Source organism: uncultured Neptuniibacter sp. (genome assembly GCF_947498015.1).
Lineage (GTDB): Bacteria > Pseudomonadota > Gammaproteobacteria > Pseudomonadales > Balneatricaceae > Neptuniibacter.
Genome location: NZ_CANMIR010000013.1, coordinates 57,672 through 107,866 on the forward strand (window position 1 = coordinate 57,672; position 50,195 = coordinate 107,866).

At 47.6% G+C, this 50,195-nt stretch carries 46 protein-coding genes and 2 tRNA genes (1 of these 48 only partly in view); 41 read left to right on the top strand and 7 right to left on the bottom strand.

What is annotated here, in order from left to right:
- From fliS to Q0882_RS14450, 3 genes are all read left to right on the top strand, one after another.
- Positions 1 to 44: the 3' end of a flagellar export chaperone FliS gene (gene fliS / locus Q0882_RS14440; RefSeq protein ID WP_299183031.1), read on the top strand. It extends 358 nt beyond the left edge of the window; the window shows 44 of its 402 coding nt (coding positions 359-402); its start codon lies beyond the left edge, outside the window; the stop codon is at positions 42 to 44.
- A 215-nt stretch (positions 45 to 259) separates the two neighbouring features.
- Positions 260 to 1,840, top strand: a complete 1,581-nt coding sequence (locus Q0882_RS14445) for a peptide chain release factor 3 (protein WP_299183150.1) — start codon at positions 260 to 262, stop codon at positions 1,838 to 1,840.
- Positions 1,841 to 1,901: 61 nt separating this feature from the next.
- Positions 1,902 to 2,672 (top strand): TatD family hydrolase, encoded by a 771-nt coding sequence (locus Q0882_RS14450; protein ID WP_299183034.1) that lies wholly within the window; start codon positions 1,902 to 1,904, stop codon positions 2,670 to 2,672.
- Here Q0882_RS14450 and Q0882_RS14455 read toward each other — a convergent pair.
- Complete coding sequence (locus Q0882_RS14455) at positions 2,665 to 3,066, bottom strand: hypothetical protein (RefSeq protein ID WP_299183037.1); 402 nt, start codon at positions 3,064 to 3,066, stop codon at positions 2,665 to 2,667. The two genes, Q0882_RS14450 and Q0882_RS14455, sit on opposite strands and share 8 nt — an antisense overlap.
- Positions 3,067 to 3,090: 24 nt before the next feature.
- On the bottom strand, positions 3,091 to 5,001 hold the full coding sequence (locus Q0882_RS14460; protein ID WP_299183040.1) for a beta-ketoacyl synthase: 1,911 nt from the start codon (positions 4,999 to 5,001) through the stop codon (positions 3,091 to 3,093).
- Positions 5,002 to 5,220: 219 nt separating this feature from the next.
- Between Q0882_RS14460 and Q0882_RS14465 the strand changes: the two genes are divergently transcribed.
- Positions 5,221 to 5,877, top strand: a complete 657-nt coding sequence (locus Q0882_RS14465) for an OmpA family protein (protein ID WP_299183043.1) — start codon at positions 5,221 to 5,223, stop codon at positions 5,875 to 5,877.
- Positions 5,878 to 6,028: 151 nt separating this feature from the next.
- The gene (locus tag Q0882_RS14470; RefSeq protein WP_299183046.1) at positions 6,029 to 6,358 is read left to right on the top strand and encodes a hypothetical protein; all 330 of its coding nucleotides are present in this window, start codon (positions 6,029 to 6,031) and stop codon (positions 6,356 to 6,358) included.
- Positions 6,359 to 6,408: 50 nt separating this feature from the next.
- On the opposite strand, the gene Q0882_RS14475 is transcribed toward Q0882_RS14470, so the two are convergent.
- The gene (locus Q0882_RS14475; protein ID WP_299183049.1) at positions 6,409 to 7,623 is read right to left on the bottom strand and encodes a flagellar assembly protein T N-terminal domain-containing protein; all 1,215 of its coding nucleotides are present in this window, start codon (positions 7,621 to 7,623) and stop codon (positions 6,409 to 6,411) included.
- A gap of 150 nt (positions 7,624 to 7,773) precedes the next feature.
- Here Q0882_RS14475 and Q0882_RS14480 point away from each other — a divergent pair, with 150 nt between their 5' ends.
- A complete protein-coding gene (locus tag Q0882_RS14480) occupies positions 7,774 to 8,505 on the top strand; it encodes a FlgO family outer membrane protein (RefSeq protein WP_299183051.1) in 732 nt (243 codons plus the stop codon).
- A gap of 4 nt (positions 8,506 to 8,509) precedes the next feature.
- Positions 8,510 to 8,986 carry an LPP20 family lipoprotein gene (locus Q0882_RS14485; RefSeq protein ID WP_299183054.1) on the top strand — a complete coding sequence of 159 codons (477 nt, stop codon included), beginning with the start codon at positions 8,510 to 8,512 and terminating at the stop codon, positions 8,984 to 8,986.
- 60 nt (positions 8,987 to 9,046) lie between these two features.
- Here the strand turns inward: Q0882_RS14485 and Q0882_RS14490 are convergent, their stop codons facing one another.
- The 3 genes from Q0882_RS14490 to map are packed head-to-tail and all read right to left on the bottom strand — an operon-like array spanning position 9,047 to position 12,888.
- Positions 9,047 to 9,340: a DUF1244 domain-containing protein gene (locus tag Q0882_RS14490; RefSeq protein ID WP_299183056.1), complete on the bottom strand. Its 294-nt coding sequence runs from the start codon at positions 9,338 to 9,340 to the stop codon at positions 9,047 to 9,049.
- 24 nt (positions 9,341 to 9,364) lie between these two features.
- Entirely contained in the window at positions 9,365 to 12,064 is a 2,700-nt protein-coding gene (locus Q0882_RS14495) for a [protein-PII] uridylyltransferase (RefSeq protein ID WP_299183058.1), read from the bottom strand.
- A 53-nt stretch (positions 12,065 to 12,117) separates the two neighbouring features.
- Positions 12,118 to 12,888: a type I methionyl aminopeptidase gene (gene map, locus Q0882_RS14500; protein ID WP_299183061.1), complete on the bottom strand. Its 771-nt coding sequence runs from the start codon at positions 12,886 to 12,888 to the stop codon at positions 12,118 to 12,120.
- A gap of 241 nt (positions 12,889 to 13,129) precedes the next feature.
- On the opposite strand from map, the gene rpsB reads away from it, so the two are divergent.
- The 26 genes from rpsB to rpoS all read left to right on the top strand — a co-directional run bounded on the left by rpsB (position 13,130) and on the right by rpoS (position 40,737).
- Positions 13,130 to 13,870: a 30S ribosomal protein S2 gene (rpsB, locus tag Q0882_RS14505; RefSeq protein WP_299183063.1), complete on the top strand. Its 741-nt coding sequence runs from the start codon at positions 13,130 to 13,132 to the stop codon at positions 13,868 to 13,870.
- A gap of 108 nt (positions 13,871 to 13,978) precedes the next feature.
- Positions 13,979 to 14,839, top strand: coding sequence for a translation elongation factor Ts (gene tsf, locus Q0882_RS14510; protein WP_299183064.1), 861 nt, complete (start codon positions 13,979 to 13,981; stop codon positions 14,837 to 14,839).
- 97 nt (positions 14,840 to 14,936) lie between these two features.
- Positions 14,937 to 15,695 (top strand): UMP kinase, encoded by a 759-nt coding sequence (pyrH, locus tag Q0882_RS14515; protein ID WP_299183066.1) that lies wholly within the window; start codon positions 14,937 to 14,939, stop codon positions 15,693 to 15,695.
- Positions 15,685 to 16,242: a ribosome recycling factor gene (gene frr, locus Q0882_RS14520; RefSeq protein ID WP_299183069.1), complete on the top strand. Its 558-nt coding sequence runs from the start codon at positions 15,685 to 15,687 to the stop codon at positions 16,240 to 16,242. The genes pyrH and frr overlap by 11 nt, the downstream gene beginning before the upstream one ends.
- Positions 16,243 to 16,282: 40 nt before the next feature.
- Entirely contained in the window at positions 16,283 to 17,044 is a 762-nt protein-coding gene (uppS, locus tag Q0882_RS14525) for a polyprenyl diphosphate synthase (protein WP_299183072.1), read from the top strand.
- Positions 17,037 to 17,849: a phosphatidate cytidylyltransferase gene (locus Q0882_RS14530; protein ID WP_299183075.1), complete on the top strand. Its 813-nt coding sequence runs from the start codon at positions 17,037 to 17,039 to the stop codon at positions 17,847 to 17,849. Before uppS ends, Q0882_RS14530 begins: the two co-directional genes overlap by 8 nt.
- 7 nt (positions 17,850 to 17,856) lie before the next feature.
- Positions 17,857 to 19,212 carry a sigma E protease regulator RseP gene (rseP, locus tag Q0882_RS14535; protein ID WP_299183078.1) on the top strand — a complete coding sequence of 452 codons (1,356 nt, stop codon included), beginning with the start codon at positions 17,857 to 17,859 and terminating at the stop codon, positions 19,210 to 19,212.
- Between the two features lie 48 nt (positions 19,213 to 19,260).
- Positions 19,261 to 21,579 carry an outer membrane protein assembly factor BamA gene (gene bamA, locus Q0882_RS14540; RefSeq protein ID WP_299183081.1) on the top strand — a complete coding sequence of 773 codons (2,319 nt, stop codon included), beginning with the start codon at positions 19,261 to 19,263 and terminating at the stop codon, positions 21,577 to 21,579.
- A 10-nt stretch (positions 21,580 to 21,589) separates the two neighbouring features.
- Positions 21,590 to 22,087, top strand: coding sequence for an OmpH family outer membrane protein (locus Q0882_RS14545; protein WP_299183084.1), 498 nt, complete (start codon positions 21,590 to 21,592; stop codon positions 22,085 to 22,087).
- A 14-nt stretch (positions 22,088 to 22,101) separates the two neighbouring features.
- Entirely contained in the window at positions 22,102 to 23,127 is a 1,026-nt protein-coding gene (gene lpxD / locus Q0882_RS14550) for a UDP-3-O-(3-hydroxymyristoyl)glucosamine N-acyltransferase (protein WP_299183087.1), read from the top strand.
- Positions 23,128 to 23,139: 12 nt separating this feature from the next.
- Entirely contained in the window at positions 23,140 to 23,577 is a 438-nt protein-coding gene (gene fabZ, locus Q0882_RS14555) for a 3-hydroxyacyl-ACP dehydratase FabZ (protein ID WP_299183090.1), read from the top strand.
- 3 nt (positions 23,578 to 23,580) lie between these two features.
- Positions 23,581 to 24,351 (top strand): acyl-ACP--UDP-N-acetylglucosamine O-acyltransferase, encoded by a 771-nt coding sequence (gene lpxA / locus Q0882_RS14560; protein ID WP_299183093.1) that lies wholly within the window; start codon positions 23,581 to 23,583, stop codon positions 24,349 to 24,351.
- An 8-nt stretch (positions 24,352 to 24,359) separates the two neighbouring features.
- Entirely contained in the window at positions 24,360 to 25,517 is a 1,158-nt protein-coding gene (gene lpxB / locus Q0882_RS14565; protein WP_299183096.1) for a lipid-A-disaccharide synthase, read from the top strand.
- Positions 25,517 to 26,113, top strand: a complete 597-nt coding sequence (gene rnhB / locus Q0882_RS14570; protein ID WP_299183099.1) for a ribonuclease HII — start codon at positions 25,517 to 25,519, stop codon at positions 26,111 to 26,113. Before lpxB ends, rnhB begins: the two co-directional genes overlap by 1 nt.
- A 20-nt stretch (positions 26,114 to 26,133) precedes the next feature.
- Positions 26,134 to 29,625 carry a DNA polymerase III subunit alpha gene (gene dnaE, locus Q0882_RS14575; RefSeq protein ID WP_299183102.1) on the top strand — a complete coding sequence of 1,164 codons (3,492 nt, stop codon included), beginning with the start codon at positions 26,134 to 26,136 and terminating at the stop codon, positions 29,623 to 29,625.
- Between the two features lie 67 nt (positions 29,626 to 29,692).
- Positions 29,693 to 30,652, top strand: coding sequence for an acetyl-CoA carboxylase carboxyl transferase subunit alpha (accA, locus tag Q0882_RS14580; protein WP_299183152.1), 960 nt, complete (start codon positions 29,693 to 29,695; stop codon positions 30,650 to 30,652).
- Positions 30,642 to 31,988, top strand: coding sequence for a tRNA lysidine(34) synthetase TilS (tilS, locus tag Q0882_RS14585; RefSeq protein WP_299183105.1), 1,347 nt, complete (start codon positions 30,642 to 30,644; stop codon positions 31,986 to 31,988). Before accA ends, tilS begins: the two co-directional genes overlap by 11 nt.
- A 69-nt stretch (positions 31,989 to 32,057) precedes the next feature.
- A complete protein-coding gene (locus tag Q0882_RS14590) occupies positions 32,058 to 33,683 on the top strand; it encodes a CTP synthase (protein ID WP_299183106.1) in 1,626 nt (541 codons plus the stop codon).
- A gap of 63 nt (positions 33,684 to 33,746) precedes the next feature.
- Positions 33,747 to 35,042: a phosphopyruvate hydratase gene (gene eno / locus Q0882_RS14595; RefSeq protein WP_299183109.1), complete on the top strand. Its 1,296-nt coding sequence runs from the start codon at positions 33,747 to 33,749 to the stop codon at positions 35,040 to 35,042.
- Positions 35,043 to 35,108: 66 nt separating this feature from the next.
- Positions 35,109 to 35,396 (top strand): cell division protein FtsB, encoded by a 288-nt coding sequence (ftsB, locus tag Q0882_RS14600; RefSeq protein ID WP_299183112.1) that lies wholly within the window; start codon positions 35,109 to 35,111, stop codon positions 35,394 to 35,396.
- A 6-nt stretch (positions 35,397 to 35,402) separates the two neighbouring features.
- Positions 35,403 to 36,446, top strand: coding sequence for a tRNA pseudouridine(13) synthase TruD (truD, locus tag Q0882_RS14605; protein WP_299183115.1), 1,044 nt, complete (start codon positions 35,403 to 35,405; stop codon positions 36,444 to 36,446).
- Complete coding sequence (gene surE, locus Q0882_RS14610; protein ID WP_299183117.1) at positions 36,447 to 37,196, top strand: 5'/3'-nucleotidase SurE; 750 nt, start codon at positions 36,447 to 36,449, stop codon at positions 37,194 to 37,196.
- Between the two features lie 26 nt (positions 37,197 to 37,222).
- Entirely contained in the window at positions 37,223 to 37,861 is a 639-nt protein-coding gene (locus Q0882_RS14615) for a protein-L-isoaspartate(D-aspartate) O-methyltransferase (protein ID WP_299183154.1), read from the top strand.
- A gap of 10 nt (positions 37,862 to 37,871) precedes the next feature.
- Positions 37,872 to 38,813, top strand: coding sequence for a DUF368 domain-containing protein (locus Q0882_RS14620; protein WP_299183120.1), 942 nt, complete (start codon positions 37,872 to 37,874; stop codon positions 38,811 to 38,813).
- A 4-nt stretch (positions 38,814 to 38,817) separates the two neighbouring features.
- Positions 38,818 to 39,660 carry a peptidoglycan DD-metalloendopeptidase family protein gene (locus tag Q0882_RS14625; protein ID WP_299183123.1) on the top strand — a complete coding sequence of 281 codons (843 nt, stop codon included), beginning with the start codon at positions 38,818 to 38,820 and terminating at the stop codon, positions 39,658 to 39,660.
- A gap of 63 nt (positions 39,661 to 39,723) precedes the next feature.
- Positions 39,724 to 40,737, top strand: coding sequence for an RNA polymerase sigma factor RpoS (gene rpoS, locus Q0882_RS14630; RefSeq protein ID WP_299183126.1), 1,014 nt, complete (start codon positions 39,724 to 39,726; stop codon positions 40,735 to 40,737).
- Positions 40,738 to 40,803: 66 nt separating this feature from the next.
- On the opposite strand, the gene mutS is transcribed toward rpoS, so the two are convergent.
- Positions 40,804 to 43,368, bottom strand: a complete 2,565-nt coding sequence (gene mutS / locus Q0882_RS14635) for a DNA mismatch repair protein MutS (RefSeq protein WP_299183129.1) — start codon at positions 43,366 to 43,368, stop codon at positions 40,804 to 40,806.
- 101 nt (positions 43,369 to 43,469) lie between these two features.
- On the opposite strand from mutS, the gene Q0882_RS14640 reads away from it, so the two are divergent.
- The 8 genes from Q0882_RS14640 to Q0882_RS14675 all read left to right on the top strand — a co-directional run bounded on the left by Q0882_RS14640 (position 43,470) and on the right by Q0882_RS14675 (position 50,193).
- Positions 43,470 to 43,958 carry a CinA family protein gene (locus tag Q0882_RS14640; RefSeq protein WP_299183132.1) on the top strand — a complete coding sequence of 163 codons (489 nt, stop codon included), beginning with the start codon at positions 43,470 to 43,472 and terminating at the stop codon, positions 43,956 to 43,958.
- 89 nt (positions 43,959 to 44,047) lie between these two features.
- Positions 44,048 to 45,088, top strand: coding sequence for a recombinase RecA (gene recA, locus Q0882_RS14645; RefSeq protein ID WP_299183135.1), 1,041 nt, complete (start codon positions 44,048 to 44,050; stop codon positions 45,086 to 45,088).
- A 68-nt stretch (positions 45,089 to 45,156) separates the two neighbouring features.
- Entirely contained in the window at positions 45,157 to 45,621 is a 465-nt protein-coding gene (locus Q0882_RS14650; protein ID WP_299183138.1) for a regulatory protein RecX, read from the top strand.
- Positions 45,622 to 45,814: 193 nt separating this feature from the next.
- Positions 45,815 to 48,370, top strand: coding sequence for an alanine--tRNA ligase (alaS, locus tag Q0882_RS14655; protein ID WP_299183156.1), 2,556 nt, complete (start codon positions 45,815 to 45,817; stop codon positions 48,368 to 48,370).
- Between the two features lie 18 nt (positions 48,371 to 48,388).
- Entirely contained in the window at positions 48,389 to 49,624 is a 1,236-nt protein-coding gene (locus tag Q0882_RS14660; protein ID WP_299183142.1) for an aspartate kinase, read from the top strand.
- Between the two features lie 148 nt (positions 49,625 to 49,772).
- A complete protein-coding gene (csrA, locus tag Q0882_RS14665; protein WP_299183145.1) occupies positions 49,773 to 49,961 on the top strand; it encodes a carbon storage regulator CsrA in 189 nt (62 codons plus the stop codon).
- A gap of 59 nt (positions 49,962 to 50,020) precedes the next feature.
- A tRNA-Ser gene (locus Q0882_RS14670) sits at positions 50,021 to 50,110 on the top strand.
- 9 nt (positions 50,111 to 50,119) lie between these two features.
- A tRNA-Arg gene (locus Q0882_RS14675) sits at positions 50,120 to 50,193 on the top strand.
- Positions 50,194 to 50,195: the final 2 nt, after the last annotated feature.

Consider the following 50,195-nt stretch of genomic DNA (forward strand, 5'->3'; position numbering starts at 1 on the left):
AGGGTTGGGCGGAGATGCCAAACGATATCCAGATGGGTGAGTAAGATATCCATTTTTATAAAAAGCCGCTATATGCGGCTTTTTTTGTGGTTATTTCCTTTTGATAGCCGTTTGGGCCTTAAGTTGAGGTGAGTACATAGTGATTCTGAATCATTCGCTGGTTGTGGATCAGCGGCTTATCGGCGAAAATAGCGCCAGTTTTGTTCAAGTCGGTTTTGAATCACCTCAACCGCTCAGATACCAATTTATCCGGATAACTATGTCTAGCATCGATCAGGAAGTCTCGACACGACGGACTTTCGCCATTATCTCTCACCCTGACGCAGGTAAAACCACTATCACCGAGAAGCTGTTGCTGTTCGGACAACTGATTCAGCAGGCGGGTACTGTTAAAGGTAAAAAAAGTGACCGTCATGCCACTTCTGACTGGATGTCGATGGAGCAGGAGCGTGGTATCTCGATCACCTCTTCGGTGATGCAGTTCCCCTATAACGGTCGTATGGTTAACCTTCTGGACACGCCGGGACATGAGGATTTCTCTGAGGATACATACCGTACTTTGACTGCCGTGGATTCTGCTCTGATGGTGGTTGACGGAGCGAAAGGTGTTGAGGATCGTACGATCAAGCTGATGGATGTGTGTCGCCTGCGTGACACTCCGATCTTCTCATTTGTTAACAAGGTCGATCGTGAGATCCGAGATCCGATTGAACTGCTCGATGAGATTGAAGAGGTATTGAAGATCGCAGCTGCCCCCATCACCTGGCCGATCGATATGGGGCAGCGATTCAAGGGGGTGTATAACCTCTATACCGATACGATCCATGTCTTCCAACCCGGTATGGGACACACTATCCCTGATGATGTGCAGATTCAGGGGTTGGAAACGCCTGAAGCGGAAGAGCTATTGGGTGATATTTATGCAGACTTTCTCGAAGAGATCGAACTGGTTCGTGGGGCGACCCATGAGTATGACCAGGAGGAGTTCCTTGCAGGTCAGCTAACACCGGTATTCTTTGGTACGGCGCTGGCGAACTTTGGCGTACGCGAGATGTTGAACGATTTTGTGAAGTGGGCGCCTGCGCCGATTCCACGGGCGACGATTACGCGCGAAGTCGACCCGGCAGAGGATAAGTTCAGCGGCTTCATCTTTAAAATTCAGGCGAACATGGATCCGAAGCACCGTGACCGTATCGCGTTTATGCGTATCTGTTCCGGTAAGTATTCGAAAGGGATGAAGATGCGCCATGCCCGGATCAAAAAGGATGTCAAAATTGCCGATGCGGTGACCTTTATTGCGGGTGATCGTGAGAATGTAGAGGAAGCCTGGTCTGGGGATATTATCGGGTTACATAACCACGGTACGATCCAGATCGGTGATACGTTCTCGGCGGGCGAAGATCTGAAATTTACCGGCATCCCTCACTTTGCACCGGAGATGTTCAGACGTGTGCGGCCACTCGATCCGCTGAAGATGAAGCAGTTGCAGAAAGGTTTGCAGCAGCTGTCTGAAGAGGGTGCGGTTCAGCTGTTCCAGCCTCTGAAGAATAATGACCTGATCCTCGGTGCGGTAGGGCAGTTGCAGTTTGATGTGGTGGTGTTCCGTCTGAAGGATGAGTACAAGGTTGAGTGTAAGTATGAACCGATCAGTGTGCAGACTGCACGCTGGGCGGAGTGTGATGATGACAAAACCCTGGAAGAGTTTCGTAAGAAAAACCACGATAATCTGGCAATCGATGGCAGTGGTTTGCTCACCTATCTGGCACCAACCCGGGTTAATCTAAGCCTGGCTGAGGAGCGCTGGCCGGATGTCGCTTTCAGGGCGACCCGCGAGCATTAAAGCCTATCGCTGCAGGCTCGCTGAGCTTGCAGCTTTCCTCTCTGCATCTTAAGCTGCTTCTATGCGCTTAATCGATTCCCACTGTCATATTGATTTCCCCCAATTTGAGTCCCGTCGTCAGGAACTGCTGGAGCAGGCATCCCTCTCTGGTGTTGATGAGATTGTTGTTCCCGGTGTCACCGAAAAACATTGGGGGCGGCTGCTGGATTGTGTTTCTCATCATGCTGGCCTGCATGCCGCGTTAGGATTGCATCCTTGCTTTTTGGATCAGCATCAGCCGGAAGATCTTAAGCGTTTGGCTCGGTTGCTTGAGACTCAAACGGTCTGCGCAGTAGGTGAGATCGGTTTGGATCTGTTTATTCCAGATGCGGATCTCGATGCACAGCTGTTTTATCTGGATCAGCAGCTTGCACTGGCAAAACAGTTTGATCTGCCGGTCCTTCTGCATGTCAGAAAAGCGCATGATCAGATGTTGCAGAGATTGCGTAGGGTAAAGTTACAGGCCGGTGGTGTCGTGCATGCGTTTAGTGGTAGCAAGCATCAGGCGATGCAGTATGTTGATCTGGGGTTTAAGCTGGGTATCGGCGGGACTATAACCTATGAGCGCGCTAAAAAACTGCGGAGTATTGTGTCTGAGATGGATCTGGCAGATCTGATTCTGGAAACGGATGCGCCTGATATGCCGTTGAGTGGTTATAGGGATGAGATCAATCAGCCTGCTCGTGTTCGTGAGGTGGCTGAAATGGTGGCGCAGCTGAAACGGTGCTCTGTCGAGCAGGTTGCGCGGATCACCACCGCTCAGGCGGTGGCGTTATTTCACTCGATCAGTTAAACAGATTGTCTTCGATGCGGGAGAGGGTCTCCCAGACAACCTTTGTTTTATCGTTAACCGGGATCTTGAAGATACGTCCATCCGAGCCTACCGGTGAGCTGGTATAGCTACCGTCAGCTGGGTTCATCACCATACGGGCCAGTGATACCGGATAGTTGGGTCCGGAAATTTTCTGGCCGTACGTCTTCTCAATCGGAATTAGTTCCGCGCGGGATGAGACGATCTTGGTCATATCTCTGCACTGTTTTGTATTGCCCAGACAGAAAAAGCGATATTTAGTGTCCAGTAGGTAATAGCTGGTATCAGCAGGCTCCCGCTTGGACGGTGTAATGCTATCCATGCTGATGCATCCGCTCAGGCCTAAAACGGCAATTAAACACAGTGCGATACGCATATTGGTTTCCTGTTTTTAGTTTAGTTAGCAGATATCTTCAAATGGATTATCACAATCAAGCGATACCGGATTGGCATATCCTGGGAACTCAATCTGAGAGTCGGTAATATTCAGATCTTCGCCCTGAAGTACGTTATGGTCATACAGGTATATCGGCTTAGATTCGCCTTTGAGGGAGTCCTGGTCATACTGATGAGCCAGCGCCCGGGTTACCGCTAGTTTATCCTGATAAGCCTGCAGCTCAGTTTTGCTATAGCGCTTGCTCAACATCTGCTGCACAACGTGAGGTGACAGTACCGGTGCAGATGCGTTGTTGCCGCCAAAGCCTTTGGAGTTCAGCAGGACAGAGTCGATACCTGTGGAGCCGACTTCAATATGCTGGTTGCTCAGATGCAGGTTGCTCTGATGAATATCCGTTGCAAACTCAGGCGTTGTAACGATTCCGGGTATATAGCCGTACTTCCAGACACCTAAAGAGGCGCTGAGCTGATCACCGCCTGCGGTACCCTGAGAGTGACCTAAATAGCACTTAACAGCAGCAACGGTCCAGTTCTCGATACCGAATGCTTTTGCTGTTTCGTTGATGACGTGAGATTCAGTGACACGGTTTTGCGGGGTGCTGGTGCCGTGTGCCTGTACAAAACTGCGTTGTTTGAGGGACTCTTCCCCTAGCATTTTGCGTACGAGTGAGGCGGATTTTGCCAATGTGATGTAGTTTCCGACTCCCGGAGCTGAGATCGATTTTTTATGACCATCAGCGTTAACAAATACCTCGGGAACCGCTCCGTAGATTTCGGCACCCAGCTCTATCGCCAGATCATCACTCATTAACAGGATGAACTGACTGCTCTCGCCCATTGTGAAACCGCAATTGTTGCCAAATGGGCGACAAGCCTGACGATAGTTTTCTGCTGTCAGTTCAGACAGTTTATCCAGTGCCAGTAGGTCTTTGTCTTCGGCCAGCGCCCCCATCGCCCGGAAGCCTTCGATGATCTCTGGGGTTACCGGAGCATCACTGCCGCCGACCAGAACCACTTTGCGGCGTCCGGAGCGGATATCATTAACACCACTGCGGAGATTGTAGAGGAAGGTAGCGCAAGCGCCGAGAGCGCCACCAGTGGTACCAATGTTGCCCAACATATAGGCATTGACAAAGTCAGCAGGCATCTGGGCATAACCCAGAGGCATCTGCTTTGATGTTGTTCGTTTGCCGAGCGCGGCAAATTTTGTTAATCCGCCAAAACCAAAATCATCCAGCTGACCGATTGAGTTACTGGCGTAGACCGCAATCTGATCGGGTGCAACCCGGTCAGCAATCTCGTTAAAGGGGATACCTGTGGAGGAGAGTGCATCGGAAGCAGCGAAAACCGTCATCTGCAGATTGCGTGGGTGATTGCGCGACTGATAAAGCTTACCGGGCTGAAATCCGGAGGGCAGCTGTCCTGCAGATTGTACCGGTGCAATTTTATTATCCGGAATGATAACGTCCATCTGGGCGTTAACTTCGATACTGAACTGCCCAGGTGCCGTCTCTGTCACGCTCCAGTTTTCCGGAATCTGCAAAGGCATCTGACGTTTACGCAGGCGGAATTTAAGTGTCTCTTCGCCGCAGTTAAGCGTTGCAGGCTTATTAAACATGACGTTGTTAACGTCGAAGGCACTCTTCTCGATTCGGCGAATCAGGGTGCTGTTAAGAAGCTGATCTCTGAGCGTTGCGACCAATGTTTCAGCACTACAGCTCTCTCCCTGTTGATTCAGATACTGACCCTCTTGAGTGGTCGCCAATCCTGTCAGAATGGCAAGGTCAGTCAGGGTCTCTGTTTGTGACTGAGTGTCGAGTTTATCGATGATCAGACGTCGGTATGCGTGATGAAATGAGGCACGTCCAGCAGGGTTGATACCACCAAAACCAACAATGACAGGAAGCTGGGACAATTGAATCTCCTCAAGGGACAGATCTTTATAGAAACGTATAATCCCTGTTTATAGCTATACATAATTAAGTAGACAGGGGCCATATTACTGACTAATCATTTTATCGGTGTTTGCTATTACTGACTAGCATCAAAACCCCTTTTTATCCGTTTTTAGTCAGTGATTGTTAAGTGATAGTATGGCTAAATTCAGGGATTAGATAATTCGTAGGAGTCAACCATGAAAAAACTTGTCGCCATTGCTGTTGCTGGTGTGTTGTTAGCGGGCTGCCAAACGATCGACCCATATACGGGTGAGCAGAAAGTGGGTAATACAGCGAAAGGCGCTGGCATTGGTGCGGTGGCCGGTGCTGTATTGGGTGCGGCGGTCTCCAGTAAGAGTGATCGTAAAAAAGGTGCTTTAACCGGTGCTTTGGTAGGTGGCGCTGTGGGTGGAGGTATCGGCTATTACATGGATCAGCAGGAAGCTTTGCTGCGCCAGGAGCTGGAAGGAACAGGGGTACGTGTTGAGCGTATTGGTGATTCTATCCGTTTGATTATGCCTGGGCATATTACGTTTGCACTGGACTCTGACCGTATTGCCGGTAGCTTCTATCCGGTTTTGGACTCTGTGGCTAAGGTATTGATTAAGTTTGATAAAACAGAGCTGAATGTGGATGGGTTTACTGATAGCTCGGGCTCTTTTGAGTACAATCAGCAGCTTTCAGAGCGACGAGCTGCGCGAGTTGCAGATTATCTGGTGGGCTCCGGTATCGCTAATCTGAGAATTAACGCACGTGGCTACGGTGAGCGTTACCCTGTTGCCAGCAACAACTCCGCATCAGGTCGTGCGATGAACCGTCGTGTTGAGATCAATATCAGCGGTATGCGTCGTTGATATAATCTGATGATCCGGTCCGCCTTAATGTTTGTTGAGGCGGGCTCTCCCTCCTCTCGAGTGAATATCTTTCGCTTTACTGAATCCGCTCCTCTGGCTATACCTTAACTGTTACTCAGATTAGATTCTTCAGAACGATCGGGAGGTAGATATGAATGCCGAGATCGGAAAGTTGATGGATCAGTTATGTAACCCGGACAGTGAGTCTAGTGTTTCCTGTGATCTGACCAGCTCTTCAGTACGTCAGGTGGGAGCGCCCATCGATACTGCGTTGTATCATGATCTTAAGACGCTTGCTGCGTTCTATCGTAAGGATGAGAATTGTATTGCGGGTGAGCTACTAACGATTGCACTTAAAGAGGCATTTTCTATGCTCTCCGAAGAGCAGCGAGAGCACCTGAAAGTTGAGCAGATAAGCTTTGAACGCCAATCCGCTGAGCGACATATGGAGCAGCAGCGCTATGACCCGGGTTGTACCTAAATAAAAAAAACGCACCTTCGGGTGCGTTTTTTGATCGTGTCTGAGAATGTTTAGCGAGCGATTGCCAGATCGCCGGGGCGAATATTGTGAGAGGAGGTGTTACCACTGATATGGCCGGATGCACCACTCATCTGCACATCATCGATCACTAGCGTTTGCCGGGTGTTACTGAGTTCTGTGCTGGCTTTCATATCAGGGGTGTAGAATGTGGACTTCCGGTAGATGGTCAACTTATCTCCCCGCTTAATCCCCTGTTGTTTGCCTGCGCCGATCCAGATATTGCGATCATCAGTGCGGGTGATTCGCGCGGTAAACGGTTCGCACTGTAGGGTTGTTTCCAGATCAGAAATTACTTCCTGTAACAATAAATTAACCTTTTGACCGTAATCCTGCTTTTTGAAGCTGGCCGTATTAAAACCGGTATTAATGGTGCGATCTAAATTCCACAGACCAGCGGTTTGGTAGTGCTTTTGGCTGATCAGATGACCGGAGAAACCGTCGTGAATAAACAGATCGAACTCAAAGTTACGCAGGTGTTTTCTGCTTTTGTAATCCAGGCGGTTATATAGATCGATGAAAAAGTTGTTTTCGGCATGGGTTCTGGGGTCGATCATCGACATATCCCGGATGACGCCGGAGATAAGGTAGTTAACCTGTAGCTGGCCTGCGGTGTGGAGTGTGCTGGTGAGCATACCATCATCCAACTGAGCGGTGGCTGCACGATCTGTATTGGAGTAGAGCGAGATGTTGCCCGCGTTAAAAGCGACCATAGCTCCCTTCTGGTTGAGGTGTTGAGTTAGTAAACCGGGGAGCTCTGAGCTGATATTGTATAGACCACCCAGATTGGCTTGTGAAGCCTGAGTCAGGGGGAAGGCGGTCAAGGCAACTGACTTGGCGTAGGTGTTACTGATCCCGTTTTTACAGCCTTCATCAATCAGGACATCAGCTCTGATGCGGATAAAGAGGCTCTGCCCGATAACTTTCTCATCAAGAATATCAATGTTTGATACCTGCCCCAGCGTGCTGAGTTGCATGTTATCGATCTCCAGTATGCCGTCGCGAACAACCTGGCTGCTGGAGACGTAAACGGCTGCCTGCATTGAGGCTTGCTGGGAGGCATCACGGATTGCAGCTTCACGGGCTGAAGAAATATCTTTGTTGACGATGAGGGCTTGTCCTTCCGCTTCAATTACGACCGCCTGGACTGAAAAAGGAAGTGTAAGCAGGATAAGGATCCCAAATATTTTCGGTATGAAATTAAACATATCTCACCGTTGACCGATTAACTTATGAAGACAGTATGCAATTGCCGGATCAAAGTAAATGTAGATTCGGGCTGGGTGGTATGCCACTCCCTATGCCTACATGATTTATGATAGATTGTCGTGCTTAACCCTTTAGTTTGGAAGGTCAGGATGAAAAAAATTTTACTGCTGCTTTCAGTTTGCCTGCTTGCGGGGTGTGCCCAGCAGAGGCAGGCAGAGGATGCTCCTCCGGAGCGTGTTCATATTGAGAGTATGAGTCCTGACGTAGTGGCTGAGCTTCATAAGTTGGAAAAGGCTCATATTGCTGAACGAGAGGCGTTGCTGGAAAAAGAGCAATCATTGGTTAAGAGGCAGGTTGTACAGGTACCCGCTGAACCTAATGGGTTGGATCCGCTGAGTGAGGCGGTAGCCCAGATGGCTTTGCAGATGAATGCAGGATTGCAGCAGAACCGTGTGAAACGATTTCCGGTAGCAGTGGTTCCCTTCACAAACCTGAATAATAGCCGCAAAGTTGGGCGTTTTGGTGAGCGTATTGAGCAGGGATTTATCTATCAGTTACAGCAGCATGGCTATAATCTGGTGGACTATCGTGCTGCGGGGCTGACAACGACGACCAAACAGCCGTTGTCTAAGCAAAACCTCTCAGGTTTGAGAACCCGCTATAAGATCTATTTTCTGGTGACGGGGACCTATGCGCAGCATTCCGATGGATTGGTGATTAACTCCAGGGTCATTGATACGACGACGCGTCAGGTGTTAGCGACAGGGCAATCGCATATTGGCAATCAAAGATTGGAGGGAGGGATTCCAGGCTATAACCCTCTCGAAGCTTTGAATGAGGGTATGATTATTGAAAATCGTGGTGGACCAGTAGGCAGATAAATAGATGCATAAGATCATGAAGCCGATACAACGAACTCTACTTATGCTTGCTGCGTTGGTAATGCTGCAAGGTTGTGAAACAGCGGTTGAAAATACTAAGGAGCTAATGCAAGCCCTGCCGGATATCAATCTGCCGCCTCGGGTTGAAGAGGCTCCGGATCCTCAGTGGGTTAGGGCAACAGGCTATGCGCCGATCAGCTTACAACCGGGTCAGAACAAGCAGCACAAGGTGTTGTTGGCGATGCGTGCGTCAAAACTAAGAGCGTATCAAGAGCTGGCAGCAGTGGTTCATGGTCAGTACCTTTACGGCACGACGACGGTACAGGATATGGTGATGCAGAGTGATCAGTTTAAAGCTGCGGTGTCCGGTATTGTGCGTGGGGCGCAAGTTGTGAAGAGCTATCCCGTCCAGGAGGATACCTATGCCACGACATTGGAGATTGATCTCAATCAGGTGCAGCGAGCCTGGATAAGTCGCTAATCTTCCAATACATGTAAATTTAAAAAAGGAGCGGTTTGCTCCTTTTTTTATGGCTGAGGATTACTTGTTTTGTGTGGCTTCAAAAGCGGCTAGCTGCTCCGGCGTTGCCTTCTCCTGATATTTCTCTTTCCAGCTATCGTAAGGCTCACCATAAACCAGCTCACGGGCGCTATCATAATCCACATCAACACCACGCTGTTCTGCTTCAGCTTTATACCACTTGCTTAGACAGTTTCGGCAGAATCCCGCGAGGATCATCAGGTCAATATTCTGGACATCCTTTCGTTCATCCAGATGGGCTAAAAGCTTTCTGAATACGGCGGCTTCTATATCATTCTGCGTTTGTTGGTCCATAGTGTCCTCGTTTTATCTTTGTAATTAGTTTTCGTGCTGAATGTGTTCATCAAGCTGTTGGCAGATCTCTTCCTGCAGTGCCTGGCATAACTCAGGGTCTGAAATGGGGGTGCCGGCTTCATCGGTGATGAAGAAAAAGTCCTCTACACGCTCGCCGACACTGGCGATCTTGGCTTTTCGAACGGACAGGTTGTGAGCGGCAAAGATGCCGCCGATGCGCGCCAGCAGGCCTGGGCGGTCCGGCGTGATGACCTCTAGCACCGTCTGTTGTGCACTTGGATCATTGCTCAGGTAAACCTGTGTCGGGGTGGCAAATAACTTCATCTGGCGAGGTACCCGACGCTGTATGATCTCTGGATAATCATCCGGGTCATCCAGTTCATCGATCAATCGCTGCTTGATCTGCTGTAGATGATCGGGGTTCTCTGACAGCGGGGTATTGTCGTCAGAGAGTACCGTGTATGTATTCAGAACTTCACCGCTGTCAGTCACGATAATACGAGCATCTTGAATATTGAGATGCAGTTGGTCCATTGCTGCCACGGTTGCAGCAAACAGATTTTTGATATCCGCACTGTAGATGAATATCTCGGTAGCGCCTTCGAAAACACGGTGTGAGGTTTGGCGAATGAGCACCAGTGGTTCATTCGGGTTGAGGTGCTCCAGAATAGCTTTAGTATGTTCGGCGATGCTCTGGGCAGTCTCTCTCAGGAAGTAGTCGTCGCCAATAGATGCCCATAGTTTGGCGATCTCGGTTTCATCTACCGCTTGACGCCGAAGCAGAACCAGAGCTTCATTCTGGATCTGCTCGATTCTGTCCTCTTTATTGATTGGATTTTCCAGCCCTCTGCGAAGTGCGCGTTTTGTATCGGTGTAAAGCTTACGCATCAGGGTCGCGCGCCAACTGTTCCAGAGCGTGTGATTGGTCGCATTGATATCTGCGATCGTTAGCACGTAGAGGTAATCAAGGTGAACTACATCTCTGACCTGCTGAGCGAAGGTGTGAATCACTTCCGGATCGGAGATGTCCTTGCGTTGTGCGGTCATCGACATAAGTAAGTGGTTACGTACAAGCCATGCAGCAAGGTGACGGTCCCATTTTCCCAAATGGTGGTTTTCACCAAACTCGAGTACATCAACAGATCCGAGTTCGGAGTGATCGCCGCCGCGGCCCTTGGCAATATCATGGAAAAGGGCTGCGATGTAGAGCAGTTCAATCTTAGGCAGCTGGTTGACGATGCGGTGGGCGATCGGGAACTCTTCTCGATAGTCGTTATGCCTGAACTGGCGGCATTTCTGAATCACCTTCATGGTGTGGGCATCAACCGTATAGATATGGAACAGGTCGTGCTGCATCTGCCCGATGATGCTGCCAAACTGTGGCAGGTAACGTCCCAGGATACCATATCGGGTCATTCGCTTGAGTTCGGTGGACACCCGCTCAGGTGAGCGTAACAGCTCCATAAACAGGCTGGTATTGCGGATATCTTTTCTGAACTCATCATCCACTTTGTGGCGGTTGTCACGGATCAGGCGGATGGTAGAGGCGCGTACCCCTTTAATATTGGGATTTTGAGCCAGAAGGACGAAAAGCTCCATCAAGGCAAACGGGTGGTGCTCAAAAACCGTTTCATAGGCGACTTCCAGATAGTCATTATGAATCTGGAAGCGGTTATTCAGAGGGATGATAACCTGCTCTTCATCAGCTCGAAGTATGGCTTCATCAAAATGCTGTAGCAGCATGTCGTTAAATTCAGACATAGCCATCGCAATGCGATAATACTTCCCCATGAACTGTTCAACTGCCAGCTTGCCTTCCTGGTCTTCGTAGCCGAAAAACTCGGCAAGTGAACGTTGATGGTCGAAGAGAAGACGGTCCTCTCTGCGGTTGCAAAGCATATGCATCGCGTAGCGAACCGACCATAGGTAGAGCTCACCCTTATTCAGAATATCGAGTTCTGTCTCGGTGAGAAAGCCATCTTCGACCAGGTCACGGATATAGGTTGAACCAAAGTGTCTCTTAGCGACCCAGCCGATGGTTTGGAGATCTCTGAGTCCGCCCGGTGAGTTCTTCAGGTTGGGCTCAAGGTTGTATTCGGTGTTATTGGTTTTTTTGTGGCGATCCTTTTGCTCTTTAAGCTTGGCGATAAAAAACTCTTTATCGGTCCAGGCGCCTTCAGAGGTGACTCTGTCATACATCTGGGTATGCAGTTCAGAGTTGCCGACGAGTGTCCTTGATTCGATCAGGTTGGTTGCGATGGTGATATCGTTCTGGGCTTCTTTGAAGCAGTCACTCAGGCTGCGAACACTGGAGCCGAGATCAAGGTTGATATCCCAGAGTAGTGTCAGAAAGCCACTGATTGAATCGTGGTACTGTTCGGCTTCCACTCCATCCTGCAGAAGAATGAGTAGATCTATATCTGAGTGTGGATGGAGTTCGCCGCGGCCGTAGCCACCTACAGCAATAAGGGCTATCTCATTTTCGGGCCATTCAAATTTTGACCAGGCGGTCTGGAGTATCCTGTCGATCTCTCTGGCGCGACCATAGATCAGCTTACGGATATCATCACCTTCTCGGAAACGTTCATCCAGAACTGTTTTTATCTCAGTTAGAGCTTCCTTGAAAACCGGGATGGGCGATTTGGCCTCGGCTAACTTTTTCTGAAAAGCTGAAAGGTCAATAATCTCTTCTGCGGCCAACTGTTGGTGCAGGGTGGTAGACATCTTTGCTGTACCCGTATTGATACTGAATTATGGTGGCTGTGGACTCTGAACGGTTATAGAGTGTCGTCGGAGCGCCGCGTTAAAATTTCATAGCCGTCAGCAGTTACCAGAATGGTGTGTTCCCACTGAGCAGAGAGGCGGCGATCAGCTGTTTCAACGGTCCAGCCATCTTTTTTGGAGAGCTTAACCTGTCGCTTACCGGCATTGATCATCGGTTCAATGGTAAAGATCATGCCTTCTTGGAGCTCTTCACCTGTCCCTGCTTTGCCGTAATGAAGCACTTGGGGCTCTTCGTGGAATTCTGCCCCGATACCATGGCCGCAGTACTCACGGACAACTGTATAATGATTCTGTTCAGCGTAGGTCTGGATCGCATGACCAATATCGCCAAGTCGGGCACCCGGTTTAACAAGTTTGATGCCTCGATACATGCACTCTAGCGTGATATCTACTAAGCGGCGAGCATGTGGAAGCTCTTTTCCAACAAAAAACATTTTACTGGTGTCGCCGTGATAGCCATCCTTAATGACGGTGATGTCGATATTGATGATATCGCCATCTTTGAGTTTCTTGTCATTTGGGATGCCGTGACACACAACTTGGTTGACTGAGGTGCAGATGGATTTTGGGAAGCCGTGATAGTTAAGCGGCGCGGGAACTGCTTGCTGCTTATCAATAATATAGTCATGACAGATCTGGTTTAGCTCGTTAGTTGTGACACCAGCCTTGACGTATGGCTCAATCATCTCCAGTACTTCAGCCGCCAGACGTCCGGCAACCCGCATTTTTTCAATCTCTTCGGGTGTTTTGATCTTGATGCTCATAAGCTATCGATATGTCCTGTTGCGAAGCCCTAAAGGGCGATTTAAAAGTGAACGGAGTGCGATTGTAGCAATCCTGCTTCAGGAATAGAAATAGGCTTTATATTATCGCCCGCTTGTGGTATAAATCCGCGCTCAATTTGCACAAGCAAAAAATATCACACACGTTCCGTCACAATTCTCAGGGTGCCTTCGGGTTTGGGGTTGGGGTACGTGGAGGTTTAACCCAATTTTAGGAAATATAATGGCTAAAATTACTATGCGTGACCTGCTTAAAGCAGGCGTTCACTTCGGTCACCAGACTCGTTACTGGAACCCAAAAATGTCCAAGTTCATTTTTGGTGCTCGTAACAAGATCCATATCATCAACCTGGAACATACTCTGCCAGCTCTGAACGGTGCGCTGGATAGCATTCAGAATATGGCTTCGAACAAGAACAAAGTTCTGTTCGTAGGTACTAAGCGTGCTGCTAGCAAAATCGTTAAAGAAGAAGCAAGCCGTGCGAGTATGCCATACGTAAACCACCGCTGGTTGGGTGGTATGCTGACTAACTACAAGACTATTCGTCAGTCTATCCGTCGTCTGCGTGATCTGGAATCTCAGAGCCAGGACGGTACGTTTGAGAAGCTGACTAAGAAAGAAGCTTTGATGCGTCAGCGTGAAATGGAAAAGCTGGAGCGTTCTATCGGTGGTATTAAAGAGATGGGCGGTCTGCCTGATGCTCTTTTTGTAATCGATGTTGATCACGAGCGTATCGCTGTAAATGAAGCGAACAAGCTGGGTATCCCAGTTATCGGTGTGGTTGATACAAACAGCAACCCTGATGGTGTTGATGTTGTTATCCCTGGTAACGATGATGCTTTGCGCGCAATTCAGATTTACGTTAAGTCTGCTGCAGATGCTTGCCTGGAAGGTACAGCTGCAACTGCCGGCGACAAAAACGAATTTGTAGAAGTTGAAGAGAAGCAGGCTGCTGCTGAGTAATCTAACTGTCAATACAGTTAGTTATTCTCTTTGACTTATTTAAGGGGGCCTGGCCCCCTTTTTTGGATTTTTTGATTAACCCGCGATTATTTTATAGGGGTATTCGACATGGCGAAGATTTCCGCTGCAATGGTTAAAGATCTGCGCGACCGTACTGGTCTGGGCATGATGGAGTGTAAAAAAGCACTGAATGAAGCTGGTGGCGACATCGAGAAGGCGATCGAAGAGCTGCGTAAGGCTTCTGGTATGAAGGCAGCTAAAAAAGCTGGTCGTACTGCAGCTGAAGGTGTTGTTGTTGTTAAAGTTGCTGAAGATAACAGCTATGCAGTTGCTGTTGAAGTTAACTCTGAAACTGACTTCGCAGCACGTGATGAAGGCTTCCTGGCATTTGCGAATATTGTGCTGGAAAAAGCATTTGCAGACAAAGAAACTAGCGTTGAAGCGCTGATGGCTGGTGAGCTGAACGATAAGCGTGATGCGCTGGTTCAGAAGATCGGTGAAAACATTGGTGTTCGTCGTGTATTCCTGGTTGAAGGTGCAGTTGTTGCTGCTTACGTTCACAGTAATAACAAGATCTCTGCAATTGTTGAGCTTGATGGCGGTAATGCTGAAACAGCAAAAGATATCGCTATGCACGTAACGGCTGTAAATCCTCAGGTTGTTAGCAAAGAAGATATGCCTGAAGATGTTGTTGCTAAAGAGAAAGAGATCATCCTGGCGCAGCCTGACATGGCAAGCAAGCCTGCTGAGATTGCTGAGAAGATGGTTGTTGGTCGTATCAACAAGTTCCTGGCTGAAAACAGCCTGGTAGAGCAAGCTTTTGTTAAGAATCCTGAGCAGAAAGTAGGTCAGGTAGCAAAAGATGCTGGTGCAACTATCAAATCTTTCACTCGTGTTGAAGTGGGTGAAGGTATTGAGGTTGAAGAAGTTGATTTTGCTGCAGAAGTAGCGGCTCAGCTGAACGGCTAACCTGCTGTAAAACCTGCCGATTGCGCATGTTCTGCATGCGCAATCATCTCTTTTCCTGCTACACTCTCCTGATCTCAAATCCTGCGGAGATATACGGATGCCAACCACCGAAAAACAGTCCAGATATAAACGTATTTTACTTAAGTTAAGCGGCGAAGCCCTGATGGGTGAAGAAAGCTTTGGTATAGATTCCAATGTGCTAAATCGTATGGCGCTGGAGATTGGCCAGTTGGTCGGTATCGGTGTGCAGGTCGGGATGGTGATTGGCGGCGGCAACCTATTTCGTGGTGCGGCGCTTAATGCGGCGGGACTGGATAGGGTGACTGGCGACCATATGGGGATGCTGGCCACGGTTATGAACGCTTTGGCAATGCGTGATGCCTTAGAGCGCAGTAATATCAATACCCGCGTTATGTCAGCGATACCTATGAGTGGTGTTGTAGATCACTATGATAGAAGAAATGCGATGCGTTACTTGAATCAGGGTGATGTGGTTATTTTTGCTGCTGGAACGGGTAATCCTTTCTTTACTACTGATTCCGCAGCATGTTTGCGTGGTATTGAAGTAGAAGCTGATGTGGTCTTGAAGGCGACAAAGGTTGACGGCGTTTATACATCAGATCCGGTTAAAGATCCGAGTGCGCGTCGTTACCGTCATCTTAATTATGATGAAGTTTTAGAGCAGCAACTGGGTGTCATGGATCTGACGGCGATCTGTCTGACCCGTGATCACGATATGCCCGTGCGTGTATTTAATATGAATAAACCTGGTGCCCTGGCCAATCTTGTTGTTGGCGGCGATGAAGGCACCTTGATAGATTGCAGTGAAACGGTTGGAGAAAAATATGCTGAATGAAATCACTCAGGATGCTTCCGAGCGCATGCAGAAAAGTGTGGAAGCGCTGGTAAATAACTTTAAGAAAATTCGTACCGGGCGTGCACACCCAAGCATTCTTGAAGGCATTCAGGTGTCTTACTATGGTTCTGATGTTCCGCTGAGTCAGGTGGCGAATATTTCGGTAGAAGATGGTCGTACGCTTTCGATCGTACCATGGGAAAAGCCGATGGTTCCGGTGATTGAGAAAGCGATCATGACCGCTGATTTGGGTCTGAACCCTGCAACTGCGGGCGAAAATATTCGTGTGCCCATGCCTCCGTTGACTGAAGAAACGCGAAAAGGCTATATCAAACAGGCGCGTCAGGAAGCGGAAGGTGCTCGTGTAGCAATCCGTAATATCCGTCGTGATGCTAATGGTGATCTGAAAGATCTTTTAAAAGAGAAAGAAATTACTGAAGATGATCAGCGTCGTGGCGAAGATCAGATCCAGAAAATCACCGACAAGCATGTTTCAGAGGTAGATAGTCTGCTGGAACAGAAAGAAAAAGATCTGATGGAAATTTGATCGAAGCAGCGGCACTGCAAAGTGTCGCTGAATTAAACTGATGTCAGCAGAAAAAAGCGTTAACGAAGTGATTAATAAGCCTCCTCGCCATATTGCTATCATTATGGATGGTAATAACCGGTGGGCAAAAGAACGTCGCCTTCCTGGTCTGGCTGGGCATAAGGCCGGGGTGGAATGCGTTCGTTCAACCATTGAGGGTTGTATAGAGGTTGGTGTCGAATCCTTAACGCTCTTTGCTTTCAGTTCAGAAAACTGGAAGCGTCCCCCCCTTGAAGTTAAAGGTTTAATGGAGCTATTTAAGCTGGCATTAGACCGTGAAGCTAAGAAACTTGTGAAGAATAATATTCGTTTGCGAGTAATTGGCGATAAAACCGCATTCAGCGGTTCTCTACAGAAAAAAATCGAGAAAGTTGAAGCTTTAACGCAAGAGTGCACAGGATTGCAACTCAACATAGCGGCCAATTACGGTGGGCGTTGGGATATTGTATCCGCAGCGAAAAAACTGGCCGAAAGATGTGCTGCAGGCGAAATAATCGCTGATGATATTAACGAGATAACTTTTTCAGATCATATCAGCTTGTCGGAGCTGCCGGAGCCAGATCTTTGCATTCGTACTGGTGGGGAGCAGCGAATCAGTAATTTCCTAATTTGGCAGTTCGCATATACAGAGTTGTATTTTTCAGATGCCTATTGGCCTGATTTTGATAAGCAGCAGCTGCAACTAGCCATCGATAGCTACTGCCGCCGTCAGCGCAGATTTGGAAAAACCAGTGAGCAAGTAGAGGCCGAGAAAGATGCTTAAGCAGCGAATTTTGACTGCGGTGATTTTGGCTCCACTGGCACTGATGGGGGTGTTTCTGCTCCCTTTGGAACAATTTATCTTCCTGTTGGATGGCGCTATTCTGCTGGCAGCGTGGGAGTGGGCCAATCTGGCGGGAATCAGGCAATCATCGCTAAGAAGTGCCTATGTTGTGCTTATGGCGTGCGTAATTTTCCTCTGTCATGCGTTTTATGAGGTATTGCCCGTTCATGCTGTGTTATTCACATCGTTAATCGCTTGGCTCGTTGCCCTATACTGGGTCGTTCAATACCCTAAGAGTGAAGGGTGGAGCAAAGAGTGGCAGAGAGGGGTGATTGGGTATCTAGTACTTCTGCCGTGCTGGTTTGCCTTTGTCAGCATGAAAGCCACCGAAAATGGTGAGGTGCTTATTGTACTTCTATTTTTGTTGGTCTGGGGGGCGGATGTTGGTGCCTATTTCTCTGGTAAGCGGTTTGGATGTAATAAGTTAGCACCCGATGTAAGTCCGGGGAAAACCCGCGAGGGTTTATATGGTGGGTTAGTTACCTGCTTAGTCGTTGCCGTAGGTTTTGCGGTATATATGGATCTGAGCGCAACGCAAACTGCTTTAATGATTCTTCTATCGTTGCTGACCGGTTTGATCTCAGTATTGGGTGATCTGTTTGAGAGTATGCTTAAGCGATTCCGGGGAATAAAGGACAGCAGTCAGCTTCTGCCTGGGCATGGTGGCGTGCTTGATCGTATTGATAGTTTAACCGCCGCTGCGCCTCTATTTGTGCTGGGAATGCACTTTCTGATGGTCACCTGAGATTCTAATGGATATTCTGCACACTGTAGTTGTGACACTGGTGACATTGGGGATTCTGGTTACCATTCATGAATGGGGGCATTTCTATGTCGCCCGCCGTTGTGGCGTCAAAGTGCTGCGTTTTTCTGTTGGCTTTGGTAAGGCGATTTATACCTGGAAAGATGCGAAAGGTACTGAATATGCCATTGCGATGATTCCGCTAGGCGGTTACGTCAAGATGCTTGATGAGCGTGAAGGTGATGTACGAGCCAGTGAATTGTCACAAGCTTTTAATCGTAAGCCGGTACTGCAGCGTATTGCCATTGTGGCAGCGGGTCCACTAGTTAATCTTATTTTTGCTGTTTTCGCCTACTGGTTCATGTTTGTGTACGGTGTCACAACAGTCGCGCCTTTGGTTGGTGGTGTGGCGAGTGGCTCTCTGGCTGAACAGGCGGAACTGCCGTTAAATAGTGAAATTGTTGCTATTGATGGTCATAAAACACTCTCTTGGGATGATGTGAATCTGAGATTAGCTGCACGAGTCGGTGAAAGTGGTGAGTTGACGCTTGATCTGCGTGAAAAAGGCACTTCTTTGGTTGATCGCCATATAATTGTCTTGCGAGATTGGCATGTTGATGTTGATAAAGAATCCCCTGTTAGTGCGTTTGGGTTAGTTCCCTGGCGACCACAGGTACCAGCAGTTATTGGGCGATTGGTCGAAGGTGGAAGTGCTGTCGCTGCAGGTATTGAAATAGGTGACAGGATCCTGCAGGTTGACGGCAGTTCAATAGATGACTGGTATGCCTTTGTTAGAGTTGTGAAAGCGCAACCTGAAGGCACTCTGAAGCTGTTGATTGAAAGGCAGGGCATTGATATTAATTTGCTACTGGTCCCTGATCGTAAAGTCGCTGAGGATGGGCAGGTCTATGGCTATATTGGCGCGGCAGCGGAGCCTGTGTCATGGCCAGAAGAGCTGCGTAGATCCATTCAATATGACTTGATAGATGCGATTGGGAAGGCGTGGAATAAAACGCTGCAGATGATTTCTCTGACCCTGGATTCAATCTGGAAGATGATTGAAGGGGTTATCTCAGTAAAAAACTTGAGTGGACCTATAACCATTGCTAAAGTGGCGAGTGCTTCAGCGGCATCGGGGTTGGAGTCCTATATTAGTTTTTTGGCGTATCTGAGTATTAGCTTAGGTATTTTGAACCTGTTGCCGATTCCTGTGCTAGATGGAGGGCATCTGCTTTTCTATACGGTGGAATGGATAACAGGCAAGCCTGTCAGCGAACAGATCCAGCTGTTGGGCTTGAAGATAGGTATGGCAGTACTACTCACTTTGATGTTTGTTGCACTGTTTAACGATTTTATGCGGTTGTGATTTTCACGGCTGATCAGTTTATTGATTACGGATAATAAGAAGTACTTCATGAAACGTGGCATTGGACTTCTGGTAGCAATTTTATTCTGGGTGACGACTGCCCAGGCGAATACATCTTCTTTCGTGGTCGAGGATATACGCCTCGAAGGGCTGCAGCGGGTATCGCCTGGCATTGTTTTCAGAAACTTCCCCGTAACCGCAGGTGATAGTGTCAACGCTGCAGAACTCGCGAAAGCCAGTCGAAAACTGTTTAAATCAGGCTTTTTCGATGATATCCAGCTATTGAAAGATGAGCAGGTATTAGTTCTAAAGCTTCAGGAACGTCCCTCTATAAGCCTGATAAGGCTTGATGGTAATAAGGTTCTCGAATCGGAAGCATTGTTGGATGGCCTGAAACAGAACGGGCTGCAAGAGGGTGATGTCTTTAAACGCTCTACATTGGAACAGATTAAATTGGATCTCGTTCGCGTCTATGCATCACAGGGACGATATGGTGCGAGTGTTGAGACTGAAGTTGAAACATTGCCATCTAATCGTGTTGCACTGAATATCAATGTGAAAGAGGGGCGTGTAGCCACGATACAGCACATTAATATTGTCGGTAACAGTGTCTATACAGATGAAGAGCTAAAAGATCTTTTCTCCCTGAAACTGCCAAGTTTCTGGTCGTTTTATAAAAAAGATGATCGCTATGCGCGTCAAAAACTATCAGGTGACCTGGAACGTTTACGTTCATATTACCTAGATAGCGGCTATATCAATTTTTCAATTGATTCGACCCAAGTGTCCATCACCCCGGATAAACGCCATGTCTATATTACAGTGAATGTGAGTGAGGGTGAGAAATTCACAATTCGTGATGTTGATATCGCCGGCGAAATGGTTGTTTCAGAAGAGTCTCTGAAAGAGGTCGTCAGAGTTGAGCCTGGGCAAACATTCTCTCGACGTTTAGTCACTGAATCACAAGACGCTATTGTTAAGCAGATCGGGGACGCGGGGTATATGTTTGCAAACGTCTCTCCAGCACCTGAAATACATGATGATAACACTGTGACGGTTAAGTTCTTCCTTGACCCGGGCAAGCGTACCTACGTGCGCCGAATTAATGTTAGGGGGAATACACGTACTGCAGACGATGTTATCCGTCAGCACCTGCAGCAGATGGAAGCGGCAGTTGCATCAAATGAGTTGATCGAGAAATCCAAGCTGAAATTGGAAAAAACAGGTTACTTCAAGACGGTCAATGTGGAAACAACAGCTGTACCCGGAAGTAACGATCTGGTTGATATCGAGTATACGGTAGAAGAGCAGCAATCTGGATCGTTCTCAGCAAGCGTCGGATTCTCGCAAAATTCAGGTCTGATCTTGGGCTTTAATCTGCAGCAAGATAACTTCTTAGGCACTGGTAAAAAGGTTGGTATCGGTATCTCTAATAGTGAGACGTTAACTGAGTATTCTTATAGTTATGTCGATCCATTCTATACCGTTGATGGCGTTAGTCGTGGGTTTGACCTTTATTATCGCGAGCGTGATTTCGACGAAGATAATACCAGTGCGTTTTCTACCGATGAGTTTGGTGGTGGTATAAATTTTGGGTATCCGATCGATGATTTTCAGCGCCTTAACTTTGGCCTGAATATTGAGCAGGTCACAATAAATACAAATAGCACTGAAACACCGGATGAAATCAACCAGTATCTAGCGGATGAGGGTAATGACTACCTTAATATTATCTTGCGTTCTAGCTGGAGTGATAACCACCTAAACCGAGGCTTTTTCCCGACAAAAGGATATTCTCAAGGGGCATCATTGGAGTTGGGTCTGCCGGGTAGTGATCTAAGTTACTACCGTGCATTTTACAATGCTAAGTGGTATTACCCGCTAACGGAAGATCGGTTCTGGGTAATGGCCTTGAAGGGGCGCCTGGGTTACGGGGGCGAGTTGGGTGAGAATGAATATCCATTCTACAAACACTTCTTCGCAGGCGGATTAAAGACCGTCAGGGGCTTTGAACAAAATACTTTAGGTCCAAAAGATTCAAAAGGTGACCCTTACGGTGGTGATGTCATGGTCGCGGGTAGTGCCGAATTCATTTTCCCAATGCCCTTTGTTAAGGACAAAACCTCCTGGCGTACGCTGCTCTTCATCGATGGGGGTAATGTATTTGATTCTAGTTGCTCATCGGTATCACTACCTGGAAATTGTGAAGACGGAGTTCAGTTCGATCAGTTGAGATTTTCAGCAGGGTTTGGTCTTAGCTGGCTGACTCCTATCGGACCGCTGTCGATCGCTCTGGCAACGCCATTAAATGATAAAGCAACAGATGACACAGAAGTTTTCCAGTTTGCTTTAGGTCAAACTTTCTAAGGAATAGAGTATGAATTTTAAGTTTCTATTAGGCGTTATTCTGGCTGCAGGGCTCAGCTTTAATGCGCATGCTGAAAAGATTGCGGTCCTGGGTGTGCAGCAGGCTTTGCTTGCTTCCGATGCGGCTAAAAATTTCAGAGGTTCTCTGAAAACAGAATTTTCGAAAGATGAGCAGAAAGTGCTAGATCTTGAGAAACAGGTGAAAGCAGCACGAGAAAAGATCGGGAAAAACAAAGACCTTGTTTCATCTGATGAGCTTAATAAGATGAAAATTCAGTTCCAGAAAGTGTTTGCAGAGTATCAGCGCGCAGGTCAGGAATTACAGCAGAAACGGATGCAAAGGGAGCAGGGTTTTATACAAGAGATGCGACCTATTCTGGATAAAGTTATCAGAGGGTTGATTGAAAAAGAGGGCTATGATGTGGTTATTGCTAAACAGGCCACGCTCTTTTCTAAAAAGGAACTCGATATCACTGCTCAGGTTGTTGAGCTGCTGAATAAGCAATAGGCACGTTGTTATTGATGTCTGGCATTACTTACACGCTGAATGAGTTAGCGGAAAAACTTTCGGCAAAAGTGCAGGGGGATGGGCTGTACCGTGTCCATTCTCTGGCAACTCTTCAGGATGCTAAAGCTGGCCAGCTCTCATTTATAGCCAATCCACGCTACCAACAATACTTAAAGACGACGTCCGCCGGGGCCGTTATCATTTCGACCAAATTCACCAAAGAGTTTTCAGGAAATGCTTTGGTCGTTGATGATCCATACTTAACCTATGCAAGGGCCAGTCAGCTATTCTCCTCACAGTCTATTATCCCAAAAATAGCAAACTCAGTGGTTATCCCTGAAACAGCAATGTTCGGAGATTCAGTTCAGATCGATGAGGGGGTGGTGCTGGGTGAGAATGTCACTATCGGTGATCATGTTTGCATCGGACCTAATACTGTAATCGGCGCGAACTCTGAAATTGGTGCGCACACGCGGATAGAAGCAAACGTAACCCTCTATCACGATGTTAGGGTTGGTAGCTCCTGCTTAATTCACAGCGGTGCGGTAGTGGGTGCAGATGGATTTGGTTTTGCGAATGATGCTGGAGGATGGGTGAAAATTGCCCAGCTCGGCAGCGTCGTTATTGGTAATAATGTTGAGATCGGTGCGTGTACCACGATTGACCGTGGAGCATTAGGCGATACTGTTATCGGCAATGGTGTGATTTTAGATAACCAGATTCAAATTGCACATAATGTTATCATTGGAGAAAATTCTGCAATTGCTGGTTGTACCGCGGTTGCCGGAAGCACTAAAATTGGCGCCGGTTGCACCATCGCTGGTGCTTGCGGTATTACGGGACATTTGTCGATCGCTGATGGCACGCATATAACTGCAATGACCCTGGTGACTAAATCGATCGGGGAGCCAGGCGCATACTCATCAGGTACTGGGATGTTGCCGCATAAACAGTGGAAAAAAAATGTTGTTAGATTCCGGCAATTAGACGATATGGCACGCCGGTTAAAATTGATCGAAGATAAGCTTTCGGAAGATTAAGGGTTTTTGTAGATGATGGATGTAAATGAAATTCGGGAATATCTCCCGCACCGCTATCCGTTTTTGCTTGTGGATAGGGTATTGGAGTTAGAAAAGGGAACCTCCATTGTTGCGATTAAGAACGTTACAGTCAATGAACCCTTTTTTAACGGACATTTTCCTGATCATCCAGTAATGCCGGGTGTACTGATTGTCGAGGCGATGGCCCAGGCTGCAGGAATCCTGGGTTTTAAAACAATGGATAAAAAGCCACAGGATGGTTCAATCTATTACTTTGTAGGGGCTGACAATCTTCGTTTCAAACGACCTGTGGTTCCTGGTGATCAGCTTAAGCTGGAAGCGAAAGTGCTTTCCGAACGTCGCGGTATATGGAAGTTCGAGGTACGTGCTACAGTTGATGGTGATACAGTAAGTTCTGCAACAATCCTGTGTGCTGACAGAAAGGTTTAAGTGTTGATCGATTCCCGTGCGCTAATAGACCCCTCCGCTAAAATCGCCAGTAATGTCGAGATTGGCCCTTGGACAATTATCGGACCTGATGTTGAGATCGGTACGGGAACCGTTATTGGCCCTCATGTCGTAGTGAAAGGGCCAAGTAAAATTGGTAAGAATAACCGTATTTTTCAGTTTTCATCCGTTGGTGAAGATTGTCAGGATAAAAAATATGCGGGAGAACCTACCACTCTGACCATCGGGGATAATAATGTTATTCGTGAAGGGGTAACAATCCACCGCGGAACGGTTCAGGATGCGGGTACTACTGTTATAGGAAGTGACAATCTATTTATGGCATATGCTCACGTTGCACATGATTGTGTCGTGGGTAATAACGTCATTATGGCCAATAATACGGCCATTGCTGGACACGTTCATGTTGGCGATTGGGCTATTTTAGGTGGATTTACAGCCGTTCATCAATTCTGCAAAATCGGCGCTCACGTCATGTGTGGCACCAGTACGGTGGTCTTGAAAGACATTCCCGCCTATATTATGGCCAACGGTAATACCGCTAAACCCCATGGTATTAATGTGGAAGGGTTAAAACGTCGCGGCTTCAATGCTGATACCCTTGCCTGTCTACGCCGTGCTTATAAAACGATCTATCGCAAAAAGTTAACAACGGCACAAGCAGTATCTGAACTGAAGGAGATGCTGGATGAGTGCCCTGAAATATTGCCTCTCATCAACTCAATTGAGTCTTCAAACCGCGGTATCATTCGCTGAGGAACCCTATGCCAAAGCCATTGCGTATAGGCATAGTAGCAGGCGAAGCTTCTGGGGATATCCTTGGAAGTGGTTTGATTCGTGCCCTGAAAAAAAAGTACCCTGATCTCTCTGTTGAAGGTGTCGGTGGAGAGTTGATGATCGCAGAAGGCTGTCGCTCCCTCTATCCAATGGAGCGATTATCAGTAATGGGTTTAATTGAAGTGCTGGGCCGCCTTCCTGAGCTACTCAGGCTTCGGAAAAAATTGGTTCAGCATTTTATTCAAACACCACCCGATGTTTTCATCGGTGTAGATGCCCCCGACTTCACGCTTAAGATGGAAGGAGCCCTGAAAGAGAGGGGGATTCCAACAGTACATTATGTTAGTCCTTCAGTATGGGCGTGGAAACAAAAACGGATCTATAAAATAAAGCAGACGACAGATCTGCTTTTGAGCCTTTTCCCTTTTGAAGCCCAACATTACGCTCCTACACAGCAACGTATTGCGTTTGTAGGCCACCCTTTGGCAGATAGTATTCCTCGCAGTGTGGATGTCGATGCTGCTAGGGAGAAATTCGCGGTGAAAGAGGGTGAGACTATTATCGCCTTACTACCGGGTAGTCGCGGGAGCGAAGTTAAGTATCTGGCAGAGCCTTTTTTGCAAACAGCGCAGTGGCTTAATGAGCGTTTAGATCGGGTGCGATTTATTATTCCTGCGGCAAATAGCCACCGCCACGATCAATTGCATCAGTTGATTGCGGATAAGTACGCTGAGCTCAATATACAGTTGGTAATCAAGCATTCAAGAGATGTAATGGCAATCTCTGATGCTATATTGATCGCTTCGGGTACCGCTACACTGGAGGCAACAATTCTTAAAAAGCCGATGGTTGTAGCATATAAAATGGCTGGGTTGACCTATGCTCTCTATTCCAAAATGGTCAGTTCTCGTTTTATCTCTCTACCTAATTTACTCGCAGAAGAGGAGTTAGTGCCTGAAATATTGCAGCAAGAGGTTCGCCCCGAGATTTTGGGTCCTGCTCTATTGAAAGCACTGCAAGATAAAGCGTACCGAACTTATCTTGAGAAGAGATTTACACAGATACATCATCAACTGCATCAGAATGCCGACGAAAAAGCGGCGGATGCGATTGTAGGTCTATTGCGAGAGAGAGGGGTGCTCTAATGGAACCTCTGGGCTTTGATTTCGGCGTCGGCGAGAGAATTGCGGGTGTTGATGAGGTTGGTCGTGGGCCGCTGGTTGGAAATGTTGTTGCGGCGGCTGTGATTCTGAACCCTGCAAAGCCTATCCAGGGATTGGCTGACTCTAAGAAACTGACCGCCAAACGTCGAGAGGCACTGTACGAAGAGATTATTGAGTCTTCGCTGGCGTGGAGTGTGGCTTCTGCATCCCCTGAAGAGATCGATGAGATCAATATTCTGCAGGCTTCTATGTTGGCAATGAAAAGGGCTGTGGAAGGGTTGATCGTTGAACCGGGTTTTGTGTATATCGATGGAAACCGTTGTCCTGAAATAGGTTACCCCTGTGAAGCTGTGGTTAAGGGTGATAGCAAAATCAAGGAGATTAGTGCGGCCTCTATTGTTGCAAAAGTTGTCAGAGATCGTGAGATGGAATTATTGCATCAGCGGTATCCTCAGTATGGCTTTGCCAAGCATAAAGGCTACCCTACAGCGCAGCATTTTGAAGCGTTGTCACAGTTTGGAGCTCTACCTGAGCATCGTCGTAGTTTTAAGCCTGTACGTGAACTTGTTGAAAATTAATTAACTGAAGCATTTCTCGCATGTCTGATCCTAAGTTTGTCCATCTGCGTGTCCATACTGAATTTTCATTGGTTGATGGTTTGGTGCGCGTCAAAGAGCTTATCTCCGCGGCCAAAGAAAACTCAATGCCTGCCGTTGGAATGACCGATCAGACCAATTTTTTTGGATTGGTAAAATTCTTTAAAGCGGCAACTGGCAGCGGTATCAAACCAATCTGTGGTAGTGATCTCTGGGTTGAGAATACCGACGAAGCAGGGGGCGAACCCTATAGATTGACTTTGCTTGTCCGTAATGCGGAAGGCTACCTGAACCTGATGGAGTTAATCTCACAGGCTTATGCTGAGGGGCAGAATATTATTCCGGATATGGCATTGGTTAAGCCTGAATGGGTTGAAGCTAAGTCAGCAGGGTTGATCGCCTTATCTGGTGCCAAGAGTGGCGAAGTTGGACGGTCAATTCTGGCTAATAACGATCGTGCCGGTGAGGTGCTGCAGCGCTGGATGGGCGTTTTCAAGGATAGTTTTTATCTGGAAGTCCAACGCACAGGGCGGTCTGGTGATGAGCAGGTCGTTCATAGCTCTGTTGATCTGGCTAAACAGTATAACTGTCCCGTTGTGGCTACAAACGAAGTCATGTTTGTAAAACAGAGAGACTTTGAAGCACATGAAGTTCGGGTGTGTATCAACCAGGGAAGAGCGCTTGAAGATCCATCCAGACCGAAAGAGTATAGTGATCAGCAGTACTTCCGAACTCAAGAAGAGATGGCGGAGCTCTTTAGGGATATTCCCAGCGCAGTTCAAAACAGTGTAGAGATTGCTAAACGCTGCAATATAGAGATTGAGATAGGCACCTATTACCTGCCTAAGTATCCGATCCCTGCGGGGATGTTGATGGATGATTATTTTAGGAAGGTATCCTTCGATGGGTTAGAAGAGCGTCTTTCCATACTTCTGGATAGAGATGATCCTGACTATCAGGCTAAGCGGCAACTGTATATTGATCGGCTTGAGTTTGAACTGGACATCATTATTCAGATGGGTTTCCCAGGCTATTTCTTGATAGTGATGGATTTCATCAAATGGGGTAAGGAAAATGGAGTTCCTGTGGGCCCCGGTCGTGGTTCCGGTGCGGGCTCATTAGTTGCTTATGCCCAAAAAATTACCGATCTTGATCCGTTGGAATATGATCTGCTGTTTGAACGATTCCTGAACCCCGAACGTGTCTCGATGCCAGATTTTGATATCGATTTCTGCATGGATAATCGTGACAAGGTTATTGATTATGTTGCACGAACCTACGGGCGTGATGCGGTTTCCCAGATTGTAACCTTCGGAACGATGGCCGCTAAAGCGGTTGTTCGTGATGTCGCGCGTGTGCAGGGGAAACCATTTGGTTTAGCTGACCGTCTTTCAAAATTGATCCCCTTTGAAGTGGGCATCACTCTAAAGAAGGCCATGGAACAGGAGCCCATGCTGAGTGATTTTGTGAACTCCAGTGCTGAAGCACAGGAGATCATGGAGATGGCGTACAAACTTGAAGGGGTGACGCGCAACGTTGGTAAGCATGCGGGTGGGGTAGTGATTGCACCCACAAAGCTAACGGACTTCGCAGCTACATACTGTGATGAAGAAGGAAACGGGCTGGTGACTCAGTTCGATAAAGGGGATGTAGAAGAAGCTGGCTTGGTGAAGTTCGACTTCCTTGGACTTAGAACACTGACAATCATTGATTGGGCGCTGGATACGGTCAATAAGATTCGTGCCAAGGAGGGAGAGGAGCCGATCGATATTGCTCTTATCGATCTTGAAGACAAAAAAACTTTTGATCTTTTGCAGTCTGCGGAAACAACTGCGGTATTCCAGCTGGAATCCAGTGGAATGAAAGATCTGGTCCGACGTCTTCTTCCTTCACGTTTTGAAGATATTGTTGCACTGGTAGCGCTATTCAGGCCGGGTCCCCTGCAATCAGGCATGGTAGATGACTTCATTAATCGTAAGCATGGTCGGGCCGAGATGGCATGGCCGCACCCTGATTACCAGTTAGATTCTCTACAGCCTGTTCTTGAGCCGACCTACGGTATTATTCTTTATCAGGAACAGGTCATGCAGATCGCACAGGTCATGGCAGGTTATACCTTGGGTGGTGCTGATATGTTGCGCCGGGCCATGGGTAAGAAGAAACCGGAAGAGATGGCAAAGCAGAGGGCCTCTTTCCTGGAAGGATCTGAAAATAATGGGATCGATAAAGACCTGGCGGGTAATATCTTTGATCTTGTAGAGAAGTTTGCCGGATACGGATTCAACAAATCACACTCTGCTGCCTATGCATTAGTTTCCTATCAGACCGCATGGTTAAAAGCGCATTACCCGGCACCCTTCATGGCGGCGGTTATGTCGTCAGATATGCAGAATACAGACAAGGTCGTCATCTTTATCGAAGAGTGCCGGCAGATGGGGATTCCACCCGCACTTCCTGATGTGAACAGTGGCGAGTATATGTTCACTGTTAATGATGAGGGGGTGATTGTCTACGGCCTGGGGGCGATTAAAGGTGTTGGAGAGGGCCCTATAGAGGCGATTGTATCGGCGCGGGCTGAGGGTGGTAGTTTTAATGATCTGTTTGACTTTTGTGAACGTGTTGGTGCTAAAAGGCTGAATAAACGCGTTCTTGAAGCGCTTGTTAGATCAGGTGCTTTAGATAACTTAGGTGCAGAGCGTGCCGTTTTATGGGATGCGATTCCAGATGCATTGAAGGCGGCTGATCAAGCTGCCAAAAATCAGGACTCCGGGATGTTTGATCTATTCGGAGAAGTGGAGGCGGAATCCGAGCGTTGCTCTTACGAGGATTACAGAAAAGTACGATCATGGACCGATAAAGAGCGTCTTGCCGGTGAAAAAGATACTCTCGGACTCTATCTGACAGGTCATCCGATTGATGAGTATGAATCTGAGCTACGTCATTTCATCAGTAAGCGGATAGTTGAGCTGCAGCCAGCACGAGGGCAAACCCAGAAAATGGCGGGTCTGGTCGTTGATATGCGTTTAAAGAAAACCAAAAAAGGGGATAACCTCTGTTTTGTTACGCTTGATGATCGCAGTGCACGTATTGATGTAACACTTTTTGGCGATACCTATGATGCTGTCCGAGAACAGGTACATAAAGATGCTGTACTGGTTGTTGAAGGTGAAGTTGCTGAAGATCATTACTCAGGCGGTATGAAAGTGAGAGTCAGCAAAGTACTGAGCATTCCGCAGGCTAGAGCTCAGTATGCATCGGGTGTTTTGGTTAAGTGTGAGGAATCTCATTTTTCAGGTCGCAGACTGAAGGAATTTGAGGGGCTCATAAGTGACTTCCGTGGGGATGGTTCACTGCCGCTCAGGTTGCGATACTGCAGACCCGATGCTGAGGCAACCTTGTCTTTGGGTGAAGGCTGGCAGGTTGAAGCCAGTGACGATCTTCTTATCGCCTTGATGGAACGATTTGGCAGTGATGCGGTGAGTCTGACTTATTAGGCTGGTTCTTAAAGCGCCAAAAAGGTACACTTTGCACAATTTTTTCACTAATGAATAGATGAGTCATATGAATCCGAACTATCTGGATTTTGAACAACCAATTGCTGAGTTGCAGGCGAAAATTGAAGAGCTACGTCTCGTAGGAGATTCAGCAGATCTGAATATTTCCGATGAGATCGCGCGTCTGGAAGATAAAAGCCGCAGCCTGACCGAGTCTATTTTTTCTGATCTGTCTGCATGGCAAGTATCACAGTTAGCGCGTCATCCTCAGCGACCATACACTCAGGACTACATCGACTATATATTTGAAGAGTTTGATGAGGTTCATGGTGACCGTCACTTTGCTGATGATCAGGCGATTATCGGTGGTATCGCACGTTTGGATGATGAGCCGGTTATGGTATTGGGGCATCAGAAGGGACGTGGGGTGCATGAGCGTCAGAAACGTAATTTTGGTATGCCTCGCCCAGAAGGATACCGCAAAGCTTTGCGTATGATGGAGATGGCTGAGCGTTTTAAGATGCCGATTTTTACCTTCATCGACACGCCGGGTGCGTATCCTGGGATTGATGCTGAAGAGCGAGGTCAGTCTGAAGCGATCGCATTCAACCTAGCAAAAATGTCTCAGCTGAAAACACCTATCATCTCAACGGTTATCGGTGAAGGTGGTTCTGGTGGTGCACTGGCGATAGGCGTGTGTGATGAGCTTATGATGATGAGCTACTCCACCTATTCTGTGATCTCGCCTGAAGGCTGTGCTTCTATCTTATGGAAGAGTGCTGAGCGTGCGGCCGATGCGGCTAAAGCGATGGGAATTACATCTGAGCGTTTGCACGAGCTGGGTCTGGTCGATCAGATTGTTAGCGAACCTTTAGGTGGAGCGCACCGTGATCCAGCATTGACGGCTGCTAATCTTAAACGGCAGTTATCAGAAACCCTAGGAAAGTTGAATGAGCTTTCCTTGGATGATTTGCTGGAGCGCCGTTATAAGCGTCTGATGTCCTACGGATTTGGTGGTGAGGCATAATCCAGCCTCTGCAACTGCCATAGAACAGTGTGAGCGTCATTTCCTGGCGCTCACATCTGATTTTTTAGCTTCCTTCCCTAAAAAAACAGTTAAGCGCTGGCTAGTTGCTCACAGCGGTGGTCTTGATTCCCAGTTCCTGTTACATCTCGCCGTAAATCTGCTACCTAAGCAGCAGGTGGTTGTTATTCATGTTAATCATAATCTACAACCGGAAGCTGCGGCTTGGGCGAAATTCTCCCGCCAGCAAGCTGAGACGAATGGACTCAGCTTTATCCTGAGGGATGTGACACCCGAAAAAAACTCTGAAGAAGCGGCCCGTAGGGTGCGTTATGAAGCATTCGAATCGGTCATGGAATCTGGCGATGTGCTATTGCTAGGGCATCATCTGGATGATCAGGCGGAAACGTTGCTCTTTCGTTTTTTAAGAGGGAGTGGTATCGCGGGTCTGCAAGGTATTCCCGTTTCACGGAAGTTGGGGAAAGGATATCTGTTACGTCCTCTGTTGACATGTCCCCGAAAGATGTTGGAGAAAAGTGTTACAGGTCTGCAGCTAAATCACATTCATGATCCCAGTAATGCAGCGTTGGATTACGATAGAAACTTTCTGCGGTTAAGCGTATTGCCGCTCATTAAAGAGCGTTGGCCTAACGTAGCCAGGCAGTGGCAGAGCAGTGCTGAAATCATGCGTTCAACTACCGCATTGTTAGAAGATTATCTGGATGGTGATCTGCGTTTATGTTCTCCGAGCCGGGATCGGTTTGAGATAGCGGCGTGGAGAGCGTTACCACTTACTCGACAGGATGAGTTGTTACGGCACTGGATTTATCGGACGCTAGAGATGCGGGTTAATCAGATGCAGTTATCAGAGATAAAACGCAGCGTGATTGATGCGGGTGACTCTGCCAGCCCCCTCTATCAACTTTCTGAGGTTGAATTGCGTCGTTTTAATGATGTTTTGTATCTTGTGAGACCTCACATTATGCATACATCAGAGCTGCTACTGAATGGAGACGAGGTGGGGGTTACCTCGTTGGGTGATGGAGTCCTTGAGTTTATCCGGAAAGGGTGCAGTCAGGAGATCAAAGGCGAGCTAAAAATTGTTCGTCGCAAGGGGGGGGAGAGATGTCATCCTGTTGGGTGTACAGGGAGTTCAACGGTTAAAAAAATACTACAGGAGGCTAAAGTTCCTCCCTGGCAGAGATCAAATTGGCCGCTGCTATTTCATGATGAAAAACTGGTTGCAATTCCTGGTATCTGCACCAGCGAGGACGGGAGTGCAGAAAAGTTAGGTTTTTCGCTTTTATGGCGTCCCTTTTCATTGTCTGACAGCGCCTGATTTGGTAAGCTGTAGCGCCATCTCGATCTTAAATTTTCCTCGCATTAAACACGATCAAACAGGTTCTGCATGACGCGATATATCTTCGTCACAGGCGGTGTTGTGTCCTCTTTGGGCAAAGGCATCGCATCCGCTTCTTTGGCTGCCATTTTGGAAGCCAGAAGGCTGAAAGTAACTATGTTGAAACTGGATCCCTATATCAATGTGGATCCAGGGACTATGAGCCCCATTCAGCACGGTGAAGTTTTTGTTACAGAGGATGGTGCGGAAACTGACCTCGACCTTGGCCACTACGAGCGTTTTATTCGTACGACCATGAGTAAACGTAACAACTTCACTGCAGGTCGAATCTACCAGCATGTTCTGCGCAAAGAGCGTCGCGGTGATTATCTGGGCGGAACCGTTCAGGTTATCCCGCATATCACCGATGAAATTAAGCGTCGTGTTATTGAAGGTGCAGGTGATGCTGATGTAGCGCTGGTAGAGATTGGCGGTACAGTAGGTGATATTGAATCCTTGCCGTTTATGGAAGCGGTTAGGCAGCTGAAAGCTGAACTGGGATCATCTCGCGCGATGTTTATGCACCTGACGCTGGTGCCCTACATTGCGACGGCGGGTGAAATTAAGACAAAACCGTCCCAGCACTCTGTGAAGGAGTTGCGTTCGATCGGTATTCAGCCAGATATTCTGGTATGTCGTTCTGATTTCCCACTGCCTGACTCATCTCGTCGGAAGTTGTCTTTGTTCACTAACGTTGAGGAGCGAGCAGTTGTTTCGCTACCCGATGCAGATACGATATACAACATTCCGCGTATGCTATCTAATCAGGGATTGGATGACATTGTAGTTGAGCGCTTCAATTTGGACTGTTCTGAAGCCGATCTGGATGAGTGGGATCGGGTCGCGGATGCGCATCTGAATCCTGAAGGCGAAGTGAGAATTGCCATGGTTGGCAAATACATGGAGCTGCTTGATGCATATAAGTCTTTGATTGAGGCGATCTCTCATGCTGGTATTGCGCTGAAGAAAAAAGTCCGCATTGAATGTATCGATTCTGAAAGGATTGAGCGTGAAGGTGTTGAACTTCTCGATGGTATGAGCGCGATTCTGGTGCCGGGTGGCTTTGGTGAGCGCGGTGTGGAAGGCAAAATCAATGCTGTTCGTTATGCGCGTGAAAATAAAGTGCCTTACCTGGGTATCTGTCTGGGTATGCAGGTGGCAGTTATCGAATTTGCACGTAATGTCGCAGGCATCGAAGGGGCTACATCTTCAGAGTTTAATGCTGAGGCAGAACATCCGGTAGTTGGATTGATTACTGAATGGACAACTACCGAGGGTGATGTTGAAACCCGTGGTGAGAAAGATGATCTGGGCGGAACTATGCGTCTGGGTGCACAGATCTGTCACCTTGCAGAGGGCTCTACTGCGGCGACTGCATACGGTAGTACAGAGATAACTGAGCGTCATCGTCACCGTTATGAAGTCAACAACAACTATGTGGAGCGTCTGAAAGACGCAGGTCTGCGAATCTCTGGTCGTTCTGTTGATGGTGAGCTGGTTGAAGTTGTTGAAGTGGCAGACCATCCTTGGTTCGTTGCCTGCCAGTTCCACCCCGAATTTACTTCGACTCCACGTGATGGTCACGGACTGTTCACTGGATTTATTCAGGCTGCGCTGGATCAGCAAGCCAAATAGAAAACGATTTATGGATTGGGGGTGCGCAGCCCCCAGAACAAAAAAATTCTGGAGTTATTACCCATGGCACAGATCTCTGATATCAAAGCCCGCGAAGTACTGGATTCTCGTGGTAACCCAACAGTTGAAGCTGATGTTATTCTGGCATCCGGCGTTGTTGGTTCAGCTTGCGCACCTTCGGGTGCATCCACTGGTTCACGTGAAGCGCTGGAGTTGCGTGATGGTGATAAAAGCCGTTACCTAGGTAAAGGTGTACAGAAAGCGGTTGCTGCGGTTAACAATACGATCCGTGAAGCCCTGATCGGTATGGACGCAACAGATCAGCGTGCATTGGATAACAAAATGCTGGAGCTGGATGGTACGGAGAATAAAGAAACTCTGGGTGCTAACGCTATCCTGGCGGTATCTCTTGCGGCGGCTAAAGCAGCTTCTATCGAAAAAGGGATCCCACTGTATGCCCATATCGCAGAAATCAATGGTACTGCTGGTCAGTTTACGCTGCCTGTACCAATGATGAATATTCTGAATGGCGGTGAACACGCGGATAACAATGTCGATATCCAGGAGTTCATGGTACAGCCTGTAAACTTTGATAAATTCTCTGAAGGTCTGCGTTGCGGTGCAGAAATCTTTCATGCATTGAAAGCGGTTCTTAAAGCTAAGGGTCTTAATACGGCCGTAGGTGATGAAGGCGGCTTTGCGCCTAACCTGGCTTCAAACGAAGAAGCGTTGGTTGTAATCAAAGAAGCTATCTCCAATGCGGGTTATGAACTGGGTAAAGATGTAACTTTGGCGCTTGATTGTGCAGCATCTGAGTTCTATAAAGATGGCAAATACGACCTTTCCGGTGAAGGTAAAGTCTTCGATGCGGAAGGGTTTGGCGACTATCTTGCAGATCTTACTGAGAACTATCCGATTGTATCTATCGAAGATGGTCTGGATGAATCCGATTGGGATGGTTGGGCATACCTGACTAAGAAGATCGGTGAGAAGGTTCAGTTGGTTGGAGATGACCTGTTTGTAACAAATACCAAAATTCTGAGTCGTGGCATTGAGCAGAGCATTGGTAACTCCATTCTGATCAAGTTCAACCAGATTGGCTCTCTGTCTGAAACGCTGGATGCGATTAAGATGGCAAAAGATGCAGGTTTTACAGCGGTTATCTCGCATCGTTCGGGTGAAACAGAAGATACTTTCATTGCTGATCTTGCAGTGGGTACTGCCGCGGGACAGATTAAAACCGGTTCTCTTTGCCGCTCTGATCGTGTAGCTAAGTACAATCGTTTACTCCGTATTGAAGAGGAGTTGGCGGATGCTGCTGTTTATAATGGATTATCTGAAATTAAAGGTCAGGGTTAATAGTCTGGCTTGCTAATCTCTGATATAAAAAGGGGGCTTTAATAGCCCCCTTTTTATATGACTAATATGTATCGTTGGCTGATCGCTTTACTCATCTTCTTAATCATCGGATTACAATATCGTTTGTGGTTTGGGGAAACCAACCTGCGCGATATTTGGGATCTGAATACGAAAATTGAGCTGCAAAAAGAGATAAATCAAGAGCTCAATCTGCGTAATAGCGAACTCAATGCAGAGGTTCAGGATTTGAAAACAGGGCTCTCCGCGCTTGAGGAGCGTGCCCGAAGCGAACTCGGGATGATAAAAGAGGGTGAAACCTTCTACCAGTTAGTCCAACCTGTTAAAGAGAAGTAACTAAGCGTGAACGCGTTACCGACCAATTTCTCCTATCTGTATGGAGAGCCTGAAGCCAAAGCACAAATACGAACCCTACCTGAAGATTTTCAGGTTGTGGAGGAACTCGGCTTTGAGCCGGAAGGGCAGGGGGAGCATGTATTTCTCTATATTCGTAAATGTGGAGAAAATACTGATTGGGTAGCGCGCCAGCTGGCCAATTTTGCCCAGGTGAGCCCTAGAGATGTCAGTTATGCTGGTAAGAAAGACCGCCATGCAGTAACCGAGCAGTGGTTCTGCGTTAAGTTTCCAATTAAACGCAATCTAAATTGGAAGCTGTTTGGAGGTGACAGCATTGAAGTGCTGAAGTCTGTCAGACACCCTCGTAAACTCAGGTTGGGGGCCTTGCAGGGGAATCGTTTTAAACTGCGGCTACGCCAGGTTGAAAATATGAAAGCGTTGCTGGCACGTGTAGCTAATGTAGCTGAAGGCGGGTGTCCTAACTATTTTGGTGAACAGCGTTTTGGGAATGATTTTGGCAACCTGAATAAGGGTATTGCGTTGCTTAGAGGGGAGATTGAAGAGCGCCAGCGTAATAAAAAAGGGCTCTATATCTCTGCGGTACGTTCCTGGTTGTTTAATCAGATATTGTCTTGTCGTATCTCGGAAGGAATCTGGGATCGTCTGCTTAATGGTGATGCGCTTATGCTAGCCGGCACCCAAAGCTGTTTTGTTGAAGAGGTGGCTACTGATGATTTGCTTGCTCGCCTAAGGCAGGGGGATATTCATTTGACCGGGCCAATGTGGGGACGAGGTGAGATGCTGCCGGTTGCTGCTGCAGAGCAGTGGGAGAGGAAGCAGCTTTCAGAATGGCAGACTATCGGTGAGCTTCTCGAGACACTTTCGCTGAAACAGGAGCGCCGTGCGCTCAGATTAAAACCAGCAAATTTTAAAGCAAAAGTTATTAATGACAGTGAATGCTGGTTGGAGTTTTCACTACCATCTGGTGCATTTGCTACCAGTGTTTTAAGAGAGGTCTGTCAGTATGGCCAACCGGAAAAGAGCGATTAAATGAAAATTTTAATTTCCAATGATGATGGTGTTTATGCTCCGGGCCTGGTTGCTCTGGCAAATGCCTTGGCTGATCTGGGTGAAATTCTGGTGGTCGCTCCAGATAGAAATCGCAGTGGCGCAAGTAACTCGTTGACGTTGGATCGTCCGCTGGAAACGTTTACTCATGAGAATGGCTTTATTAGTATTAATGGCACGCCAACAGACTGTGTTCATCTTGGCAGTTCCGGTATCTTTGGGCTGGAGCCTGATATCGTTGTGTCTGGCATAAATGCCGGACCAAACCTGGGTGACGATGTGATCTATTCGGGGACTGTTGCAGCGGCAATGGAGGGGCGGCATCTGCGTTATCCCTCACTTGCCATCTCATCGGGCAGTTTTCATCCGCAATGCTATGAATCCGCTGCATTGGTTGCAAAGGATCTGGTTCAGAATATTCATAAGCTCAATATAGCGCCACGCACGGTCCTCAATGTGAATGTTCCAGACAGCGACTATGAACAGTTTTCCGGGGTACATGTTACGCGATTAGGACATCGCAACTGTGCAGATAAGCCGATGGAAACCGAGGACCCGAGAGGGCGTGTGCGTTATTGGATTGCCGGAGCTGGAACGGCTGCAGATGCAGGCCCAGGCACCGATTTTTTTGCCTTGAATGAAGGCTGTGTATCGATCACCCCGCTGCACACTGATATGACTCAGTACCCGGGTATGGATCATGTAGGCGATTGGTTGGAGAGTAGTTTTTGAACGATCAGCAATTACGCGGAATCGGTATGACTTCGCAACGTACTCGAGATCGTCTGGTAAATCGCTTGCGTGAGCAGGGGATCAAAGATGAGAAAGTGTTGGATGTGATCCGTAAGACACCGCGTCATATTTTTATAGATGAGGCGCTTTCCCATCGGGCATATGAAGATACAGCGCTGCCTATCGGTTTTAATCAGACAATTTCTCAGCCCTTCATTGTGGCGCGAATGACGGAAAGCCTTCTTGCAGAAGGTCCTCTTAAGAGAGTGCTTGAAGTCGGAACAGGTTCTGGCTACCAAACGTCCATACTTGCACCGCTGGTAGGTGAGCTGTTTTCTGTAGAGCGTATTAAGCCTTTGCAGGATAAAGCCCGTCAGCGACTGAAAATGATTGGCTTGAGGAATGTGAATCTCAAGCATACTGATGGCGGTATGGGGTGGGCTGCAAAAGCACCATTTGACGGTATCCTGGCAGCCTGTGCTCCGGAAGAGGTGCCAGAAGAACTGAAACAGCAACTCGCTATTGGTGGGCGGTTGATCATCCCCGTTGGCGGGAGTGATAATCAGGAACTTAAGTTAGTTATTCGAGAAACAGAGACATCTTTCTCAACAGAGGTGCTGGAATGTGTAAAGTTTGTACCTTTGTTGAGTGGGACAGTAAGGTGATGGAGCGTTGATGGAATCTGGGAGATCGTTGCGTGATTATCTCGCGCTGGCAGGGAAAGGGATGATGATGGGAGCTGCGGATGCCGTGCCTGGCGTTTCAGGTGGTACGATAGCTTTCATGACGGGGATCTATGAGGAGCTTATTCACTCCCTCAAACAGTGTGGGCCTGAGGCCGTAAAAGTACTGCTGACTAAAGGTGTAGCTGCGGCATGGCAGCACATTAATGGTACATTTCTGCTGACACTGCTCTTGGGGATTCTCTTTAGTTTGCTGACAATCGCGCGGGTGGTGCTGTTTTGGTTGGCTGAATATCCTGAACTGCTGTGGTCGTTTTTCTTTGGCTTGATTGCGGCGTCTGTCTGGTCTGTATGTCGGCATATTGATCATTGGGATAGTAATCGTTTGACTGCTTTTCTTGTGGGGACGATATCTGCGTACCTGATCACTTCGATCTCTCCGACCTCTATTGAAGCTACTCCGCTATTTATTTTTCTATCAGGAATGGTGGCCATCTGCGCGATGATCCTGCCAGGTATTTCCGGAAGCTTTATCCTACTTCTACTGGGGATGTATGCACCGATCTTGATGGCTATCAAAAATATTGAACTGCTGACGTTGACGCTCTTTGCTGCCGGCTGTGTGATGGGCCTGTTAAGCTTTTCCAGAGTGCTGAGTTGGATGTTCAGCTCGTTTAAGGCAACCACCCTGGCACTATTAGGTGGTTTTATGCTGGGATCACTCAACAAGGTCTGGCCCTGGAAATATACCACTGCATATACGATCAACCGGCATGGTGATCAGGTTCCTCTGGTGCAGGAGAATATATCGCCCTTTTCTTTTGAAACGATGACCGGGCAGCCCTCTTTTTTGTTATATGCTGTGGGGTTGATGTTAGTTGGAGCCGGTTTAGTATTAATTATTGAGCAGGTGGGCCGGAGGTCCGAGGTATAGTTTAGTGAGTTTCAGAGGCGTTGCCTTAGTTGGAATTGTAGTTCTTCTGGTCGGGTGTGGGGGGAAAACCTATGCTCCGGTCAGTGACCGCTCACTATCGACCGCTTCACAACCTAGACCTGACACCTATGTGGTGCGTAAAGGCGATACCCTTTACTCAATCGCTTTCCGTTATGGGCTGGATTACCGTGCTTTAGCAGCCCAAAATGGTATCTCGCGTAGTTACAGCATCTATCCAGGCCAGCGACTTAAACTAAAATCAAACTCCCCATCAGCGAATTCTGAATCGATTGTACGGGATGCGTCTATCAAGGCGCCCTCCCCAGTGATCACCTCGAGCCGTAAATTTCAACAGGCCAAGCCTTCTATAAAAAATGATACTAATCGGACGGCAAAGCCTGTGGTAGAAAAGCCTAAACCCGCTAACCCAAAACCAGCTCCGGTCCGTAAAACCTCTGTAGTGAAGGCTGCTGGACCAATAGTATGGCAATGGCCGGCTTCAGGAAGAGTGATTGCCTCTTTTAAAACTAAAGGTAAGGTGAATAAAGGTATTAATTTGGCGGGCAGTTTGGGAAGCCCAGTCAAGGCCTCTGCGAATGGTAGAGTTGTTTATGCTGGAAATGGATTGTTAGGGTATGGGAATTTGGTGATCGTAGAGCATAGTCGGCAGTATTTAAGCGCTTACGCACATAATAGTCGAGTTTTGGTTAAAGAAAATGATATGGTTAAGTCAGGGCAGAAGATCGCCGAAATGGGGCGCAGTGGGGCTGATAGAGTCATGTTGCATTTTGAAATTCGGCGGGACGGCAAACCTATCAACCCGCTGAGGTTTCTGCCGAAAAGATAATAACAACGTATAACAATAATAAATTCAGAATGCTTGAGCAGATTTTGGTTAAGGGAACGGGTAATGGAAAATATTGATAACGACTGCAATACGGAAATGCAGGAAGTTACCTTGAAAAGCGAAGAGCTGGACAAGGAATCTGATGATGAAGTTAAAACCAAATCTTCAGATAAAAATCCTGAGTTTCTGAACAGTGGCCGAGGCCGGGGCAGTATGGCGCATAAGGATCTGATCAATGCGAAGAACCTTGATGCCACGCAGCTCTATCTGAATGAGATCGGCTTCTCTCCTCTGCTAAGTGCAGAAGAGGAGGTTTATTTCTCACGTCTTGCGCTCAAAGGTGATGAAGCTGCACGTAAACGAATGATTGAGAGTAATCTCCGTTTAGTGGTGAAGATCGCTCGTCGTTATATTAACCGTGGTCTGACGTTGCTTGATCTTATTGAAGAGGGAAACCTTGGTCTTATTCGGGCCGTTGAGAAATTTGACCCTGAGCGTGGTTTCCGATTCTCAACCTATGCTACCTGGTGGATTCGCCAGACCATAGAGCGAGCGATTATGAATCAGACCCGCACAATTCGGTTACCGATTCATGTAGTTAAAGAGCTGAATGTTTATCTAAGAGCGGCAAGGGAGCTAGCACAGAAACTTGATCATGAGCCCTCCCCGGAAGAGATCGCTGAGCTAGTGGATAAGCCAGTGGAAAATGTTGAGCGGATGCTGGGCCTAAATGAAAGGGTGAGTTCGGTTGATACTCCGATGGGTAAAGATTCGGATAAATCATTACTCGATACTATACCTGATACGGTCTCTTCGGATCCTGAAACGCTGCTTCAGACCTCTAATATTAGTGGTAATCTCGATAAGTGGCTGGATATGTTGCCTGAGAAGCATGCTGAAGTGCTTTCAAGGCGTTTCGGCCTGCGTGGTTATGAGATGAGTACGCTGGAGGACGTGGGTCGTGAAATCGGTCTTACTCGTGAGCGTGTGAGGCAGATTCAAGTTGAAGCTTTACGTAAGCTGCGTGATATAGTCGAGAAAAACGGCTTAAGTGGTGAAGACCTGCTTCAGCAATAACTGAGCGTATCGATCCCGTCGCATAAAAAAACCGCCAAGTGGCGGTTTTTTTATGGCATTCACAACCTAGAGTAAGCTTTTAAGCTGATACAGAAGATCTAGAGCCTCGCGAGGGCTAAGGTCATCTGGAGATGCTTTTCTTAACGCTTTGAGCGCTTTAGGTTCAGGAGATGCAAACATATCGTTTTGAACCGGGGATGGAGGAGTTGACATCTGGGCGCCGATGGGAACTTCCTGCTCAAGCTGTACCAGTTTTGCCTTGGCGAGTTGAATAACCTGAGGGGGGACGCCGGCTAGTTGGGCAACCTGCAGCCCATAGCTCTGACTGGCTGGTCCCTCTTTGATCTCATGTAGGAAAACTATGTGGTCATTATGTTCAACCGCTGTTAGGTGGACGTTATATACCGCGTTTACCTGTTCGGGAAGGCTTGTGAGTTCAAAATAGTGGGTAGCAAACAGGGTAAAGGATTGTGTCTCACGTGCGAGGTTATCGGCGCATGCCCAGGCTAGGGAGAGTCCGTCGAACGTACTGGTACCACGACCCACTTCATCCATAAGCACCAGGCTACGTTCTGTGGCATTGTGCATGATGTTAGCAGTCTCGGTCATCTCGACCATGAAAGTTGAGCGCCCCCCTGCAAGGTCATCAGAAGAGCCCATGCGGGTGAAAATCTTATCCACAATGCCGATCGTTGCAGCGGAGGCTGGAACGTAGCTCCCAATATGTGCAAGCAGAGTTATGAGTGCTGCTTGTCTCATATAGGTGGATTTACCGCCCATATTTGGACCTGTAATGATTAGCATTTTGCGCTCACTATCGAGGATCAGGTCATTAGCAACAAATGGATCATCTAGAACGGTTTCGACAACAGGGTGTCGGCCCCGCTGAATATTGATTTGTGGCTCTTCCGTGAGTGTCGGGGGAATATAATCGAGGGTATCAGCACGCTCAGCCAGATTGGAGAGTACGTCCAATTCAGAAATCGCGGCTGCGGAATCCTGTAGAGCTGGAAGTTCCAGAGCAAGTGTTTCCAGCAGGGCTTCATATAGTGCTTTCTCCCTGGCAAGAGCTCTGCTCTTGGCGGAAAGCGCTTTATCTTCAAACTCTTTAAGCTCAGGGGTGATGTAACGTTCAGCATTTTTGAGAGTTTGACGTCGAATGTATTCGGCGGGTAGGTCTGCGTTCTGTGCCTTTCCAATTTCAATAAAGTAGCCGTGAACGCGATTATAGCCAACCTTTAGGGTGGCTATACCCGTACGTTGTCGTTCGCGGTTTTCCAGTTCTATCAGATAGGCACCGGCATTCTCGCTGATACCGCGCAGCTCATCGAGTTCATCATCATAGCCTTCCGCAATGACCCCCCCGTCGCGAATGACGACCGGTGGATTGTCGATGATGGCACGGCAAAGCGTGGCAGACAGTTCAGGGAACTCAGAGATCTGAGTGGCAAGTTCGGCCACCAGAGGAGCGTCAGTCTCAGAAATCTGTTGCTGTATGTCAGGTAAGGTCTGTAACGCATTCTTGAGGCGTTCTAGATCCCTTGGGCGAGCTGATCTGAGTGCTATACGGGCCAGTATGCGCTCACTGTCACCGATAGATTTTAGTGATGTTTGTATCCCTTCGAAACGATAGCAGTCCTGCAACCAATGAATGGATGCCTGGCGTGCGAGGAGCGTGGGTCTGTTCTGAAGAGGTCTGTGGAGCCATCGGCGAAGTAAGCGGCTGCCCATAGGAGTGCGACATTTGTCAATGACTTTGGCTAGGGTGTTATCAAAACCCCCGGAGAGGTTTTGATCAATTTCAAGATTTTTGCGAGTGGCAGCATCTAATGCTACGCAGTCATTATGCTGTTCAATCTGAATTCTGCGAATATGAGGCAGGGCAGTGCGCTGGGTATCTTTGGCATATTGCAGTAAGCAACCAGCTGCAGTGATCGCAATACTTAGGTGGTCACAACCAAAGCCAGCGAGGTCTTTTACCTTGAACTGCTGACGGAGAAGGTCTTGAGCCGTGTCTTCCTCAAAGTGCCAAGGTGCCTGTGGTCGAAGTCCCTTACGATTCTGCAGAATATTAGCCAGTTGGGAATCTTCGTTATACAGAGTTTCTGATGGGCGAAGGCGTTCCAGCTCGCTGATAAGAGCATCTTGGCAATCAACCTCCATCAGACTGAATCGGCCTGATGCAATATCGACAATGGCAAAACCAAAGTGATCGCCGTGTTGATTAAGTGCAACCAGTAAGTTGTCGCGATTTTCATCCAGCAATGCTTCATCACTGACTGTACCAGGTGTGATGATGCGTGCTACAGCTCTTTCAACAGGGCCTTTGCTGGTAGCCGGGTCCCCAATCTGTTCACAGATAACAACGGATTCGCCCGCCCGTACGATCTTGCCAACGTAATTTTCTGCTGCGTGGTAGGGGATGCCTGCCATGGGGATCGGCTCACCCGCTGATTTTCCACGTGCTGTCAGTGAAATATCCAGCAGCTCGGCTGCCTTTTTTGCATCATCATAGAAAAGCTCATAAAAATCACCCATCCGGTAAAACACGAGTTGGTCTGGATGTTGCGCTTTAATCCGCAGATATTGCTGCATCATTGGAGTGTGACCAGAGGTGTTTTGTTTAGACATAGGTAATCAGTACTTAAGCGATGGTTGATTGAAACAACTGTATTCCAGTAATGAGATCAGGCATTGTACGGTAAATAATGAGAGTTACATAGGTCGTCGAAATGGAGTCGATTAGTCATAAAAATCTGGAATCAATATCTCGTTTGCTCATAAACAATAATAAGGTCTTAGGAACAGCGGAATCGTGTACTGGGGGATGGATCGCACAAGCACTGACCTCTCTCGCTGGGAGCTCTGCTTGGTTTGAGTGTGGCTTCGTTACCTACAGTAATGCATCAAAAAAAAGGATGTTGGGCGTTAACGAGGCGACGCTGAGGGATTGTGGAGCGGTTTCCGAAGAGGTGGTGATTGAGATGGCTGAAGGAGTTATTCAGGCATCTGATGCATCGATCAGTGTTGCAACCAGCGGGATAGCAGGCCCTGGGGGTGGTAGTGATGAGAAACCGGTGGGGACTGTATGGATCGCGTGGGCAGAACGGGATAAAGCGTCACGGGCTGAAAAGTTTTTATTTAATGGCGATCGTGAAGCTGTGAGAAAACAAGCGGTTAGCGCAGCGATTGAGGGAATTTTGCAGAACTTATCCAGTTGAGGGTTGCAATCAAGAAATCTTGTGAAATAATACTGTCCATACATACAGTATTTTCCGCCACAATATAAATTAATGGTACAGGGTTGAAGATGGACGCGAATCGTAAAAAAGCACTTGATGCAGCGTTAAGTCAGATTGAGCGACAGTTTGGTAAAGGCGCAGTGATGCGTATGGGGGATCAGCCTCGTGAAGCAATTCCATCTGTATCGACGGGTTCATTAGGCTTGGATATCGCTTTGGGTATAGGCGGTTTGCCCTATGGACGTATCGTGGAAATTTATGGTCCGGAATCTTCTGGTAAAACAACATTGACACTACAGGTAGTTGCTGAAGCCCAGAAGCAGGGTAAAACCTGTGCATTTGTCGATGCGGAGCATGCACTCGATCCTATCTACGCAGAGAAGCTTGGAGTTGATGTTGATGGCCTGTTAGTTTCTCAGCCGGATACAGGTGAGCAGGCTCTTGAGATCACCGATATGCTAGTCCGTTCTGGTGCAGTTGATGTCATTATTGTTGACTCAGTGGCCGCATTGACACCAAAAGCTGAGATCGAAGGTGATATGGGCGATGCCCATGTTGGTCTGCAGGCTCGTTTGATGTCACAAGCGTTACGAAAACTGACAGGTAATGTCAAGAATTCTAATTGTCTATTGGTATTTATCAATCAGATCCGTATGAAAATAGGGGTTATGTTTGGTAATCCAGAAACTACTACCGGCGGTAATGCTCTTAAATTCTACTCATCTGTCCGTTTGGATATTCGCCGTACGGGCGCGGTTAAGCAGGGGGATGAAGTTGTCGGTAATGAGACCCGAGTGAAGGTCGTTAAGAACAAAGTTTCACCACCGTTTAGACAGGCTGAGTTCCAGATTATGTATGGTCAGGGTATCTACCATATGGGTGAAGTGATTGATCTGGGTGTTAAAGAGGGATTGGTTGATAAATCCGGTGCCTGGTATGCCTATAATGGGGATAAGATTGGGCAGGGTAAAGCGAATGCGGCTAAGTATCTGGAAGAGAACCCGCAGATCGCTAATGAGATTGAAACGGAGTTGAGAAACCGACTGTTATCAACACCTGCAGACAAGGCTGTTGCGGAAGAAGAGTCTGAGAACCTTGACCTGATCTGATGGTTGTTAAGAAATTTAAAAGCCTCCGGTAGCGATATCGGGGGCTTTTTTGTATCTGGAATATGATGATGAGTAAACGTGACGTTACAGAGCGAGATATCTGGCATAAAGCGATAGATCTATTAGCACGGAGAGAATATTCACAAGGAGAATTATCACAAAAATTAAGGCTGATGGCTGATGATGAACTTGTCGACGGGGTATTAAGCAAACTTGAAGAGGAGGGCTATCAGTCAGATCGACGATTCACAGAGAGTTTTATTCGCATGCGTGTCGGGCAGGGGCATGGGCTAATCCGGGTTAAATTCGATCTCAATAGGAAAGGGATTAGTAATACGCTCTTGAGCGAAATTTTGGAAGAGATGGATCTGGATTGGTATGCACAGGCAAAAGAGTTATATGCACGTAAATACTCTTCACCCTTGGAAAGGGGGGACTTTAAAGCAAAAGCAAAACGGATTCGTTTCATGGGGCAGCGTGGCTACTCAATGGATGAGATTAAATATGCGATGGAGCAGGAGGGAGAGGAATGAGCCCTTATACAAGAGTATAGCTCTGGCTAAATAAAGGTGTATCTGACGTCCATTCAAAAATATTCGAACAATTTTCGCACACGATATATAATGTTGCGCCCCAAATTGCGGTGATTTATGTGGCAGTTCGATAGTTAAGTCGGGTTGCTATTTTACCAGAATGGATACGCATACGGTTCATATAATGAAATACATGACAAGTGCTGAAATTCGCCAGGCTTTTTTAGATTACTTTAAACAGCAGGGCCACGAAATAGTAGCAAGTAGTTCACTGATTCCAGCGAACGATCCGACATTGATGTTTACCAATGCCGGCATGGTTCAGTTTAAGGATGTTTTCCTGGGTACGGATAAGCGTAACTATACACGAGCCACAAGTTCGCAGCGTTGTGTTCGTGCTGGTGGTAAGCATAATGACCTGGAAAATGTTGGTTATACAGCACGTCATCACACATTTTTTGAGATGCTGGGCAACTTCAGCTTCGGGGATTATTTCAAGCAGGATGCGATCAATTTTGCCTGGACATTTTTAACTGAGGTTCTGGGCCTGCCAAAGGATCGTTTGTGGGTAACAGTGCATCATTCTGATGATGAAGCAGAGCGTATCTGGAAAGAGGAAATTGGTGTAGATCCAGAACGTTTCTCGAAATTGGATGAAGATAATTTCTGGTCTATGGGTGACACAGGTCCCTGTGGTCCATGTACTGAGATCTTTTTTGATCATGGGGAGGAAGTTTGGGGTGGACCTCCGGGCAGCCCTGAAGAAGATGGCGATCGTTATATCGAGATCTGGAATGTTGTATTTATGCAATACAACCGTAGCGCAGATGGAGAGATGACGCCTCTGCCTAAGCCATCTGTTGATACAGGTATGGGGCTTGAACGTATCGCTGCGGTGATGCAAAACGTTCACTCTAATTATGAAATTGATATGTTCCAGAATCTGCTGAAAGCGACGGCAGAAGCCGTAGGAACAGCTGATCTTGATAACAAATCCCTTCGCGTAATTGCTGACCATATCCGTTCCTGTTCTTTTCTGATTGTGGATGGGGTGCTGCCTTCAAATGAAGGTGCAGGATATGTATTGCGCAGAATTATTCGCCGTGCAGTGCGCCATGGGAACAAGCTGGGTGCACAGGGTGCTTTCTTCAATCAGTTGGTTTCAGCACTCGTTAAAGAGATGGGAGAGGCTTATCCAGAGCTTTCAGAGAAGCAGTCTCAGGTAGAGAAAGTGCTGCTGAAAGAGGAAGAGCAATTCGCTAAGACGCTTGATCACGGTATGCGTCTGTTGCACGAAGCTATCGAAAGTTTGCAGGGCACAGTCATCCCAGGTGAGACCGTATTCAAGCTATACGATACCTATGGTTTCCCGCATGACTTAACTGCGGATGTTGCTCGTGAGCATGAGCTAACGATCGATGAAGATGGTTTCGAGCGGGAGATGGAAGCTCAGCGTGAGCGAGCACGTGCCGCCGGTAAGTTTAATGTCGATTATAATGATGCAATCAAGTTGGAAGGCGAAACCAGTTTCACCGGGTATGAGTTATTGGAAAGTGACGCATCCACTGTAGTTGCTCTGTTTAAAGAGGGTGAAGCGGTAAACGCGCTGCAAGCAGGTGAGTCTGGTCTGGTTGTTCTTGATGAAACCCCATTTTATGCAGAGTCCGGTGGTCAGGTTGGTGATACCGGTACGTTGAATGCATCAGGTACGATCTTTGCCGTAAATAACTGTACTAAAGAGGGTAAAAATAACCTTCATCAGGGTCATTTAGAAAAAGGTGCCCTGAGAGTTGGTGAGAAAGTGGCTCCACAGGTGGATGCGCAGCGCCGTAAAGCGATTGCACTCAACCATTCCGCAACTCATCTGCTACACGAAGCATTGCGTGTTGTGCTGGGTGAACATGTTCAACAGAAAGGCTCCCTAAATGATGATCAGCGTCTGCGCTTTGACTTCTCCCACTTCGAAGCGATGACACCGGAGCAGATCTTAGCAGTTGAAAGTATGGTCAATCAGCAGATTCGCAACAATACTGAAGTGGTTACGGAGATCATGGATATTGATGCGGCTAAAGCAAAAGGTGCAGCAGCGCTCTTTGGCGAAAAGTATGATGACGTAGTGCGTGTCCTTTCGATGGGTGGCGATTTCTCTGTTGAGTTGTGTGGTGGTACTCATGCAAAAAGAACAGGTGATATTGGACTTCTGAAAATTACGTCAGAAGGTGGTGTGGCTGCAGGTATCCGTCGTGTTGAAGCGGTTACAGGCGCAGGGGCATTGGAGTATTTTGCTGAGCAAAAAGAGATGCTAGTGCAGAAATTCCAGGATCAACAAGCTAAAACGCGCCAGTTAGAGAAAGAGCTCGAACAGATGAAGGCGAAGCTGGCTTCAGCAAAAGGAGCCGATCTGCTGAGCAGCGCGGTTGAGGTCAATGGCGTAAAAGTTCTGGCCGCAAAACTGGAAGGCGTTGAGGCTAAAGCACTGCGTGATACGATTGATCAGCTGAAGAATAAGCTCGGCAGTGGTGTTGTGGTTCTGGCGACGGTAGCGGATGATAAAATCGCTCTGGCAGCTGGGGTCACAAAAGATCTGACAGGCTGCGTGCGTGCTGGTGACCTGATAAAAGATCTTACAGCGAAACTGGGCGGTAAAGGTGGTGGTCGGCCTGATTTCGCACAGGGTGGTGGTACTGACCTGAATGCGTTGCCTGCTGCACTTGAAAGCGTGCCTGAGCTAGTTAAAGCCGCAGTTTAGACTGTAAAGGGAGCAGTTATGGCGCTTTACGTACAAAAATACGGTGGTACCTCTGTTGGGACAGTCGATCGTATAGAAGCGGTTGCGGATAAGGTGCAGAGATTTAAACAGCAAGGGCATGATATTGTTGTTGTAGTCTCTGCCATGAGTGGTGAAACTAACCGTCTTATCGGACTTGCGAAGGGGATTCAGGATAAGCCTAATGCTCGTGAGATGGATGTGCTCGTATCGACGGGTGAGCAGGTCACTATTGCTCTGCTATGTATGGCATTAGATAAGCGTGGTCTCTCAGCCCGGTCGTATACAGGTAGTCAGATCAAAATTTTGACTGATAGCGCACATACCAAAGCTCGGATTCAGGATATTGAAGTGACAGCTATGCAGGCAGACCTTCAAGCTGGGCGGGTTGTGGTGGTAGCTGGTTTTCAGGGTGTTGATGCTGAAGGGAATATCACCACGCTTGGACGGGGTGGTTCCGATACGACCGGTGTGGCTCTGGCAGCCGCCTTAAAAGCTGATGAGTGCCAAATCTATACTGATGTTGATGGCGTATATACAACGGATCCCCGAGTTGTACAGGAAGCCCGTAGATTGGAACGCATTACTTTTGAAGAGATGCTGGAGATGGCCAGTCTTGGATCAAAAGTTTTGCAGATCCGAGCGGTAGAGTTTGCGGGTAAATATAAGGTTCCCCTGCGTGTGCTGTCGAGTTTTGAGGATGGTCCGGGAACCCTGATTACCATTGAGGATGATTCAGCTGTGGAAAAACCTGTTATTTCTGGTATCGCTTTCAATCGCGATGAAGCTAAACTGACCGTGATGGGAGTGCCGGATGTTCCGGGTGTTGCTTCCAGAATATTAGGTCCTGTTAGTCGTGCAAATATTGAAGTTGATGTTATTGTGCAGAATGTTGCTGCAGATAATACAACGGATTTTACCTTTACCGTCCATCGGAATGATTACGAAGCGACTGAGCAGGTGCTGTCTCAGGTTGCTGAAGAGCTTGGGGCGCGTGAAGTTATTGGCGATAATAAAATCGCTAAAGTATCAATCGTGGGCGTAGGGATGCGTTCACATGCAGGTGTGGCGAGCAAAATGTTTGACGCACTCGCCGATGAAAATATTAATATTCAGATGATATCTACATCCGAGATTAAAGTCTCAGTTGTGATCGCTGAAAAATATCTCGAGTTGGCTGTGCGTGCTTTGCATTCTGCGTTTGACATGGATGTAAATGATTCAGTTAGTGAATAATTGAACTTACAATCAAAAGCTAGTCTATATTTAGGGTGGCTATAGTTATATAGGCAGCGTTCTGGCAAGGATTTGGATGAATGCCAGTATGTATAGTATCTGTGAGTCTTTACAGATAGCCTGGGAAGTACAAAGGAGATTCTACATCATGTTAATTCTTACTCGTCGCGTCGGCGAAACTCTTATGGTCGGTGATGATGTCACTGTGACAGTTCTTGGTGTTAAAGGTAACCAGGTTCGCATCGGTGTGAATGCACCCAAAGATGTATCTGTGCATCGTGAAGAAATCTATCAACGAATTCAGCGCGAAAAAGCGGAAGAAGGGAATAAAGAGTAATTTTTGAAATCTTTTCTTTCTTTTTGAAAATCAGTTATGTATAGTACGCGCCGTTGTTAGGTGAGCTGGCCGAGTGGCTGAAGGCGCGCCCCTGCTAAGGGCGTATAGGTTTACCCCTATCGAGGGTTCGAATCCCTCGCTCACCGCCATTTTGATGTGCGCCCGTAGCTCAGCTGGATAGAGTACCTGGCTACGAACCAGGCGGTCAGAGGTTCGAATCCTCTCGGGCGCGCC

Coding starts and splice junctions, on each gene's coding strand:
- Q0882_RS14445 (WP_299183150.1), top strand. CDS start 260: ATGTCTAGCATCGATCAGGAAGTCTCGACACGACGGACTTTCGCCATT.
- Q0882_RS14450 (WP_299183034.1), top strand. CDS start 1,902: ATGCGCTTAATCGATTCCCACTGTCATATTGATTTCCCCCAATTTGAG.
- Q0882_RS14455 (WP_299183037.1), bottom strand. CDS start 3,066: ATGCGTATCGCACTGTGTTTAATTGCCGTTTTAGGCCTGAGCGGATGC.
- Q0882_RS14465 (WP_299183043.1), top strand. CDS start 5,221: ATGAAAAAACTTGTCGCCATTGCTGTTGCTGGTGTGTTGTTAGCGGGC.
- Q0882_RS14470 (WP_299183046.1), top strand. CDS start 6,029: ATGAATGCCGAGATCGGAAAGTTGATGGATCAGTTATGTAACCCGGAC.
- Q0882_RS14475 (WP_299183049.1), bottom strand. CDS start 7,623: ATGTTTAATTTCATACCGAAAATATTTGGGATCCTTATCCTGCTTACA.
- Q0882_RS14480 (WP_299183051.1), top strand. CDS start 7,774: ATGAAAAAAATTTTACTGCTGCTTTCAGTTTGCCTGCTTGCGGGGTGT.
- Q0882_RS14485 (WP_299183054.1), top strand. CDS start 8,510: ATGCATAAGATCATGAAGCCGATACAACGAACTCTACTTATGCTTGCT.
- Q0882_RS14490 (WP_299183056.1), bottom strand. CDS start 9,340: ATGGACCAACAAACGCAGAATGATATAGAAGCCGCCGTATTCAGAAAG.
- Q0882_RS14495 (WP_299183058.1), bottom strand. CDS start 12,064: ATGTCTACCACCCTGCACCAACAGTTGGCCGCAGAAGAGATTATTGAC.
- map (WP_299183061.1), bottom strand. CDS start 12,888: ATGAGCATCAAGATCAAAACACCCGAAGAGATTGAAAAAATGCGGGTT.
- rpsB (WP_299183063.1), top strand. CDS start 13,130: ATGGCTAAAATTACTATGCGTGACCTGCTTAAAGCAGGCGTTCACTTC.
- tsf (WP_299183064.1), top strand. CDS start 13,979: ATGGCGAAGATTTCCGCTGCAATGGTTAAAGATCTGCGCGACCGTACT.
- pyrH (WP_299183066.1), top strand. CDS start 14,937: ATGCCAACCACCGAAAAACAGTCCAGATATAAACGTATTTTACTTAAG.
- frr (WP_299183069.1), top strand. CDS start 15,685: ATGCTGAATGAAATCACTCAGGATGCTTCCGAGCGCATGCAGAAAAGT.
- uppS (WP_299183072.1), top strand. CDS start 16,283: ATGTCAGCAGAAAAAAGCGTTAACGAAGTGATTAATAAGCCTCCTCGC.
- Q0882_RS14530 (WP_299183075.1), top strand. CDS start 17,037: ATGCTTAAGCAGCGAATTTTGACTGCGGTGATTTTGGCTCCACTGGCA.
- rseP (WP_299183078.1), top strand. CDS start 17,857: ATGGATATTCTGCACACTGTAGTTGTGACACTGGTGACATTGGGGATT.
- bamA (WP_299183081.1), top strand. CDS start 19,261: ATGAAACGTGGCATTGGACTTCTGGTAGCAATTTTATTCTGGGTGACG.
- Q0882_RS14545 (WP_299183084.1), top strand. CDS start 21,590: ATGAATTTTAAGTTTCTATTAGGCGTTATTCTGGCTGCAGGGCTCAGC.
- lpxD (WP_299183087.1), top strand. CDS start 22,102: ATGTCTGGCATTACTTACACGCTGAATGAGTTAGCGGAAAAACTTTCG.
- fabZ (WP_299183090.1), top strand. CDS start 23,140: ATGATGGATGTAAATGAAATTCGGGAATATCTCCCGCACCGCTATCCG.
- lpxB (WP_299183096.1), top strand. CDS start 24,360: ATGCCAAAGCCATTGCGTATAGGCATAGTAGCAGGCGAAGCTTCTGGG.
- rnhB (WP_299183099.1), top strand. CDS start 25,517: ATGGAACCTCTGGGCTTTGATTTCGGCGTCGGCGAGAGAATTGCGGGT.
- dnaE (WP_299183102.1), top strand. CDS start 26,134: ATGTCTGATCCTAAGTTTGTCCATCTGCGTGTCCATACTGAATTTTCA.
- accA (WP_299183152.1), top strand. CDS start 29,693: ATGAATCCGAACTATCTGGATTTTGAACAACCAATTGCTGAGTTGCAG.
- Q0882_RS14590 (WP_299183106.1), top strand. CDS start 32,058: ATGACGCGATATATCTTCGTCACAGGCGGTGTTGTGTCCTCTTTGGGC.
- eno (WP_299183109.1), top strand. CDS start 33,747: ATGGCACAGATCTCTGATATCAAAGCCCGCGAAGTACTGGATTCTCGT.
- ftsB (WP_299183112.1), top strand. CDS start 35,109: ATGTATCGTTGGCTGATCGCTTTACTCATCTTCTTAATCATCGGATTA.
- surE (WP_299183117.1), top strand. CDS start 36,447: ATGAAAATTTTAATTTCCAATGATGATGGTGTTTATGCTCCGGGCCTG.
- Q0882_RS14615 (WP_299183154.1), top strand. CDS start 37,223: ATGACTTCGCAACGTACTCGAGATCGTCTGGTAAATCGCTTGCGTGAG.
- Q0882_RS14620 (WP_299183120.1), top strand. CDS start 37,872: ATGGAATCTGGGAGATCGTTGCGTGATTATCTCGCGCTGGCAGGGAAA.
- rpoS (WP_299183126.1), top strand. CDS start 39,724: ATGGAAAATATTGATAACGACTGCAATACGGAAATGCAGGAAGTTACC.
- mutS (WP_299183129.1), bottom strand. CDS start 43,368: ATGTCTAAACAAAACACCTCTGGTCACACTCCAATGATGCAGCAATAT.
- Q0882_RS14640 (WP_299183132.1), top strand. CDS start 43,470: ATGGAGTCGATTAGTCATAAAAATCTGGAATCAATATCTCGTTTGCTC.
- recA (WP_299183135.1), top strand. CDS start 44,048: ATGGACGCGAATCGTAAAAAAGCACTTGATGCAGCGTTAAGTCAGATT.
- Q0882_RS14650 (WP_299183138.1), top strand. CDS start 45,157: ATGAGTAAACGTGACGTTACAGAGCGAGATATCTGGCATAAAGCGATA.
- alaS (WP_299183156.1), top strand. CDS start 45,815: ATGACAAGTGCTGAAATTCGCCAGGCTTTTTTAGATTACTTTAAACAG.
- Q0882_RS14660 (WP_299183142.1), top strand. CDS start 48,389: ATGGCGCTTTACGTACAAAAATACGGTGGTACCTCTGTTGGGACAGTC.
- csrA (WP_299183145.1), top strand. CDS start 49,773: ATGTTAATTCTTACTCGTCGCGTCGGCGAAACTCTTATGGTCGGTGAT.